Genomic DNA, 56,570 nt, shown 5'->3' with positions numbered 1-56,570 from the left:
GACATTCATGGAAGTTTCACGCATCCGGGCACTGCGCGGCCCCAACCTGTGGAGCCGCCACACCGCCATCGAAGCCATCGTGACCTGCTCCGAGGCCGAGGGCGACATCGATTCCATTCCGGGTTACGAGGAGCGCCTGCGCAACCTCTTTCCGGAAATGGGCTTCCTGGAGGCAGATGCTCACCTGGGCCAGATCTCCGTGGCCCATGCCCTCGAGATGGCCACCCTGGGCCTGCAGTCCAGCGCCGGCTGCCCGGTGACCTTCAGCCGCACTGCCCGTACCCTGGAGCCGGGTGTGTTCCAGGTGGTGGTCGAATACACCGAAGAAAAGGTCGGCCGCCTGGCCTTCGAGCTGGCCATCGAACTGTGCCGCGCCGCCGAGACAGACGGCGCCTTCGACTTGGCCGCGGCGCTGGGCCGCCTCCAGGAGCTCGACGAGGACGTGCGCCTCGGCCCTTCCACCGGCTCCATCGTGCAGGCCGCCGTGGCCCGTGGCATCCCGTTCCGGCGCCTCACCGAGGGCAGCCTGGTGCAGTTTGGCTGGGGCAGCAAGCAGCGCCGCATCCAGGCCGCCGAGACCGACCTGACCAGCGCTGTGGCGGAATCCATCGCCCAGGACAAGGAACTCACCAAGACCCTGTTGCGTGCCGCTGGCGTGCCGGTGCCGCTGGGGCGCTCGGTGAGCAGCGCCGACGACGCCTGGCAGGCCGCCCGCGAGATCGGCGGCCTGGTGGTGGTCAAGCCTCGCGACGGCAACCAGGGCAAGGGCGTGGCCGTCAAGCTGCGCACCGAGGAAGAGGTCAAGCGCGCCTACAACGTGGCGGTCGAGTTCAGCGACGACATCCTGGTCGAGCGCTACCTGCCCGGCCATGACTACCGTGTGCTGGTCATCGGCGACAAGCTGGTGGCGGCGGCCCGCCGTGATCCCCCGCTGGTGGTGGGCGATGGCAAGCGCAGCATCCGTGCCCTGGTCGATCACGTGAACAGCGATCCGCGCCGGGGCGTCGGCCATGCCACCTCCCTGACCAAGATCCGCTTCGACGAGATTGCCCTGGCCACCCTGGCCAAGCAAGGCTTCGACGCCGAATCCGTGCCGCCCAAGGGCAAGCGCGTGATCCTGCGCAACAACGCCAACCTGTCCACTGGTGGCACGGCCACCGATGTGACGGATGACGTCCACCCCGAAGTGGCCGAGCGGGCCATTGCCGCGGCCAAGAACATCGGCCTCGACATCTGCGGTGTGGATGTGGTCTGCGAGAGCGTGCTCGAGCCCCTCGAGACCCAGAGCGGCGGCATCGTCGAATGCAATGCCGCCCCCGGCCTGCGCATGCACCTGCAGCCTTCCTACGGCAAGGGCCGGCCGGTCGGCGAGGCGATCGTCGCCAACATGTTCAAGCCCGGCGAGAACGGCCGCATTCCGGTGGTGGCAGTGGCCGGCACCAATGGCAAGACCACCACGGTGCGCCTCACCGCCCACATCCTGGGCGTGGCCGGCAAGCGGGTCGGCATGACCAATTCCGACGGTGTCTATGTGGGAAAGCGCCGCATCGACACCGGTGACTGCAGCGGCCCGCGCAGCGCCCGCAACATCCTGCTGCACCCCGACGTGGATGCCGCAGTGTTCGAGACGGCGCGCGGCGGCGTACTGCGGGAGGGCCTGGCCTTCGACCGCTGCGATGTGGCGGTGGTGACCAACATCGGCATGGGCGACCACCTGGGCCTGTCCTACATCAGCACCGTGGAAGATCTGGCGGTGGTGAAGCGGGTCATCGTGCAGAACGTGGCGCCCCATGGCACCGCCGTGCTCAACGCCGCCGACCCGATGGTGGTCAAGATGGCTACAGCCTGCCCGGGCAAGGTGCTGTATTTCGCCCTGGATCCGAACAACCCCGTGCTGGCGACCCACAGGGTGCAGGGTCATCGGGTGGTCTTCGTCGAGGGCGATGCTATCGTGGCGGTGCAGGGCGAGGAGCAGTTCCGCGTACCCCTGGCCGGCATCCCGATCACCCGTAACGGCAGCATCTCCTTCCAGGTCGAGAACGCCATGGCCTCGATCGCCGCGGCCTGGGCCCTGGGCCTGTCCATCGAGAACATCCTGGAAGGGGTGGGCAGCTTCATCAACGATGCCGCCAGCGCGCCGGGACGCTTCAACGTCTTCGACTACAAGGGGGCGACCCTGATCGCCGACTACGGCCACAACCCGGATGCCATCCTGGCCTTGGTGCAGGCGGTGGAGAGCATGCCGGCCAAGCGCCGCTCGGTGGTGATCAGCGGTGCCGGCGACCGGCGTGACGAAGACATCCGCGAGCAGACCCGCATCCTCGGCAAGGTCTTCGATGAGGTGGTGCTCTACCAGGACGAGTGCCAGCGTGGCCGCGCCGACGGCGAGGTGCTGGCGCTGCTGCGCGAAGGCCTGGTCGGCGCGCCGCGGACCACCGACATCGGCGAGATCCGGGGTGAGTTCCTGGCCATCGACGCGGCCCTGGCCAAACTGTCCAGCGGTGACCTGTGCCTGATCCTGATCGACCAGGTGGAGGAGGCTCTGGAGCACATCGCCAAGCGGATTGCCGAAGCGGGCTGACCAGCCCCCTGAGCAGATAGTCAGGTTTCGACCAGGAAGCCTTCCGCCACGCGGCGGAAGGCTTCCTGCATTTCCAGGGTCTGCGGCGGCGTCCAGCCCAGTTCTTCGGCCATGACGGCGGCCACCGCCGCGGCGCAGTCGAGGGCCGCCCGGGCATCGGTGAACAGCGCCCGGTGGCGGCGGGCCAGCATGTCTTCGATGTTGCGGGCCTGCTCGTGGCGCACGGCATGGCGGACTTCGGCTTCGCTCAGGTCGAGGCCGGGGTGCAGACATACTTGGGCGCCTGGAAGGGCGTCGATGGCGGCCCGCTCGCAGCCATGTACGTCTTCGGTGGGGCTGGCGGTGCTGCCGTGCAAGCTCAGGTTGCGGCTGCGACCGGCCCGGGGGGGCAGGCCGCCCGATGCGGCCGCGCGGTCGATGATCTCCTCACCCATGAGCCGGTAGGTCGTCCATTTTCCGCCTGCGACCGTCACCAGGCCCTGGTGGGACACCTCGATGACGTGTTCCCGCGACAGGCTTGCGGTGTTGCTTGCGCCACCACCGATCAGCGGGCGCAGGCCGGCAAAGGCGCTGCGGACATCATGTCGGGCCGGTGCGCGGGGAAGGTAGCGGCCCGCCGTGTCGAGGATGAAGTCGACCTCCTCGCTGAAGGGGCGGGGTTCCTCGGGCAGGTCCTGGCGGGCGGTGTCGGTGGTGCCCAGCAGCACCTTGCCTTTCCAGGGAATCATGAACAGCACGCGGCCGTCGCGGGTGCGCGGGATCAGCAGGGCCGAATCGCCGGGCAGGAAATCCCGGTCCACCACGAGGTGGGCGCCCTGGCTGGGGCGCAGCCGGCCGGCCAGGCCGGCGTCGTCGAGCCGTCGCAGCTGGTCGGCCCACACCCCCGCAGCGTTGATCACCACCTGAGCGTGGATCTCGAAGGCTTCACCGCTCTCGGCATCACGGGCGCTGACGCCGCTGACCCGGCCCTTGTCGTGGAGAAGCTGCTCGACCGGCAGGTAGTTGAGGGCCAGACCACCCAGCCCGATGACGGTGCGCATCAGGCTGATGGCCAGCCGGGCATCGTCGAAGCGCGCATCCATGTAGGCGATCCCGCCGAGCAGGCCGTGGTTTTCCACGGTGGGGAGGAGGGTCAGGGTCTCGCCCGCGGACAGCAGGCGGCTGGGCCCCAGGCTGCGTTGTCCGGCCAGCCAGTCGTAGGCGCTCAGGCCGATGCCCAGGGTGAGGCGGTCGAGGTGGCGATACACCGGCACCACGAAGCGCTGCGGGTGGACCAGGTGGGGGGCGTTGGCGAGCAGCAGGGCGCGCTCCGCCAGCGCCTCGCGGACCAGGCCGATGCGGCCCTGGGCGAGGTAGCGCACCCCGCCGTGGATCAGCTTGGTGGAGCGGGAGCTGGTGCCCTTGGCAAAATCCCGTGCTTCGAGGAGCAGCGTCGAATAGCCACGGGAGGCGGCCTCCACGGCGCAGCCCAGGCCGGTGGCACCACCGCCTACCACCAGCACGTCCCAGCGGGGCGTGGCGCGCAGGCGTTCAAGCAGGGCCAGGCGCTTCATTCTGCAGCCCAGTCGCGGCAGCGTTCCACGGCCCGGTGCCAGGTGTTCAGCTGGCTTGCGCGCCAGTCGGCCGAGCGGGTCGGTTCGAATACGCGTTCGGCCTGCCAGTGGCTGGCCAGCGCATCGGTGGAACTCCACACGCCCACCGCCAGGCCGGCCAGGCTGGCGGCGCCGAGGGCGGTGGTCTCGGTCTGGCGCGGGCGGATCACCGGCACGCCGAGCAGGTCGGCCTGGATCTGCAGGAGGAGGTCGTTGCGTGCGGCGCCACCGTCGGCCCGCAGCTCGGTGAGGGGGCCGGCGCCGTCCCGGCCCATGGCGTCGACCAGGTCGACGGTCTGCAGGGCGATGGCGTCCAGGGCTGCGCGGGCGATGTGTGCCTTGGTGACGCCACGGGTCAGGCCGACCAGGATGCCGCGGGCGTGGCCGTCCCACCAGGGGGCGCCCAGGCCGGCGAAAGCCGGCACCAGCACGGCGCCGCCGCTGTCGGGCACGCTGGCGGCGAGCGCTTCGATGTCCGCCGCCGTATCGATGAGCCCGAGCCCGTCGCGCAGCCATTGGACGACGGCGCCGGCCACGAAGACGCTGCCTTCGAGCATGTAGTGGGTCTCACCGCCCCGCCGCCAGCCCAGGGTGGTCAGCAGGCGATGGCGGGACTCCACCGGCTGGTGCCCGGTGTTGAGCATCAGGAAGCAGCCCGTGCCATAGGTGTTCTTGGCCATGCCAGGCTGCAGGCAGGCCTGGCCGAAGGTGGCGGCCTGCTGGTCGCCGGCCAGTCCTGCGATCGGAATGGAATGGCCGAAGAGCGTGGGCAGGGTCTCGGCCATCACGCCGCTGCTGTCCACGACCTCGGGCAGCAGGCTGGGGGGAATGCCGAAGAGGGCGAGCAGGTCCTCATCCCAGACCTGGCGATGGATGTCGAAGAGCAGGGTGCGCGAGGCATTGCCCGGGTCGGTGACATGGCGGGCGCCGCCGGTGAGCTGCCATACCAGCCAGGTGTCGATGGTGCCGAAGGCGAGCTCGCCTCTTTCGGCCTGCTGACGGGCGCCAGGCACATGTGCCAGCAGCCAGGCCAGCTTGGTGGCCGAGAAATAGGCGTCCAGCTCCAGCCCCGTGCGGGCGCGGATCCATTCCGCGTGGCCGTCTGCCTTCAGGCGTTCACAATGGCCCACGCCGCGGCGGTCCTGCCAGACGATGGCGGGGGCCAGGGGGCGGCCGCTGGCGCGCTCCCACAGCACGGTGGTCTCCCGCTGGTTGGCGATGCCGATGGCGGCTATCTGGCCGGCGGCCAGGCCTGCTGCCCGCAGCGCCTCACGGGCGCAGGCCAGCTGGGTCTGCCATATCTCGAGAGGGTCGTGCTCGACCCAGCCGGGCTGGGGAAAGGACTGCCTGAATTCCTGCTGGGCCAGCCCGAGGGCCTCACCCTTGTCGTTGAAGACGATGGCCCGGCTGCTGCTGGTCCCTTGGTCGAGGGCGAGGAGAAAGGACATGGCGACACCTCCGCTGTGGGGGTGTGCCGATGATACCGCGGGCTAGGAGCAGCGGCTGCCTTCGGGGCGGCGGGTGAAGCCGAAACCATCGCCGCCCAGCCCGGCTGGCTGGATGCAGATCATCAGGGCCAGGGAGCGGGCCGACTTGACGATGTCGGGCGGGAAGGCCGCAAAGGGTACGGCCCGCTCGACCACCGAGCGGACGAAGGCAATCTCTTCCTGTTGGTCGCCGGCCTGGACGATCTTGAAGCTCTTCAGGCTGCCGTCCGGGTTGAGGCGGACTTCGACGGCGGCCCCGTGGATGCCCCGGGTGCGGGGGTCGTTCTTGACGAAGGAGGCGCTGCGGTTGAGCTTCTTGACCAGGGCGTCCAGGTAGAACTCCAGGCTGAAGGGATCGACCGGGGGGCTGTCGGGGATGCGCTCGACGAGCTCGCCGGAGTCGTCCCGGCGACGGCTGCCGCCGTCGCGCACGCCCTCCCGGGCAATCTCGCGGGCCATGGCCATGGAGCGTTCGGCCAGGTTGGGTTGCGGGCGGGCCTTGGCTTCACTGGAGAGTTCGTCCAGGAAGCGGTTCATCTCCTCTTTCTGGGCGACGCTCCAGGTGGGCGGCGACTCGGCCTGGGGCAGGCTGGAAGGGGAGGGTTTGCGGGCGGTGATGACGCGCGGCCGTGATTCAGGGGCCTTGGCCTGGCGTGTTTCCTTGCTGGGCGTCCGCTTGGCGGGGCGGATCTCGGCGGGCGAGGCGGGCTGCCGGGCAAGCTGCTCCTGGGGCCGGGGCGCGAGGCGGGCCTGCAGTGGCGAGGCCGAGGTGTCCCGCCCTTCAGGGGGGCTGGACGGGATCAGCAGGACGAGCGCATGGACGACCAGCGAAATCGCGATCGCCAGGCGCAGGGACCGCGACGGGGAAGGGTGGGGTACAGCCGACATCGCCCGGATTTTAGACCGGCGTCTGCCAGCCCGGGATGCTTTTTGTAACGGAATTCCCCGTTTGGCGGCGCGCGCACTGTTCAGGCCCCACGGGACGGAGGGAAGGCCCTTTTCGTATAAAGGCCTCCAGCCGTTACAATGGCGGCTCGTTAAACCCCCGGGTCGTACCGCATGTGCGGCCCGCTCAACTGATGGATCTACTCCTCCTGCTGCTGCTCATTCTCCTCAATGGCGTGTTCGCCATGTCCGAGATGGCGGTGGTGTCATCCCGCAAGTCCCGTCTTCAGAACCTTGCCGACGACGGCAGCCCTGGCGCTGAGTCGGCGCTCCAGCTTCATCAGGAACCCTCGGGCTTCCTGTCCACCATCCAGGTCGGGATCACATCGGTAGGGATTCTCAGCGGTGCCATCGGCGAAGCGGCAATCTCCGATCCGCTGGCTGAGTGGTTGTCCCACTTCTCCCTGGTGGAGCCCTACGCCAGGGGCGTGTCCCTCACCCTGACCGTGATTGGCCTGACCTATTTCTCGGTCGTGGTCGGTGAACTGGTGCCCAAGCGCCTGGCCCTGCTGGCGCCCGAGGGCATTGCCACCCTGATCGCCCGGCCGATGATAATCCTGGCCCGCGTGTCCCATCCGCTGGTCACTGTGCTGTCCGGCACCTCGGCGGCCATCCTCCGCCTGCTGGGCGCCCGTCGCAAGGAAGAGCCGCCGGTCACCGATGACGAGATCAAGGTGCTGATGGAGCAGGGGGCCGAAGCTGGGGTCTTCCACGAGAGCGAGCAGGAAATCGTTTCCAATGTGCTGCGCCTGGATGAACAGCGCATCTCGGCGATCATGACGCCCCGCCGGGAGATGTTCGTGATCGACCTGGATGAGGATGAAGAGACGGTATGGCAGAGCCTGGTGGATACCTGCTATTCCCGTGTCGTGGTATGCCGCGACGGCCTTGAGCATATCCTCGGGGTACTCCAGACCGGCGATCTGCTGAAAAAGACCCTGCGCGGGGAACGTCTCAAGCTGGCCGATCTGGAGACCATGCTGCGCCCGCCGCTGTACGTGCCGGAGACCGTGTCCACCACCCAGCTGCTCGAGAGCTTCCGGCGGGCCCGTCTGCAGTTCGCCCTGTTGATTGACGAATACGGCGATGTGCAGGGCCTGGTGACCCTGACCGACGTGCTCGCTGCGATCGTTGGCGAGCTGTCGGTGCCCGAGGCGCCGGAAGACCGCGACATGCTGCAGCGCGAGGACGGCTCCTGGCTGGTGGATGGCGACGTGGGCATCGAGCGCCTCAAGTCGCAGCTGGATATCTTCGATGACCTGCCCGGGGAAGAGGAGCATTCCTTCAACACCCTGGGGGGCTTCATCATGCATAGCCTGGGCCGTGTGCCGGTGGCCACCGATCACTTTGAGGTACTGGGCTGGCGCTTCGAGGTCATGGACATGGACCGCAACCGGGTGGACAAGGTGTTGATGTCACTGGCCCTGGCACCTGTGGAAGAGGACTAGCCCCCCCGCTGGTCATGGCGGCTGCACTCCAGAGGGATACCCGGGGCTTGTACCCTCAGGGACTGCACCACTCCCGCCGGTCGCCCCGGCCCCAGGGTTGGGACAACCTTTCGGGTTGGCTCATGGTGCTGCGCACGGTGGCACTGCGGCCGTCGAAGAGCACGTCAAAGCGCGCCGGCTCGGCCCACACGTCGCAGTAGCGCCACTCCCACACCAGCTCGTCCCGCGCCTTGTAATACACCGTCCAGCCGGGATAGGACGGCCCCAGGATGCGCAGCACCTCGTCCTGGCTCATGCCGGGCAGGATGCGGGCGAAATGAGCCATGCTCATCACGTTCTCCATGGACAGGACCCGCCCGTCGGCCGCCGTATGCACCATCCAGGTCCGGTAGCCCATCGGGCCCTGGGGGAAGGCGAGCTGTTCGCCGCCATCCGGATTGGACCAGCGCAGGGCCGGGTCGCCCAGGATGCGCCGGGCATCGGCCAGGCTGCGGATTGCTGCAGGGTCGCCTGCCAGTGGAAGTTGCGCGCAGGCGGCGAGGCTCAGGCACAGGGCTGCGAGGGTGGAGGCCGGGCTGAGGGGTTTCATGGGGGCTCTCGGTGATGGGGGGTTGGGTTCGGTTTCAGGGGTGTTTTCGGGAGCGGCGCGGTTTGTTTATAACCATGTGAACGGATCGAGGTTGTCGCATTTTCCATTGAGGAATATATAAAGCCGTTTTTATTGGTTTGGTGCGTTGCGGCTCCTCCCTAGACTCGAGGCCTACTCGAATAAAAGGAGAAGCTCCATGTCCCCGACCCGCATCATTCTGCGCCCCCTGGCTGCTGCACTCCTGGCTATCGCCGCGCTGGGCCCGGTATCGGCCCAGGCGGATACCACCCTCCTGAATGTCTCCTACGACGTGTCCCGGGAGCTCTACAAGGATGTGAATCCGGCCTTCATCGCCAAGTGGCAGAAGGCGGGTGGCGACAAGCTCGGCATCAATCAGTCCCATGGCGGCTCCAGCAAGCAGGTTCAGTCTGTCGTGGCCGGTCTGGAGGCCGACGTTGTGACCATGAACCAGGCGCCGGACATCGAGGCCCTGGTGAAGAACGGCCTGGTGTCGCCGGCCTGGCGCAAGGCCTTTCCCCATGATGCCGCGCCTTACACCACCACCACCATCTTCCTGGTCCGGAAGGGCAACCCCAAGGGTATCAAGGACTGGTCCGACCTGACCCGTGCCGGCCTGCAGGTGATCGTGCCCAATCCCAAGACTTCCGGCAACGGCCGCTACACCTATCTGGCGGCCTGGGGCTACGCGCTGCAGAAGAGCGGCAACGAGGCGGGCGCCCGCGACTTCGTCACCAAGCTGTTTGCCAACGTGCCGGTGTTGGACGGCGGCGGCCGCGGCGCCACCACCACCTTCACCCAGCGGGATATCGGCGACGTGCTGATCACCTTCGAGAACGAAGCCACCTTGATCGACCAGGAAGTGGGCGGCGACAAGTTCGACGTGGTCTACCCCTCCCTGTCCATCGAGGCCGCGGCGCCGGTGGCGGTGGTGAACAAGGTGGTCGACAAGCGCGGCACCCGCAAGGCCGCTGAAGCCTACCTGAACTTCCTGTTCGCCCCGGAAGGCCAGGAGATCATCGCCCGGCACCACTTCCGCCCGCGTGATCCGGCGATCCTGAAGAAGTACGCCAGCCGTTTCCCGGCGGTGAAGACCTTCACCGTGGAAGAGAAGCTCGGCGGCTGGGATGCGGTGCAGAAGACCCACTTTGCCGATGGCGGTGTGTATGACCAGATCGTGGTGAAACGCTGATGGCTTCGTCGTCGACTTCCTTCCGCGTGCTGCCCGGCTTCGGCCTGAGCCTGGGCTACACCCTGGGCTACCTGTCGCTGATCGTGCTGATCCCGCTGGCGGCGGTGTTTTTCAAGGCGGGTTCGCTGGGGTTCGAGCATTTCTGGGATGCCGCCACCTCGCCGCGGGTGTTGGCGTCCTACCGGCTGTCCTTTGGCGCCTCGCTGATCGCCGCGGCCATCAACGCAGTGTTCGGCCTGATGCTGGCCTGGGTGCTGGTGCGCTATTCCTTTCCCGGCAAGCGCCTGGTCGACGCCCTGGTGGATCTGCCCTTCGCCCTGCCCACGGCGGTGGCCGGCATTGCCCTGACCGCTCTGTATGCCAAGAACGGCTGGGTCGGCAGCGTGCTGGAGCCGCTGGGCATCAAGGTGGCCTTCACGCCGCTCGGGGTGCTGGTGGCGCTGGTCTTCATCGGCCTGCCCTTCGTGGTGCGGACCGTCCAGCCGATTCTCGAGGACCTGGACACCGAATACGAAGAGGCTGCGGTGAGCCTCGGTGCCAGCCGCTGGCAGGCCTTCCGCTACGTGGTCTTCCCGACCCTGTTCCCGGCGCTGCTGACGGGCTTCGCGCTGGCTTTTGCGCGTGCCGTGGGTGAGTACGGCTCGGTGATCTTCATCGCCGGAAACATTCCCATGGTGTCGGAGATCACCCCGCTGATGATCATCACCAAGCTCGAGCAGTATGACTATGCCGGCGCCACAGCGGTGGCGGTGGTGATGCTGATCTTTTCCTTCATCCTGCTGCTGATCATCAACGGCCTCCAGGCCTGGACAGCCAAACGTACCGGGAGGGCCCGCTGATGGCTGGCGCTGTTGCAGTTCTGCATGGGGCGGGGGACCAGTCCGCCCGCTTTGAATCCAAGGCCGCCACCCGCGAGCCGACCTGGGTGAAGTGGGCGCTGATCGCAGTCTCGATGAGCTTCTTTGCCTTCTTCCTGCTGCTGCCGCTGGTGGCGGTGTTTGTGGAGGCCTTCCGCAAGGGCTGGGATACCTACATCAACGCGCTGCTGGAGCCGGACGCCCTCGCGGCGGTCCGGCTGACCCTGACCGCCGCGCTGATCGCCGTGCCCCTCAACCTGGTGTTCGGGGTGTCGGCGGCGTGGGCCATCACCAAGTTCGACTTCCGCGGCAAGCACTTCCTGATCACCCTGATCGACCTGCCGTTCTCGGTGTCGCCGGTGGTCTCGGGCCTGATCTACGTGCTCGTGTTCGGCGCCCAGGGCTGGTTCGGCCCGTGGCTGTCTGACCATGACGTGAGGGTCATCTTCGCGGTGCCGGGCATCGTGCTGGCGACGGTCTTCGTGACCTTCCCCTTCGTTGCCCGTGAGCTGATTCCGCTGATGGAGGCCCAGGGCAAGGAGGAGGAGGAGGCCGCGGTCGTGCTGGGCGCGCGGGGCTGGCAGACCTTCTGGCATGTGACCCTGCCTAACGTGAAGTGGGGCCTGCTGTACGGCGTGATCCTGTGCAACGCCCGGGCGATGGGCGAGTTCGGTGCGGTCAGCGTGGTGTCCGGCCACATCCGCGGCATGACCAACACCATGCCGCTGCACGTGGAGATTCTCTACAACGAATACCAGTTCGCGGCCGCCTTTGCGGTGGCCTCCCTGCTGGCCCTGCTGGCCCTGGTGACCCTGGTCATCAAGGGGTGGGTCGAGCGCCAGGCCGGCAAGTCCAGCTTCGGCAACGACGACGAATGAACCACCGCCCCGGGGCGGAAGCGAATACACGCGAGGAATGAACAGATGAGCATCCAGGTCAATAACATCCGCAAGCAGTTCGGCAGCTTCACGGCGCTGCAGGACGTGTCCCTCGACTTTCCCACCGGCGAGCTGGTGGCCCTGCTGGGCCCCTCCGGTTGCGGCAAGACCACCCTGCTGCGCATCATCGCCGGGCTGGAGTCGGCCGACAGCGGCCAGGTGCTGCTGGAAGGGCAGGACGCGTCGGACACCCATGTGCGCGAGCGTCAGGTGGGTTTCGTGTTCCAGCACTACGCCCTGTTCCGCCACATGACCGTCTTCGACAACGTGGCCTTCGGCATGCGCATGAAGCCGCGCGCCACGCGCCCGTCGGAGAAGGCGATCAAGGCCAAGGTGCTGGAGCTGCTCAAGCTGGTCCAGCTCGACTGGGTGGCCGACCGTTTCCCGAGCCAGCTGTCCGGCGGCCAGCGCCAGCGCATTGCGCTGGCCCGCGCCCTGGCCGTGGAGCCGCGGGTGCTGCTCCTCGACGAGCCCTTCGGCGCCCTCGATGCCAAGGTGCGCAAGGAGCTGCGCCGCTGGCTGCGCCGCCTGCACGATGAGCTGCACATCACCTCGATCTTCGTCACCCACGATCAGGAAGAGGCGCTGGAAGTGGCCGACCGGGTAGTGCTGATGGACCATGGCAAGGTCGAGCAGGTGGGCACTCCGGAAGAGGTCTATCGCCACCCGGCATCGCCCTTCGTGTACAGCTTCCTGGGCTCGGTGAACCTCTTTCACGGCCGCGTCGAAGGCGAGGCGGTGCATGTGGGTGAGGACCGGCTGGCGCCGGGCAAGGTGGACCTTGCCCACGGCTCCGAGGTGTTCGCCTTTGCCCGCCCGCACGAGATCGACATCGTGGTGGATGGCAGCGAGGCCGGTGGGGTGGCCGCGAAGATCAGCCGCATCCTGGCCTTTGGTGTGACGGCCCGGGTCGAGCTGGATGGCCTGAATGGCTCCACGGGCGAGGTTTTCGAGGTGGAGATCACCCGCGCCGAGGTCGCCCGACTGGGGCTGGAGGAAGGTCAGGCCGTTCGTCTGGTACCCTCCCGCCTCAGGGTTTTTGAACGTAATGCTGCTGCAAGTGGCGCCAGCCAGGCGCCAAACTGGGTGATCTGATGAATTTTCAGCAATTGCGCATCATCCACGAGACGGTGCGCCGCAATTTCAACCTGACGGAGGTGGCCAATGCCTTGTTCACCTCTCAGTCAGGCGTGTCGAAGCACATCAAGGACCTCGAGGACGAGCTCGGCCTCGAACTTTTCATCCGCAAGGGCAAGCGCCTGCTCGGCCTGACCGAGCCGGGCCAGGAGCTGGTCCACATCGTGGATCGCATGCTCATGGATGCCCGCAACATCAAGAGCATCGCCGAGCAGTTCAGCAACAAGGACCACGGCCAGCTCACCGTGGTGACCACCCACACCCAGGCACGTTATGCGCTGCCGCGGGTGGTCACCCAGTTCAAGCAGGCCTTCCCGAAGGTGCACCTGGTGCTGCACCAGGCCAGCCCGACGGAGATCGTCACCATGCTGCAGGACGGTCGTGCCGATATCGGCATTGCAACGGAGTCCCTCGCAGGGGTGCCCGACTTCGTGTCCTTCCCGTATTACGGCTGGCACCATTCGGTGATCGTGCCGGTCGGCCATCCGCTGGAGTCGGTCGAGCCGCTCACCCTGGAAGCGATTGCCGAGCATCCGGTGATCACCTATCACGAAGGCTTCACCGGCCGGGCGAAGATCGACGAGACCTTCGCCAAGGCCGGACTGACGCCCGACGTGGTGATGTCGGCCCTCGATGCGGACGTGATCAAGGCCTACGTGGAGCTGGGGCTGGGCGTGGGGATCGTGGCGTCGATGGCCTACGACCCGAACCGGGACCAGGGCCTGCACATGTTGCCGAGCAGCCACCTGTTCGAGGAGAACATCACCCGCATCGCGGTGCGACGCGGGCACTTCCTGCGCGGCTTTGCCTACCGTTTCATCGAGTTGTGCGCGGAATCCCTGAGCGAAGTCGTGGTGCGTGCCGCTCTGCGGCCGGACAAGGAGGGCTACGGTCCGGAGTTCTGATCGACCGGGCGAGTTCCCTCACACATCGAGGCCCGGACCGGCATGCCTGCTGTCCGGGCCTCGCCGCATCTGGCGGGGTTCCACCAATGGCGGTACGACCTCCGGAATCAGTGGGCAGCAGCCTGCTGGCCGGGACGCTCGTTGATGCTGCCCAGCGGCAGCCCGTCGCAGGTGGCATGAAGTGCGTCGAGCAGCTCGAGGCCGCGGGGCCAGGGGCCGTGACCCGAATCCACGTTGATGTGGCCGGCCGCTCCGACATTGACCAGCAGACTGCCCCATCGGTCGGCCCAGTAGGCGGCTGATGAGAGGCGTACCCACGGATCGTTGGTGCTCGCCACGACCAGGCTGGGCACTCCGAGGGGGCTGTCGGGAATGTGGGCGGCGACACTCTGTTGTCCGGGCTCCCGATCCTGGTCGCGGAGACCGGCCGGGCCGAAGCGTTCGGGGTCGGCCGGGGCGACCAGCATCAGCCCGGCCACCCGATGCTGGCGCCTGGCCGCGGCACGTACCGATGCCAGGCAGCCGAAGCTGTGGGCCACCACCAGCACTGGGCCGGGGGCCGCGTCGATGCTGCGGCCCACCGCGGCCGCCCAGTCGGCGAGCACGGGGCGCTCCCAGTCGATGCCGTCCACCCGCCGGGCCTGGGCCACGCGGTCTTGCAGCCAGCTCTGCCAGTGGGCCGGGCCGCTGCCATGAAAGCCGGGAACGATGAGAATGGTGTACCGCAAGGTGGAGGCTCCGGATCGCCGCGACGGAGGTGGTCGCGTGCTGTGCAGTCTAGTCGGCTCCCACCAGCGAATGAACCATTTAATCCGCCTAAGCTTATCCGGACGGAGGGATAGACCTCTTGCCCCTACAGCAGGGCGAAGGCTGCAGCCGCCACCAGGGTGGGAGCGAGCGCGGCCAGCGCCAGGCCACCGGGATTGACCGACTCGTCGGCGAAGCTGCCCTTGAGGATGGAGACCCCCGCCGGGTTGGGCGCGTTGGCGATGATGGTCAGGCCACCGCCGGTGACGGCGCCGGCCACCAGGGCGTACTTGAAGTCGTCCGACAGGCCTTCCACCAGCGAACCGAGATAGGTCAGCGCGGCGTTGTCGGTGAAGGCGGTGAGGACCGTGGCGCCGACGAACACCGCGCTGCTGCTCATGCTCATCAGCAAGGGCTGGAGCCACCACTGCTGCTGCCCGCCCAGCACCACCAGCCCGGCCAGGAAGAAGGCCACCAGCAGGCCTTCCTTGAGGATCAGGCGGTCCTGGTGTTCGGTGTAGGCATGGGCCACGCCCAGGAAGAACAGGAACAGTCCCAGGAAGAGGGCCGGATGGTGGGCGAAGACCACCACGCCGACGAGGAACAGCACATGCACGGCCGTCAGCACCAGGGGGCTGCGTGCGCCCTGGCGGCCGATCGGCGACAGGGCGGACAGCTCCCGATGGAACAGCAGGGTTGTGGCGGCAGCGTTGATCACGACCGCAATGGCGGCCTTCCAGCCGAAGGCGGACAACATGAAGGCGGTGTTCCACTCCCACTTGGCCGCCACCATGAGCACCGGTGGTGCGGCAAAGGGGGTCAGGGTGCCGCCGATGGAAATGTTCACAAAAAGCACGCCGAGGGTGGCGTACATCAACCTCGCGGACAACCCGCGGGTGAAGAACTGGTCTCGCAGGATCAGGGCGGCGAGGGTCATCGCGGCGGGCTCGGTGATGAAAGAGCCAAGCAAGGGAACCAGGGTCAGTACCGTGAGGTAGGTGCCGGCGGAGCCCCCCAGGGGCAGGGCGCGGGCAAGCAGGCTGACGATCAGCGAGGCGCTGTTGAGGATGGGGCGGGTACCGGCGATGACCATGATCGCAAACACGAACATCGGTTCGGTGAAGTTGCGCGACTCGATGTATTCAATGGCCGGTGTTGAGCCTTCGATGGCGAAGAAGGCGATCATCAGCACCATCGCCCAGAAGCCGAAGACCACCTCGACCTCGCCGAGCAGGTGCCACAGGCCGGCGTGCCGGGGTTCGGCATGGGCCAGGCGCTCGAAGAACTTGGTGGCGAAGGTGTGAAGGATTGCGATGGCGAACAGGATCGCGCCAAGCAGCTGGATGGTCGTCGGGGTCATGCGGGTGTCCTCGTCGGATCTTCACGCCTGCCGGCATCTCGGCAGTGGCGTTGTCTGGCGGGTCTCGATGCCCGGCGGGCGAGACGCAATCCCCGCTTGTGCGGGGGGGCTGAATGTCGACAGCCCTGCTGCCAGGGGCGAAGCAGGGCTGTCGGATCGACTGCTGCGGCGTGGCCGGGGATCACGCGGGATCCACGGGCCGCCGCAGGGCTCAGGCGAAGTTGGCGGAAGCGAAGTCCCAGTTGGCCAGGCTGTTCAGGAAGGTTTCCACGAACTTCGGGCGCAGGTTGCGGTAATCGATGTAGTAGGCGTGTTCCCACACGTCGATGGTCAGCAGGGGCTTGCCTTCGCCGGTCTTGAGCGGGTTGCCGGCAGCGCCGGTGTTGGCGATGTCGACGGTGCCGTCGGCCTTTTTCACCAGCCAGGTCCAGCCGGAGCCGAAGTTGCCCACGGCGGAAGCCTGGAAGGCCTTCTTGAACTCGTCGAAGGAACCCCACTTGGCGTTGATGGCGTCAGCCAGCGCACCGGTCGGAGCGCCGCCGCCGTTCGGCTTCATGCAGCTCCAGAAGAAGGTGTGGTTCCACACCTGGGCGGCGTTGTTGTAGATGCCGCCGGCCGGGGCCTTGAGGAAGGTCTCTTCGATGGACAGGTTTTCGTATTCGGTGCCCGGGATCAGGTTGTTCAGATTGACCACATAGGCATTGTGATGCTTGGCGTAGTGGTAATCGAAGGTTTCCTCGGACAGGTGCGGGGCCAGGGCGTTCTTGGCGTAGGGCAGTTCGGGCAGGGTGTGAGCCATGTTGATGTTCTCCGGGGTTTGGGAAATTGCCCGACTATTCTAGTCGGGATTAGGTTTTCTACACAATAATGCGCCAAGAATTGCCGATTGTCTGCCGCCGATCGGCGCCAGGCAAGGGTTTCCATGGGGCTAGTCAGAGATCCAGGCGATCCTGCCGGGGATCGACGGTGGCACCCACTTCTCCGTTGGCAAATTCGATCCGGATGGCGCTGCCCGGTGTGAGCGCGTCTGCATTGCGGGCGATCCGGCCGTGGGCATCGCGAGTGATGGTATAGCCGCGCGCCAGCACGCCCCGCGGATCAAGGTGGGCGAGGTGCTGCTGCAGGGCCGTCAACCTGGCCTGGCGGACGTCGAGCTGCTGCCGGGTGGCCCTTTGCAGACGTGCGGCCAGGGAGTTCAGGCGCACTGTCAGGGCTTCCGGGGTGGGGCGACGGGCGCTGAGGCGCAACTGCAGGGCGGCCAGGCGGCTGCGTCCGTCGCCGAGACGGCGATCCAGGCGACTGCGCAGGGCCTGCTCGAGAATCGTCAGGCGCATGCGGCTGGCTTCGAGGCGCTGGCGTGGGTGGGTGAGGCGCGTTGCAGCGCGGTCGAGGCGCTGGGCGGCGCTTTCCACGCGGCGCTCCATTGCGCGCCTGAGACGCACGGCCAGTTGCCCCGCGCGCTCCCGCCACTCCATGTAGGCGGCGGTCACCAGTTCGGCGGCGGCCGTGGGGGTGGCGGCACGCAGGTCGGCAGCGAAGTCGGCGATGCCGATGTCGGTCTCGTGACCGACGCCCACCACCACGGGCAGCGGACAGGCGCGGATCGCGCGGGCCACCCTCTCGTCATTGAAGGCGGCCAGGTCCTCGAGGCTGCCACCACCGCGCACCAGCAGCAGCACCTCGTTTCCGTCGGCGGCGGCCCGGCTGCCGGCCAGGCCGATGGCCGCGGCGATCTGGGCCGGTGCGGTGTCGCCCTGGACCTGGCTCGGGTAGAGGGTCACCGGCACATGGGCGGCGCGGCGGGCGAGTGCGGCCGTGACGTCCCGCCAGGCCGCGGCCTGGGGCGAGGTGACCACCGCGATGCCCCGCGGGAAGGGCGGCGGTGTGCGCTTGATGGCCGGATCGAACAGCCCTTCCGCCTCCAGGCGCGCCTTGAGGCGGAGGAAGGCTTCATACAGGTTGCCCATGCCGGCCTGGCGGATGGACTCGACGCTGAGTTGGAAATCGCCTCGGGGCTCAAACAGGGTGACCAACGCGCGGACCTCGACCCGCATGCCGTGCTCGACCTTGAAGGGCAGGCTCTGGGCGCGGTTGCGCCACATGGTGCAGCGCACCTGGGCCTGTTCGTCCTTGAGGGTGAAGTAGAGGTGCCCGGAGGCTGCGCGGGTCAGCGTCGATACCTCGCCGGCGATCCACATCAGCGGGAAGCTGCCTTCCAGGGCCTCGCGGGCGGCCCGGTTCAGCCATGACACGGAGACGACTTCCGGCGTCCCCGTGGCCCCGGCGGCCCCTTTTGCAGCGCTGCTTTGAGGGAAATTCATGGGGGTGGATTCTACCGAAATCCACACCGTGCGCTTCGTTCACAAAAAAAACCGTTTTTCGGCCTTGACTTGCCGAAAAAACGCTAAGTAATTGATTTTAATGAATTGTGCCTGCGGCTTAATTTTTGATCCGACCACTAAAAAGCCTTACAAACTGCGGGTTTAGGGGCGTCCCCGGGCAACAATCCACAAAGTTATCCACAGATTTTGTGGATTGTCTGGGCTTGTCTCCATGTTGCCAGCACCCACGGAGCGGGTTACATTCACGAGCTTGATTCGATTCGCAGGAGTGCTCGAGTGTTTGCCATCATCCAGGCCGCAGGCTGGCCGATCTGGCCGTTGTTGTTTGCATCCATCGTGGCCACCGCACTCATCATCGAGCGCCTGATCACCCTGCGCCGCCAGCGCATTCTTCCCGATGGCCTGGTCGACAAGGTGGTGGGCGAGCTGCGTCAGGCTGCCCCTACGCCCGAGATGATCAACCGTGTGGCCCTCAGCTCACCCCTCGGCCGGGTGCTGGCCGCCGGACTGCGCAACATCCGCAGCTCCCGCGAGATCATGAAGGAATCCATCGAGGAGTCCGGCCGGGCCGTCAGTCACGACCTGGAGCGTTTCCTCACCACCCTCGGCACCATCGCCTCGATCAGCCCGCTGATGGGGCTGTTCGGCACCGTGGTGGGCATGATCGAGATCTTCGGTTCCCAGGCGCCCGGTGGTTCCAACCCCCAGCAGCTGGCCCACGGCATCTCCATCGCCCTCTACAACACCGGCTTCGGCCTGGTGATCGCCATCCCGAGCATGATCTTCTGGCGTCACTTCCGTTCCACCGTGGACGGCATGGTGATCGAGATGGAGCAGCAGGCCATCCGCCTGGTCGAAGTCGTCCACGGCGATCGCCGCTGAGGTCCTGCCATGAATTTCGGCCGTGGCCGCTCCCGCGAGGAGCCGGAGATCAACCTGATCCCGATGATCGACATCCTGCTGGTGATCATCATCTTCCTGATGCTCACCACGACCTACTCGCGCTTCGCGGGTCTCGAGATCAACCTGCCTACCGCCGACGCCCAGGCCTCGGCCGACAAGCCGGCGGAGATCAACGTGGCGGTCACGGCGGCGGGCGAGGTGGTGATCAACAAGCGCCCGGTCAGCGGCTCCGGCATCGGGGCCATCGCGGCCGCCATGCAGGCCGTGGTGTCGCCCGGCGCCAAGGACCCCGTGGTGATCATCAATGCCGATGCCAAGGCGGCCCACCAGCGCGTCATCGACGTGATGCAGGCGGCCCAGCAGGCCGGCTTCGTGCATATCTCCTTCGCCACCCAGGCGATCCAGCGCTGATTTCGCGCCGATGCCGCGCAGCGCCCCGGGTTTCTGGCGGCACCGGGGCGTGCCGGCGCTCTGTCTTCTTCCTCTTTCACTGATCTTCAGCGGGCTGGTCTGGCTGCGCCGCAGGCTGTTTGCCTGGGGCATGCTGAAGACTGGACAACTGCCTGTACCGGTTGTGGTGGTGGGCAACATCGCCGTCGGCGGCAGCGGCAAGACGCCGGTCGCCCTGTGGCTGGCCGACGAACTGCGTCATCGCGGTTACCGGCCGGGCATCGTCAGTCGCGGCTATGGCGGTTCGGTGGAGGGTGTGGCGGAGGTCGACCCGGCGGGCGATCCAGCCCTGTTCGGGGACGAGCCTGTCCTGATGGCGGCGCTCTCCGCTTGTCCGGTGTTTGTCGGGCGTGACCGGCCCGCTGCGGGCCGGGCCCTGCTGGCCGCCCACCCCCAAGTGAATGTGCTGATCGCCGATGATGGCCTGCAGCACTACCGACTCGCCCGGGATGTGGAACTAGTGGTGCTGGATGAAACCACCCTGGGCAACCGCCTGCCCCTGCCGGCCGGCCCCCTGCGGGAAGGGGTGGGGCGGGTTCGGCGCAGCGCGCTGGTGCTGGCGCATGGCCCGCTGTCAGCCGGCCTGCGGGCGGCCCTGCAGCCGGTTCCGGTGTTCCCCTTTCATCTGCAGGGCCGCTTCTTCGAGCGCCTGGCCGACCGCTCCGAGCGTTGCCTGCCCGAGGCCTTTCATGGACGACGCGTGCACGCGCTGGCCGGCATCGGCCAGCCGGAACGCTTCTTCCGGCAGCTCGAGACGCTCGGCTTGAGCATCGAACGGCGTCCTTTTCCGGATCATCATGCTTTTACGGCGAAGGATCTGAGCATTCCGGATGGTGATGTGCTTCTGATGACCGAGAAGGATGCGGTAAAATGCCGGGCTTTCGCCCCAGCGGACTGCTGGGTGTGGCCGGTCCGTGTGCAGATTGCGCCGGGCGCGGCAGAATTGATTGTGGAGATGCTTGATGGACCCCCGACTGCTTGAAATCCTGGTGTGCCCGATTACCAAGGGGCCGCTCGACTTCCACAAGGACAAGCAGGAGCTGTGGAGCGTCAGCGCCCGCCTGGCTTATCCGATCCGTGACGGCATCCCGGTGATGCTCGAGGACGAGGCCCGCCCGCTCAGCGACGACGAAGTCGCCCAGTCGCGCTGAAGATGGCTTTCAAGATCGTCGTGCCGGCCCGGCATTCCTCGAGCCGGCTGCCGGGCAAGCCGCTGCTGGACATCATCGGCAAGCCGATGATCCTGCGCGTCCTCGACCGGGCGCAGCAGGCCGGCGCCGATGAAGTGTGGGTGGCCACCGACCATCCGGGCATAGCCGAAGTGGTCGAGAAGGCCGGCGGGCAGGTCATCCTGACGTCCGCCGATCATCCTTCCGGTACCGACAGGCTGGCCGAGGTGGCAACCCGCCTGGGCTGGGCCGACGATGTGGTGGTGGTGAATGTCCAGGGCGACGAGCCGCTGATCCCGCCGGCCCTGATCGGGCAGGCCGCCGCCGAGCTGGCCGCCGACCCGGAGGCAGCCATCGCCACGGCCTGCCATCCCCTCGAGTCGCCGGAAGAGTTCTTCAACCCCAATGTGGTGAAGCTGGTGCTGGACGCCCGCAATCGCGCCCTGTACTTCTCGCGGGCGCCGATTCCCTGGGCACGGGACGCCTTCGCCGCCGATCGCAGCGTGCTGCCGGCGGGCCTGCCGGCCTACCGCCACATCGGTCTGTATGCTTATCGGGCCGGCTTCCTGAAGCGCTACTCCACGCTGGCGCCGTCGCCGCTGGAGCAGTGGGAAGCCCTCGAACAACTGCGCGCCATGGCCCATGGATATCCCATCCGGGTGATGGTGCTGGATCACGCGCCGCCTGCCGGCGTGGATACCGCCGAAGATCTGGAACGTGTCCGCCGGGTGTTTGACCTTGCGGAAGTTTCGCGATAGTTTCGCAATCCCATGTCGCATCGACAATAACCAGAGGAGGGAATGACATGCGTCTGATTCTGTTGGGACCGCCGGGCGCCGGCAAAGGTACCCAGGCCAATTTCATCAAGGAAAAGTTCGGTATTCCGCAGATTTCCACGGGTGACATGCTGCGCGCCGCGGTCAAGGCCGGCACCCCGCTGGGCATCGAGGCCAAGAAGGTCATGGACGCAGGTGGTCTGGTGTCGGATGGCATCATCATCGGCCTGGTCAAGGACCGTCTGAAGGAAGCCGACTGCCAGTCTGGCTACATGTTCGACGGCTTTCCGCGCACCATTCCCCAAGCCGAGGCCATGAAGGCCGCCGGCGTGCCCATCGATTTCGTGCTCGAGATCGATGTGCCCGATGAAGAGATCATCGGCCGCATGTCCGGTCGCCGGGTGCACGTGGCTTCCGGCCGCACCTATCACGTCAAATTCAACCCGCCCAAGGCGGAAGGCAAAGACGACGAAACCGGCGAACCGCTGATCCAGCGTGACGACGACAAGGAAGAAACCGTCAAGAAGCGCCTGGACGTCTACCACTCCCAGACCAAGCCCCTGGTGGCCTACTACTCGGACTGGGCGGCCAATGGCGACGCCAATGCACCGAAATATCGCAAGATCGCCGGCCTGGGCAAGGTCGAAGAGATCCGCGACCGCGCCATCGACGCGCTGAAGTAATCTGCGTCGAGCAGCGCGCGGGGCCGGCCTGAAAAGGTCGGCCCTTCTTTTTTGCACACCCTGCAACGGGTCTGGGAGATGGCATGGCGAAGAATCTGCTGTACGCACAATCGGGTGGGGTGACCGCCGTCATCAATGCGTCGGCGGCCGGTGTGATCACCACGGCCCGGGAGGTCGGTGAGCGGATCGGCCGGGTGTTTGCTGCCCGCAATGGAATTCTCGGTGTCCTGCGGGAAATCCTGGTGGATACGGCCGGCATCTCCGACAACGACCTGGCCCGCCTGCGGGCCACGCCCGGCGGGGCTTTCGGCTCGTGCCGCTTCGATCTCGATCCGGCGGAGCGCAATCCGGCCCAGTACGATCGTCTATTTGCCGTGCTGGCAGCCCATGAGGTGGCGTATTTCCTCTACAACGGCGGCAACGGCTCGATGGAGACCTGCCGGCAGATCCAGGCCGAGGCGGATGCCCGTGGCTACCCGCTGACCGTGGTCGGGGTGCCCAAGACTATCGACAACGACATCGTACACACCGACTGCTGCCCCGGTTTCGGTTCGGCCGCCAAGTACCTGGCCACCTCGGTGCGCGAGGTGGGCCTGGACCTCGCCGCCATGACCACCTCCGGCGGGCGGGCCTTCGTGCTCGAGGTGATGGGACGCAATGCCGGATGGCTGGCCGGGGCCTGCGCCCTGGCCGCAGAAGGCCCGGGACAGGCGCCTCACCTGATCTTGTTGCCCGAGGTGCCCTTCGACGAGCCCGCCTTCATGCGTCGGGTGCAGGCGGTGGTGGAGCGGGTCGGTGCCTGCGCCATCGTGGTGGCGGAAGGGCTGCGCGGGCCGGATGGCCGGATCCTCGCCATGCAGCGGGAGAACAAGGGCTACATCCAGCTGGGGGGAGCGGGGGAGGTGATCGCCGACCGCATCGCCTCGAGCCTGGGCTACAAGGTGCATTACGCGGTGGCCGACTACCTGCAGCGGGCGGCCCGCCACATCGCCTCCAAGACCGACACGGCGCAGGCCTTCGCTGTCGGGAAGGCCGCGGTGAGGCGCGCGCTGGCTGGCAGTTGCGGGGTGATCGGCATCAAGCGGATCTCCGGCCATCCCTACCGCTGGCGCACCATCCAGTTGCCTTTCGAGAAGGTGGCCAACCTGGAGCGCAAGCTGCCGCCGGACTTCATTGCGAAGGATGGCTTTGGGGTCAGTGACGATTTCCGGGCCTGGTGCCGGCCTCTGATCGCCGGCGAGGATCCGCCCCGTTTCGTGGACGGCCTGCCGGACTACCTGCATCTCGATCTGCCGCTGGAGCCGCCCCACCTGCCGGGCTGGCAGCCCTGAAGCCCGCACGCCCCGCCGATCCCGGCGAGGGTGGGTGAATGTGTTCAGGCGTGGCTGCGGCGCCGGAAGTCGGCGACCCGGAAGCCCAGCGCGAACAGCACGGCAAAATAGATGCCGATGCCGCCCACCACCAGCGCCACCAGGCGGATCACCCGCTCGCCGCTGCCCATGTGCAGCCATTGGCTGTCGCTGCCGGAGGTGAAGAACACCGCCACACCCAGCACCAGCAGCGCCGCCAGCAGCTTGCCGGTGAAGAGTCCCCAGCCCGGCAGCGGGTTGTACACGCCACGCTTGCGCAGGCCCCGGTAGAGCATGCCGGCGTTGATGCATGAGGCGAGGCCGATGGACAGGGCCAGGCCGGCGTGCTGCAGCGGGCCGACGAAGACCAGGTTCATGAGCTGGGTGAGGATCAGGGAAATGATGCCGATGCGCACCGGCGTACGCACGTCCTGGCGGGAGTAGAAGGCGGGGGCCAGCACCTTGACCAGGATCAGGCCGGTGAGGCCCAGGCTGTAGGCCATCAGGGCGGTCCGGGTCTGCAGCACGTCCTCGGCACCGAAGGCGCCGTGGTGGAAGAGGGTGCTGATCAGCGGGACGGCCAGCAGGGCCAGCCCGAGGGAGGCCGGCAGGGTGAGCATCAGGGTAAGGCGCAGGCCCCAGTCCAGCAGGGCGGAGAACTCCGCGGGGTTCTCGTCGGCGTGCATCTTGGACAGGCTGGGCAGCAGGATGGTCCCCAGCGCCACGCCGAGCATACCCGCCGGAAACTCCATCAGGCGGTCGGCGTAATACAGCCAGGACACGCTGCCGCTGGGCAGGAAGGACGCAAAGACGGTGTTGATCAGCAGCGAGATCTGGCTCACCGAGACCCCCAGGATCGCCGGCGCCATCAGTTTGAGGATGCGGCGCACGCCCGGGTCGGAGAAGTCCAGCGAGAAGCGCGGCAGCATGCCGATCTGTGCCAGCGGCCGGATCTGCAGCAGCACCTGAGCCAGCCCGCCGATGAACACGGCCCAGCCCAGGACCAGGATGGGCGGGTCGAAATACGGCGCCGCCAGCAAGGCCATGGCGATGAAGGACAGGTTCAGCAGCACCGGCGTGAAGGCCGGAATGGCGAAGCGGCTCCAGGTATTGAGCACGCCACCGGCCAGCGCCACCAGGGACATGAAGAAGATGTAGGGGAAGGTGATGCGGGTAAGCTGTACGGTGAGCTCGAACTTCTCTGCATCGGCCGAGAAGCCCGGCGCCGTGGCATAGATGATGGCCGGCGCGGCAAAGGCCCCGATGACGGACACCAGCAGCACCACCACACCCAGGATGCTCGCCACGTGGTCGAGCAGGCGGCGGGTTTCATCCGGTCCGCGCTTGTTCTTGTATTCGGCGAGGATGGGCACGAAGGCCTGGGAGAAGGCGCCCTCGGCGAACATGCGGCGCAGCAGGTTGGGCAGCCGGAAGGCCACCACGAAGGCATCCATCTCGATACCGGCGCCAAAGGCGCGGGCCTGCACGAAATCCCGGACGAAACCCAGGATCCGGGAGAGCAACGTCATTCCGCTGACTGTGGCAAGTGCGCGGAGGAGGTTCATCGAGGCCATTGGGGCGGGTTTCCGGGGGCAAAGGCGGACGATGTTAGCGGCTTATGCCGCTCCGCAGCAATGCGATTTTCCGCGTCTTGCGGCCTTCGGCGCCCGGGAAGGGGACGATGGGGTAAAATGCGCCAAATTTTTTACGAGCTTGCCCTGATGAAAACCACGTTCCTAGATTTTGAACAGCCTATTGCGGAGCTTGAGGCAAAGATCGAAGAACTACGCTTTGTGCAGGACGATTCGGCCGTCGATATTTCCGAGGAGATCGCCCGCCTCGAGCAGAAGAACTACGGCCTGACCAAGGAGATATACGGCAAGCTGACACCCTGGCAGTGCGCCCTGGTGGCGCGTCACCCGCAGCGGCCCTACACCCTCGATTACGCCCAGCACATCTTCACCGATTTTGAAGAGCTCCACGGTGACCGGAGCTTTGCCGACGACAAGGCCATTGTCGGCGGCCTGGCCCGCTTCAACGGGCAGTCCTGCATGGTGATCGGCCACCAGAAGGGCCGCGACACCAAGGAAAAGATCTTCCGCAACTTCGGCATGCCGCGCCCCGAGGGCTATCGAAAGGCCATGCGCCTGATGAAGCTGGCCGAGAAGTTCGGCCTGCCGGTGTTCACCTTCGTTGACACGCCGGGCGCCTATCCGGGCATCGACGCCGAAGAGCGGGGGCAGTCCGAGGCCATCGGCCACAACCTCTACCTGATGGCCGAGCTCAAGGTGCCGCTGATCTGCACCATCATCGGCGAAGGCGGCTCGGGCGGTGCCCTGGCCATCGCGGTGGGCGACCAGACCCTGATGCTGCAGTACTCCACCTACTCGGTGATCTCGCCGGAGGGCTGCGCCTCCATCCTGTGGAAGAGCGCCGAGCGCGCACCGGATGCGGCCGAGACCATGGGCATCACCGCCTCGCGCCTCAAATCCCTGGGCCTGATCGACAAGGTCGTCAATGAGCCGGTGGGCGGCGCCCATCGCGACCATCGTGCCATGGCCCAGAGCCTCAAGCGGGCCCTGCAGGACGCCCTGCGCCAGGTTTCGGAGCTGTCGCCGTCCGAATTGCTGGAGCGCCGTTTCGAGCGCCTCATGAGCTACGGCAAGTTCAAGGAAATTGCCGTCGACTGAGCTGCACGCCACCGTCGCCGCGCAATGGCGACGGCTTCCGGGCCCGTTTCCCCGACTGCGTGTCGGTTTCAGCGGCGGGCTCGATTCCACCGTATTGCTGCATGTGCTGGCCGGGCTCCGCGAGGAGTTCGGCTTTGTGCTGTCCGCAGCCCATGTCAGCCATGGGCTGGTGGCGGGCTCGGAGGCGTGGGGTGAGCATTGCCGGGCATTCTGCGGCGGGCTGGGGGTGGTTTTCGAGCAGTTCGACGTGCAGGTCGATCGCCGGCATCCCGGCGGGCTGGAGGCGGCCGCCCGCGACGCACGCCGGCAGGCCCTGAGCCCGCCGGGAGACGACGCCCTGCTGGTCCTTGCCCAACATCGCAACGACCAGGCCGAGACGGTGCTGTTCAGGCTCTTGCGCGGGGCTGGTGTGAAGGGTGGGGCGGGCATGCGCCCCTTTGCCTCGCGGGGGGAGGGGGCTGCGGTGTGGCGCCCCTTGCTGGAGGTGCCGCGTGCCACCCTGCAGGCTTATGCCCTGAGCCACGGGCTGGGCTGGATCGAAGACCCCAGCAACGCGGACGACACCTTCTCCCGCAATTTCCTGCGCCTGCGGGCGCTGCCCCTGCTCGAGACGCGCTTTCCCGCTGCGGCGGCCAGCCTGGCGCGCAGTGCCCGGCTGTTGGACGAGGGGGCCGCGCTGCTCGACGATCTGGCCGACCTGGATCTGGCCGCCATGCGCCTGGCCGACGGGCGCTATGGCGTGGCGCCGGCATGGGCGCTGAGCGCCTCCCGTTTGCGCAATGTGCTGCGCCGTGTGCTGGCCATGGCCGGGGAAGCCTTGCCCGACGAAGAGCGCCTGAGCGAACTGGAACGGCAGTTCCGCCTGCCTTCGGCGCAGGAGGGATGGCGGGGCGAGCTGGGCGGGGTGGCCGTGTGCGTGTATCGGGCCGCCTGGTGGATAGAGCGGCGGGGGTTTGACGAGGCGCCCCGGGCCTGTCTCTGGACGGGGCAGGCGGAACTGGACTGGCAGGGCGCCAGCCTGCGTTTCCTGGCAACCCGGGGAGAGGGGCTGGCGGCGGCGCGACTGGCGGAGGGTGCTTGCGAGCTGCGCCGGCGCGCCGGCGGCGAGCGCATGGTGCTGCAGCCGGGCGGCCCCTCGCGCAGCCTCAAGAATCTCTTCCAGGAAGCCGGCGTGCCGCCGTGGCAGCGGCCGGGCCTGCCCTTGCTGTGGGTCGACGGGCAGCTTGCGTGGGTGGCCGGCGTCGGCGTGGCGGCGGCCTTCCGCTGCCCGCCGGGCGAGGCCGGTTTATTGCCGTGGTGGACCGGCGCGCTCTGATTCAGTCGCGGCCCGGCGCCAGCAGCTGGGCCAGTTCCACCGCCGAGCGGACCCCCATCTTCTCGAAGACCCGCGAGCGGTGCACTTCCACGGTGCGCATCGAAATGTTCAGCTGGTCGGCGATGACCTTGTTGAACTTGCCGGCCAGCACCAACTGCATGACCTCCTGCTCACGCGGGGTGAGCTGGGCCAGGCGCCCGGTGACAGTGGCCTGGGTCTCCTGGCTGGCCTGCTTGCGCGCGTCGCTTTCCATGGCGCGGATCACCACATCCACCAGGGCGTTGTCGTCGAAGGGCTTTTCGAGGAAGTCGAAGGCGCCCTTCTTGAGTGTGCTCACGGCCATCGGCACATCGCCATGGCCGGTCAGGAAGATCACCGGCATGGAGTTGTTGCGTTCCAGCAGGGCGTCGAAACACTCCAGGCCGCTCATCTCCTTCATGCGGATGTCGAGCACGATGCAACCGTGGAAGTCGGCCTGCCAGCCGGCCAGGAATTCTTCGGCCGAGGCCCAGGTCCGGGCTGCAACATTGCGGGTGCGCAGCAGCCAGGTCAGGGCGTCACGGATGGCTTCGTCGTCATCGACGATATGGGCGAGGGCTTGGCTCATGAGGGCAGGGTGGGCAGCGAGAAGTTGAAAATCGTACCACCACCCGGATTGGGCTCGAAGCTGAGGCGGCCCCGGTGCAATTCGGCGATGGAACGGCAGATGTTGAGACCCATGCCCATGCCTTCCTCCTTGGTGGTGAAAAAAGGTGCGAACAGCTTTTCGGCGACTTCGGGCGGGATGCCCTTGCCCCGGTCGGCCACCGACAGGACCACCATGCCGTCCTGCAGGCGTGTGCTCAGGCTCAGCATGCAGTGCTCGCGGGGGACGTCCGCCATGGCATCCATGCCGTTGCGGATCAGGTTGATGGCCACCTGTTCGAGCATCACCGGGTCGGCGGCCACGGTGGGCAGCGGCTCTTCCAGGTCGATCTGGATGTGCACGCCGCGGCGCTGGGCGTCCGGCTCCACCAGGCCCACCGCCTCGCGCAGGATGAGGTTGAGATCCACCGGCTCGCACTTGGGCTCCGAGCGCCGCACGAAGGCGTGGATCCGTCGGATGATCTGCCCGGCGCGCTGGGCCTGCTTGCCGATCTTCTCGAGGACGCCGGTGAGCTCGGTCTGTGACAGCTGGCCGTGTTCGATCATGTTCAGGCAGCCGGTGTTGTAGCTGGAGATGGCTGCCAGGGGCTGGTTGAGTTCATGGGCCAGGGTGGACGCCATCTCACCCATGGTCACCAGGCGGGCGGTGGCCTGCAGGCGCTCCTGCTGCTGGCGGGCGAGTTCCTGGGCGCGCTTCTGTTCGGTGACATCCACCATCGAGCCCATCCAGCCGATGTGTTTGCCATCTGAGTCGATCAGCGGCGCCTCGATCAGCAGGGCGTCGAAGCGTTCGCCGTCGCGGCGCATCAGGCGGATTTCCATGCCCTGCGCCGGTGCCTGGCCGCCGAGCACCATGTTATGCACCGTGAGGGTGTGTTCGAGGGCTTCGGGGGCCCAGTAGGGCATGGGCGGGAGCAGGCCGACCAGTTCGTCGGCGCTCCAGCCCACCATGCGGCAGAAGGCCGGGTTCACATAGGTGATCCGCCCCTTCAGGTCGCGTGCCCGCATGCCGGTGTTGAGGGAGTCCTCCATGGCCTTGCGGAAGGCGTGTTCGGCGCGCAGTGCGTGTTCGGCGGCCTGGCGGCGCTGCATGTGGCGGCGCAGTTGCCACAGGCTCCATACGATGGCCGCGGCCAGCACGCCCAGGGAGCCCATCAGCAGCAGCGAAATCCAGCGTACCTCGCTCTTGTAGGCCGTCACCGTCAGGGTGAGGCCATGCCCGGGCGGGTCCAGGGCCATCTCGTAAGTCAGCGAGGAGAGCGGCGAGACCTTGGACTTGGCGGCGATCTCGACCCCCAGGTTGTTGGTCACCGAAACCCGGTAGCGTTCGGAGAACCACCAGGGCACCTGGCGGCTCAGGAGATTGTTGAGCGAGTAGACCCCGACCACCGACCCCAGGTAGTGCCCGCCTTCGAAGACGGGAACGTGCACCTCGAACTGGGTCTGGTTGTCGATGACCGCATAGGCATCGCTGTAGCTGGGGCGCCCCAGGGCGCGCGACATGCGGTAGGCGGCGCTGGATGGAAAGGTGCCGCCGGCCTCGCCGACCAGGTGGCTGTCGGTGTAGGGCGGCTGGGCGCCGCGCACGCTGCCATCTTCCCGCAGCCACAGCAGGCGGACCAGGCCGCTTTCGGCGTCCAGGGCCTGGCGGAGCCGGGCTTCGGTGGTGGCGCCCAGGGCGGTGCTCTTGAGCAGGCTGGGGCCGAGCTGGGCAAGCAGCTCACTGTTGCGTTCGAACTGGAAGGACAGGTTCTGCTCCATCCACAGCACGTCGTTGATCAATGTGGCGCGTTGCTCTTCGGAATCCTGCCGGTGGGTCAGCCACAGCAGGGCCGCCATGGTGGCCACGAACAGGGCCACTGCGACATAGGGCAGGCTCCAGTACCAACTGGGCGGCGGGGAGGGGGCTGCGGATTCAGGCAAGGGATTGAGGATCACGGATCGGGTCGTTTTTATTGTTTGCCGGAGAGGCCCGGCATCACCATCGGAACTTTCCACAGTGCGGATGACCACAATATCGGGACTTCGGGCAGATGACGATAGTTCAGGGGCAGGCTTCTCCAGGTGGGGAACGCTCTGATTGCCATTATTCTTATACGGAGACAAACATGAAGCTGCGTACTGTTCTGTTCAGCCTGGCCGCCATCGGCTTCTGTGCCAGCGCATCGGCCCAGGCCCCCATCGTGATCAAGTTCAGCCACGTGGTGGCTGCCGATACGCCCAAGGGCAAGGCCTCCGAGTATTTCAAGAAGCGCGCCGAAGAGCTGACCAAGGGTAAGGTCAAGGTTGAAGTTTATGCCAACAGCGCGCTCTACAAGGACAAGGAGGAGCTTGAGGCGCTCCAGCTGGGCGCCGTGCAGATGCTGGCGCCGTCCCTGGCCAAGTTCGGCCCCCTGGGGGTGAAGGAGTTCGAGGTCTTCGACCTCCCCTACATCTTCGACGACTACTCCGAGCTGCACCGCATCACCCAGGGCCCGGTGGGCGCCAGCATCCTCAAGAAGCTCGAGCCCAAGGGGATTGTCGGCCTCGCCTACTGGGACAATGGCTTCAAGTCCTTCTCCGCCAACACCCCGATCCGCACGCCGGCCGACCTGAAGGGCAAGAAGCTGCGCATCCAGTCCTCCAAGGTGCTCGAGGAGGAAATCCGCTCGGTGGGTGGCCTGCCGCAGGTGATGGCCTTCTCCGAGGTGTACCAGGCGCTGCAGACGGGCGTGGTGGATGGCACCGAGAACCCTCACTCCAATACCTTCACCCAGAAGATGCACGAGGTGCAGAAGCACCTGACCGTGACCGACCACGGTTACCTCGGCTATGCGGTGATCGCCAACAAGAAGTTCTGGGACGGCCTGCCGGCGGATGTGCGCGGCCAGCTTGAACAGGCGATGAAGGATTCCACTGCCTACGCCAACAAGATCGCCCAGGAAGAGAACGACAAGTCCCTGGAAGGCATCAAGAAGAGCGGCAAGACCCAGGTCTATGTGCCGACCAAGGAAGAAAAGCTGGCCTTCAAGAAGGCCATGCTGCCGGTCCATCAGAAGATGGAAGGGCGTATCGGCAAGGATCTGATCCAGTCCATCTACAAGGAAACCGGTTTCGATCCGGCCAAGCTCTGAACACCTTGTAGCGCTTGTCTGAGCGCCGAGCCCCCGGTTCCGGGGGCTCGGCGCGGACCGGGACGCCTTGTCCCGGGTTCTCCATCGCATACCTCTGCGAGGACTCATCATGAAAATACTCGATCGTCTCGAAGAGTGGATCATCACCTTCCTGATGGGCGGTGCCACGGCCATCATCTTCCTGTCCGTGGTGCACCGCTATCTGGCCGGGATCAGCATTCCCGGCCTGCAGGACTGGCTGCTGTCCCTCAACTTCAGCTGGGCCCAGGAGCTCTGCATCATCATGTTCGTGTGGATGGCCAAGTTCGGCGCCGCCTATGGCGTGCGGACCGGCATCCACGTCGGTGTCGACGTGATGATCAACCGCCTGAACGACAGCAACCGGGCCAAGTTCATCGTCTTCGGGCTGCTGGCCGGGGCGCTGTTCACCGGCATCGTGGCCACCCTCGGTGGCCATTTCGTGTGGGAGAACGGCGCCCACTACGCCTTCCTGCACTTCACCGGTGCCGAGCTCGGGGACATTCCCGAAGGCCCCACCACGCCCGATCTCGAATGGCCGACCTGGATCGTCTATAGCGCGATTCCCCTGGGCTCCAGCCTGATGTGCTTCCGCTTCCTGCAGGTCACCTGGGGTTTCCTGCGGACCGGCGAGTTGCCGCACCACGACCACGGACACGTGGACGGCCTGGAGGATGAACTGCCGCCGGTCGACGCCAACCCGTACTCGCTGGACGACAACCTGCACGCCCACGACTTGAAGCACAAGCCCCTGGGCGACCGCGAAGGAGACCGCAAATGAACGCCGCAATCATCTTCGGGATCCTGCTGGCCCTCATGCTGACGGGGATGCCGATCTCCATCTCCCTCGGCCTCACGGTGCTGAGCTTCCTGTTCACCATGACCCAGGTGCCGCTCGAGTCGGTGGCGCTCAAGCTGTTCACCGGCATCGAGAAGTTCGAGATCATGGCGATCCCGTTCTTCATCCTGGCAGGCAACTTCCTCACCCATGGGGGCGTGGCCCGGCGGATGATCAACTTCGCCAGCTCGATGGTCGGGCACTGGTATGGTGGCCTGGGCCTGGCCGGCGTGCTGGCCTGCGCCCTGTTTGCCGCCGTCTCCGGCTCCAGCCCGGCCACCGTGGTGGCCATCGGTTCGATCCTGCTGCCGGCCATGGTCAAGGCGGGTTTCCCCAACAAGTTCGGCGCGGGCATCATCACCACCGCCGGCGCGCTGGGCATCCTCATCCCGCCGTCGATCGTGATGGTGATGTACTCGGTGGCCACCAACACCTCGGTGGGCGCCCTGTTCATGGCCGGCGTGGTGCCCGGCCTGGCGCTGGCTGCAACGCTCGGCGGGGTGACCTGGTACCGTGCCCGCAAGTTCGACTACCCGCGCCAGCCCAAGGCCTCGGTGGCCGAGCGCATCAAGGCCTTCAAGGACTCGGTGTGGGGCCTGCTGCTGATCGTGGTGGTGATGGGCGGGATCTACACGGGCATGTTCACGCCGACCGAGGCGGCCGCCATGAGCGCGATGTACGCCTTCATCGTGGCCGTGTTTGTGTACCGCGACATGCCCCTGCGCGACGTGCCGAAGGTGCTCCTCAACTCGGCCAACATGTCGGCGATGCTGCTCTACATCATCACCAACGCGGTGCTGTTCTCCTTCATCATGACCAACGAGAACATCCCGCAGGCACTGGCTGAATGGATGCTCGGCAACGGTCTGGGCGCCATCGCCTTCCTGCTGGCGGTGAACGTGCTGCTGCTGCTGGCCGGCAACTTCATGGAGCCCTCGTCGATCGTCCTGATCTTCGCGCCCATCCTGTTCCCGGTGGCGATGAAGCTGGGCATCGACCCGGTGCACTTCGGCATCATCATGGTGGTGAACATGGAGGTGGGGATGTGCCACCCGCCGGTGGGCCTCAATCTGTATGTGGCCTCGGGCATCACCAAGATGGGCATCACCGAGCTCACGGTGGCCGTGTGGCCGTGGCTGCTGTCGATGCTGGTCTTCCTTGGCATCGTCACCTACTGGCCGGGCCTGTCCCTGTGGTTCCCGCGGATGCTCGGGATGATGTGATCCCAGCGCTGCATCGCAATGAAGAACGCGCCCTCCGGGGCGCGTTTTTCATTGATGGGGGTGGGGTACCTTCCGGACTCAATCACGCGGGTAGGGAGGCTTGTTTGTGTGTGGGGGGCTTTCATTCGCGCGTGGTGGTTTTGCTGGGCGGCTTTCCGCTCTTCCACCTTGAATTGGCCGGGGCGAAATCCCGGCCAATTCAACGTAAATCAAAGGAAAACCGCCCAGCAAAGGCACGAGCAGGCGGCCAAAGCCACACCCGCCCCCGCAGCACACTCCCCTGGACACTATTCATCCACCCCTGGACGATCCCACTCCAGCCCTGGACACCCGCCGTCCAGACCTGGATGAATGGCGTCCAGCCCTGGACTCCCGCCGTCAGCGGGTGGACGCGGCGCGTCCAGGGCTGGATGAAAATCACCCAGACCTGGACCGATTTCATGCAGGGCTCGACGGATTTCGTCCAGCGTCTGACCGGTTTCGTCCAGCTCTCGACGAATTTCGTCCAGGGCTGGAGAAGATTCGTCAGCCATCAGAAACTCAGTTCTGCCGCTGCTTGACTGATTGAAGGCTCAGTAGCCCTGGAAGTCCCGCAGCAGGAAGACATACACCTCCCGCCGGAAGTCCTTGTGGATGGGCACGACGATCTTGCCGAGGGCTTCGCTGCTGCCAAAGCGGGCGCTGATCCCGGCAATGTCGGCCTTGCGGCTGACGAAGATCACGTCGCGTCCCTTCTTGTCGGCCAGGGTGGTGACCAGGTCGTAGTGGCTTATGGGCGTGCCGGAGGGATGCCAGGTGGCGTATTCCGGGGGGGAGAGGCGGTAGATCAGGTGGGCCATCAGCTCCCGGTCTTCGGTCACCAGCACGCTGCCGGGGTGGCTTTCGAGCAGGGGGCGCACGCCGTCGGCCAGGTTGATCCAGCCCCGGGCCCGCTTGAAGGGATCGTTCTTGGCGGTGAGGGCCACCCCGGTGCTGCGGGCGATGTCCGGCCAGTGGTAGGCGACGGTGGAGGCCAGCAGGTTGAAGGCCACCCCGGCGATCAGCCAGCGCCGCCGGTCGGGCAGGAAGACCGCCGGGATCAGCACGCAGGCGGCGACGAAGATGGGCGCCGCCCAGTTGCCGTTGGCGCGGCCGGTGAGGGCTTGCAGGCTCACCAGGGCCAGCAGCGGCAGGATGAAGATCAGCAGGGTGCGTTGCGCCGGGCTGGCCCACAGGCTGCGGCTGCGCAACAGGGCCCAGCCCAGCAGGATGCCCAGCACGGGGCCGATCGACAGCCACTGGGCGCCGATGAACTCGCCCAGCTGGCCGGGGTGCAGGCCGCGTTCACCGTGGCCCACCCGGGTGATCTCGGCGGTGTGGCGAAAGGTGGGGAAGTCGTGGGTCCAGTTCCAGTAGAGGTTGGGTCCGAGGATGGCGAAGGCCAGCAACACCGCCACCCACGGCTGCGGGCGGGCCAGCCAGCGACGCTGCTGCGGGTCGAGGGCGATCAGCAGCAGGGCCGAGGGCAGGAAGGCGGCCATGGTGTACTTGGACATCAGCCCGAGGCCGATGATGGCGCCGCAGGCCAGCCAGTCGGCCCAGCCGTCTCGCTCGAGGGCGCGCAGCAGGAAGATCAGGGCGAGGGTCCAGCACAGCAGCAGCGGCGCATCGGTCGATACGAAGAGGCCGAGGGCCGACACCAGGGGCATGGACAGGAAGGCCAGGCCGGCCCAGAAGCCCACCTGCGCCGAAAACATGCGCCGGCCCAGGGCATACAGGGCGAAGGCGGTGGCCGGGTAGATCAGCAGGGAGGGCAGCTTGATGGCGACCAGGCTGTTGCCGAGCACGGCCGTGCTGGCGGCAATGAGGGCGGCGATGACCGGCGGCTTGGAGTAGTAGCCCCAGTCCAGCTGCTGGGACCAGCCCCAGTAGTAGGCCTCGTCCACGTAAAGGTCGATGCCGAGGTGGCCTATCACCCACAGGCGATAGACGGTCAGCAGCGCGGCGATGAGCGCGAGCGGGCCGAGGTAGTCGCGGCGCGCCGTCATGGCTGTTTCATCCGCACCAGGGCCACGCCGCCCTGGGTGAAGATCCGCTCCACCGGCGCGTCGGCCGGCAGGCGGTCGATGCGGGTGAGGGCGAGCTGGCCGGGAGCCGGGTCGCCCTTCACGGTGACGCCCTGGCGATACACGCTGAAGCTGGGGGCGGTGGTGAAACGCCAGAAAACCACCGGCTCGCCGAGTTCATGGGCCTTGAGGCCGGCTGCCTTGACCGGCCCCTGGGCCAGTTCGCCGGCGTAGGGCACCACCACGCCGGCCAGCAGGATGACCTGCAGGGCGGCGGTGACCACCAGCTTGGGCACGGCGCCCAGGCGGGGGAAGAACACGACGGCGGCCCACAGCACCAGCCCGCCCACGGTGGCGGCGATGTAGGTGGCGTCGGCCACCTCGAGCGCGCGCCCGAGCTGGGCCCGGTAGAAGCCGTCACCCAGGGTGCTGCGCGACAGGGCGTCGAACAGGTTGGGCAGCAGGGGGAAGAGCAGGAAGAGCAGGCCGGGGGCGATCAGTTGCGGCCAGACGCGGCGCGGGCCGTCGCTGCCGGTCGCCTTCAGGCCGATCAGGATGAACAGCGGGGTGCAGCCGTACAGCACGTAGTGGGGCAGCTTGGTGCCGGACAGGGAGAAGAAGCCCAGCACGAAGGCGAACCAGATCCACAGGAAGCGCATCAGCGGGTCGGACCACTGGCTGCGCAGCCGGCCGAGGGCCGAGAAGAACAGGCCGCTCCACGGCAGCAGCAGCAGGGGCACCGCGACCAGGTAGTAGAAGGCGCTGCCGCCGTGGCCCTCCAGCGAGCCGGAGAAGCGCTGCACGTTGTGGCGCATGATGAAGCCGTCGATGAAGTCCTGGCCGTGGCGCATCAGCGCATAGGCGTACCAGGGGGCGACGATGAGGATGAGGATCAGCAGGCCGAGAGGGTTGAAGACGGTGCGCAGCCAGATCTTCCATTCACCGCGGCTGGCGCAGTAGAGCAGGCTGACGGTGCCCGGCACGATGAGGGCCACCGGCCCTTTGGTGAGGGCGCCCAGGCCGATCCACACGAAGGCGCGCAGCAGCGGGGCGCGGGCGCCGCTTTCCAGGTGGCGCCAGACGTCGAAGAGGGTCAGGGCGAGCAGGCAGTTGAGCAGGCCGTCGGCGGTGGCGGCGCGGCCGATGGCGAAGGGGCCGAGGGCGGTGGCGGCCACCGCCAGGGCCACCAGGGCCGCATCCTCGCCGACCCGGCGGCGGGCGAAGAAGTAAGTGGCGTAGCTCCACACGATGGCAGCCGTCGCGCTGGGCAGGCGGAAGGCCCATTCGGTGGGGCCGAAGATCAGGTAGCCGATGCACTGGAACCAATACACCAGGATCGGCTTGTCGAAGCGCGGTGCGCCGTTGAGGTAGGTGAACAGGAAGTCGCCGCGCTCGAACATCTCGCGGGTGGCTTCGGAGAAGGCGCCTTCGTCCACGTCGAACAGCGGCGCCCCGCCCAGGCGCAGCAGGAAGGCCAGCAACGGCAGGGCGAGGATCAGGCGGCCGAGGAGAGTGCCGGAGAGCGGGCTATCGGCCAGGTGGCCGCCGGAGGTATGGATCCCGGACACGGGCTGCCTCAGCGTTGGGGCTTGTCTTGCCAGCCTGCGCCGTCGTCCAGCGCCGGGACGTCGCGGGCGACATAGGCCTGGCTCTGGCCGGATTCGAAATAGACGCGGGTGAGCAGCTCGGCCAGCACGCCGGTGGTGACCATCTGGATGCCGGCGATCAGGAAGAAGAAGCCGCCGAAGAACATCGGCCGGGTGCCGATGGAGGCGCCGGTGAAGATCTTGAGGGCGGTCAGGTAGGCGAGGATGAGGACCCCCAGCGCGCCCAGGCCCATGCCGATGCCACCAAAGAAGTGACCCGGCCGGGTGCGGAAGCGCATGAAGAAGTACACGAAGATCAGGTCCAGCACGACCCGGAAGGTGCGCGAGATGCCGTACTTGGACTCGCCGAACATGCGCGCGTGGTGGGTGACTTCTTCCTGCGCGATCTTGCGCGGGGTGGTCACGGTGGCCAGCCAGGCGGGGATGAAGCGGTGCATCTCGCCATACAGCCGCACGTTCTTGATGGCGCTGGCGCGGAAGGCCTTGAGCGAGCAGCCGTAGTCCTGCAGGTGCACGCCGGTGATGCGGGCGATCAGGCGGTTGGCGATCTTGGACGGGATCTTGCGCAGGATCATGCCGTCCTTGCGGTTCTTGCGCCAGCCGGCAACCAGGTCGAGGTCTTCACGCAGCAGGCGGCCGACCATGCGCGGGATGTCGATGGGGTCGTTCTGTAGGTCGCCGTCCATGGTCACGATGACGTCGCCGCGGGCCGCATCCAGGCCGGCCTGCATGGCGGCGGTCTGCTTGAAGTTGCGCATCAGGGCGACGATGCGCACGTGCGGGCCGTAGCGTTTGGCGGCCTTCTCGAGGTTGGGCACGGTGTCGTCGGCGCTGCCGTCATCGACGATGACCACTTCCCAGGGGTAGGGGTAGGGGCCGAGGGCCAGGTGGATGCGCTCGAGCAGCGGGTCCACGTTGTCTTCCTCGTTATAGAGGGGGACCACCACCGACAGGCGATGGGGCGGCAGGTCGGCCGGGATGTCGGGCTGGGCCGGCGGGAGCGGAGAGAGCTTGGTGGAGTCGGTCATGATGATCTGTGTGCTGAATGTCGAGGTGGTCGCCCCGTCGGCGCTGGACGAGGCGGATTGTATGTCGGCTCAGGGGCTCGCGCTTGCGTTGTCGCTGCGCGCCACCGGAAACAGCCAGGCGATGGCGCCGGAGCTGACCGCGCAGGCGATCACGAACAGATGGAGCGCCAGGGCAGCCTGCAGGCCGGTTTCGAGGGAGACGCCGCCAGGCAGCAGGGCGGCGGCGGCCCCGGCTTCGTAGGTGCCGAAGCCGGCCACGCCTTGCAGCGGCAGGATGGCCGCCAGCTCGGCGCCGAGGGCACCGGTGGCACCGATGGCCAGCGTGGCCGGCAGCAGGGCGGACAGCAGCCAGGCCTGGGCGGCGAATTTCACGGTCCAGTTGGCGATGGTCCACAACCAGCCGAAGCGGGCGTGGAGGGTGCTCTCGGCGAAGGCGTCGCGTACCTTGGCCAGCTTGGCGGTGAAGGGCTTGCCCTCTGCCCAGTCATGCGGCGCCCGCGCCCAGCGCGGCAGCCACCAGGCGAGGCCGACCACGCCCAGCACCGCGGCGGTCTTGAGTGCGGTGGGCAGGCCGGGCCACACCAGTGCGGCGAGGGCCATCACCACGAAGGCGTCCTGCAGGCGGAACCAGAATAGCGACGCCACGGCGCGGGGCAGGGCCACGTCGAAGGTCTGGCGCAGGAGCAGCGGAAAGGCTGCCTCGCCACCGCGGAAGGGCAGCACGTTAACCATGGCGTTGTGCACCAGGACGATGCGCAGGCAGGCGCCGAAGCGGCCGGCGGCCTGGGTGCGGAACTCGTCGAAGACGCGCAGCGCGCGCAAGCAGTAGGACAAGGCGAAGCCCGCCATGGCCAGCCCGAGAGCGGGAGCGTCGAGGCGTCCGAGCAGTTCGCCGACGCCGCGCCAGCGCCCGTCGGCAAGCAGCCAGCCGAGCAGGGCCAGGGAGACGGCGACGGCGAGGAGACGTTTCAGGTTCATGAGGATGTCTCCCGGTCGCGCATCAGGGCCGCCGCGGCACCGCCGATGCCCCAGGCGCCCAGGCCGATCTGGTAGAGGCGGGCGTCGGGGTAGCCGAGCTTGATGAAGAGCAGGGAGAGGCTGGTGGCCAGCACGATGGTGGCCATCACGCGCACGCCGCCGGGGCGTTCCCAGAAGCGCAGGCGGCTCGACAGCCACACCCCGAAGGCGCCGCAGGCCCAGCCGCCGGCAGCACCGACCAGTACGTCGAGGGGCCAGTGGGCGCCCACCGCGATACGCGACAGGATGATCAGGGCGGCGGCCAGCAGGCCACCGATGGCCGCGCGCAGGCGGCTGGCCGGCTCGGGCCAGGCCAGCACGATCACGGCGGCAACGAGGCCGGCGGTGGTGGCGTGGCCGGAGGGAAAGCTATGCACGTACAGCTTCTGGCCGATGAGGTGGAAGCTCTCGGTGGCGAGCACGCCGGCCGGCCGCATCAGGTCGAAGCCCTGCTTGCCGCCTTCACTGAACAGGATGGCCAGCGGTGCGCCAAGGAAGGCCGAGGCAAGCAGGCGCGGGCGGGTCTTGAGGCTGGGCGCGAGCAGGGCCATCACGCCCAGCACCGAGCCGCTGAGGGTGATGGCCGACCATACCGCCGGCGACGCGGCACGGGCGAGGAGCTGGTTGGCGTGCAGGAACAGCGCCTGGTTGTGGCCGCCCAGGAAGACGATTGCGGCGAGCACGACGAGCAGCGCCGGAGGCGCCACTGCCCAGCGGACCGGGAAGGCCTCGGCGACGGGCTGCGGGAGGGTGTCCGGATCGTCGTTGGGAATGGAGTGCAAGGGAAGTGCGGGAAGGCGGCGGCGACAAAGCGCGCTATCTTACCCGATCAGGCCGGGCCCCGGCTCAGGCCGCCACGCTGTCACCGGTGCGGCTGGCCAGCCGCAGGGCGGGCCGTCCGTCATGCTTGGCCCGGTACATGGCGGCGTCGGCGGCTTTCAGCAGGCTGTCCTGGTCCAGGCCGTCGTCGGGGGCGAGGGCCAGCCCGATGCTGCCGCCGATGGTGATGAGCTGGCCCTGGATGTGGAAGGGATGGGCAAAGATGCCGAGCAGGCGTTCGCCCAGGAAGTTGAGGGTGTCCCGGTTGTTGATGTCCGGGAAGACGCCGGCGAATTCGTCGCCGCCGATGCGGGCGATTACATCGCCATTGCGCAGGGCCGCCCCCAGGCGCTGGGAGATCTGCACCAGTAGCTCGTCACCGATGGCGTGGCCGTAGGTGTCGTTGATGGGCTTGAAGCCGTCGAGGTCGAGCACCGCCACGCCCAGCACCGACTTGTTCTCTTCGCAGCGCTGCAGCTCCCTTTCGAAATGCGGCGCGAGGAAGCCCCGGTTGGGCAGTCCGGTCAGCGGGTCGTGGTTGGCCAGGTGCTGGAGGCATTCGTTGGTGAGGTGGCGGGCCGTCACGTCGAGCAGGGTCATGATCCGCAGCGGGCCCTTGTAGCCTTCGATGACGCCGGGGATCCGTTCGATGGCGAGAGGCAGCCCGTCCGGCCGCTCGCCGGTCCACACCCCGTCGTTGAGGCTCAGGATCTCGTCCAGGCGCCGCCCACGCAGGGCCTTGCGGGGGCGGCCGAGCATGCGACAGGCGGCCCGGTTGGCATCGGCGATCTTGTCGGTGCTGCCGAGGATGCAAACCCCGGCGCCGATCTGGTTCATCATCGAACGCATCAGCCTGCCGGAGCGCTCTGAGCGGCGGCGCTGCAGCAGGAGCAGGGTGCCGACGACCAAGCAGGCGAGCAGGCCGGTCGCCACGGCGAGAACGGCGAACAGGTCGGCCTGGCGCATCGCCTCGTCCCGCTGGCGGGCCAGTTGCATGGCCAGGTGGCCCATGCCGGGGCCGATGGCGGCCAGCTCGGCGGCCAGGCGGCTGGCGTGATGCTCGGCGTCGAGGTCGGCGGCGGCGTCCTGGCTGAGCGTGCTGAGGAGGGTCTGGCTGGTGAGGGCGCTCCAGCGTGAGTTGAGTTCGGCCAGAATGCGCCGCGCTTCCTGCCCTTCCACGGGGCCGACGGCCACGCGGATGTTCTCCAGGCTGTGCAGTGACGTGCCGCCGGCCAGCAGGCCGCTCAGCAGACCGGTGAGCCAGCGCTGACGGGGGTCGTTGCTCGGGTTGAGGACGGGTGTCGCGGGCCCTGCGGAGAGCTGGTAGGCGAGCGCGGAGCCTTGCTGGACGAGTCCCAGCTGGGTCGACAGCTGGCGATATTCGAGGGTGTGGCGGTAGGCCAGGAAGAGGATGCCGGCCTCGGCGATGCAGAACACGACGGTGAGCGCCCACAGCAGCAGGGTGGGGCGGTAGGACTGGGGGCGGGTGCGACGGGAGGACATGGTGACATGGTCCGCAAGTGCAACAAGCCGTGAATTATTGCACGGTCCTAATGACAGGAGCCTGCGCCGCCGCCCGCAATGGGTACCCCCATGCTTCCCGCTTTGCGGTTCGCTGCCAACCGAGGGGGCGCTTTCATCTTGGGACGGCCCGGCGATGAAAGGGTACCCCCACGCTCTCCGCTACGCGGTTCGCTGCCCCCCGAGGGGGCGCTTTCATCTTGGAGCGGTCCGGCGATGAAAGGGTACCCCCACGCTCTCCGCTTTGCGGTTCGCTGCCCCCCGAGGGGGCGCTTTCATCTTGGAGCGGTCCGGCGATGAAAGAGGGAAGGTCGGAGGAGTACGCCACCTCGGGTATAATCCCGCGCTTTCCAGATGCCCTGCCTGCGGTTCGCCAGCCGTGGGAGGGGCCGGTCATTCTTTCGTGCCCATCCCTGCCATGTCCGAAATCCTCAAGCTGCGCGGTGCGCCCGCGGTCTCCGCTTCCCGCCTCGCCCGCCTTACCGAGTCCGTCAAAACCGTGTTGCCGCGCCTCAAGGGCCTGGCTGCCGAGCACTGGTATTTCGCCGAGCTCACTGCGCCGCTGACGGCCGATGAACTGGCCCGGCTGGTGGATCTGCTGGGTGCGCACGCCGAAGGCGCTGCGCCTGCCGGCAGCATGCTGATGGTCACGCCGCGTCTGGGCACCATTTCGCCCTGGTCATCCAAGGCCACCGATATCGCCAGGCAGTGCGGTTTCGACAAGATCGTGCGGATCGAACGGGGCACCGCCCTCAGTTTCGAGCTGCGCGGCGGGCTCGATGCACGCGACCGCGAGGCGGTGCTGCCGGCCATCCACGACCGCATGACCGAGTCGGTGCTGGACAACCCGGACGCCGCCCACGCGCTGTTCCACCATTACGCGCCCCAGCCGCTCACCACGGTGGCGATCATCGAGCAGGGCCGTGACGCCCTGGTGGTGGCCAACAGCGAGCTGGGCCTGGCCCTGTCCGAGGATGAGATCGACTACCTGGTGGACAACTTCACCCGCATCGGGCGCAACCCCACCGACGTGGAGCTGATGATGTTCGCCCAGGCGAACTCCGAGCACTGCCGCCACAAGATCTTCAACGCCGACTGGGTGATCGACGGCCGGCCGATGGACAAGACCCTGTTCGGGATGATCCGCGAGACCCACAAGGCCCATCCGGAGGGCACGGTGGTGGCGTACTCCGACAACGCCTCGGTGATCGAGGGTGCCACCGTTGCCAAGCTCTACCCGGACGCCGATGGCGCCTGGAAGTACCGTGACGAGCTGACCCACATCCTGGCCAAGGTCGAGACCCACAACCACCCGACCGCGATCTCCCCCTTCCCGGGCGCCTCCACCGGCTCCGGCGGTGAGATCCGCGACGAAGGCGCCACCGGCCGCGGCTCCAAGCCCAAGGCCGGCCTGGCGGGCTTCTCGGTGTCCAACCTGGAGATCCCCGGCTTCGAGCAGCCCTGGGAAGAGGCTTACGGCAAGCCCGAGCGCATCGCCTCGGCACTGGACATTATGATCGAAGGCCCGCTGGGCGCGGCCGCCTTCAATAACGAATTCGGCCGTCCCAACCTGACCGGCTATTTCCGTACCTTCCAGCAGAGCGTGCAGGACGAGATGCGGGGCTACCACAAGCCCATCATGATCGCCGGCGGCCTGGGTTCCATCCAGGACCAGCAGTCCTTCAAGATCAAGTTCGGCCCCGGCACCCTGCTGATCCAGCTGGGCGGCCCCGGCATGCTGATCGGCCTGGGCGGCGGTGCCGCCTCCTCGATGGCCACCGGCACCAACACCGCCGACCTGGACTTCGCTTCCGTGCAGCGCGGCAACCCGGAGATCCAGCGCCGTTGCCAGGAAGTCATCGATGCCTGCTGGCAGAAGGGTGAAGCCAACCCCATCCTGTCGATCCACGACGTAGGCGCCGGCGGCCTGTCCAACGCCTTCCCCGAACTGGCCGATTCCGCCGAGCTGGGCGCGCACTTCGAGCTGCGCGAGGTGCACATCGAAGAGCCGGGCATGAGCCCGCGCGAGATCTGGTCGAACGAGTCCCAGGAGCGTTACGTGCTCGCCATCGCACCGGAGAGCCTGGATGTCTTCAAGGCCATCTGCGAGCGCGAGCGCTGCCCGTTTGCCGTGGTCGGCACGGCCTCGGACGATGGCCAGCTGGTGGTCTCCGACCGCCATTTCGACAACAACGCGGTGGATATGGAAATGCAGGTCCTGCTGGGCAAGCCGCCCAAGATGACCCGCAATGTGTCCACCCGCCAGGTCTTCGTGCCGCCCTTCGACGTCACCGACATCGACCTCGCCGACGCCTGTCGCCGCGTGCTGCGCATGCCGGCGGTGGCCAGCAAGAACTTCCTGATCATCATCGGCGACCGCTCCGTCGGCGGCATGACCGCTCGCGACCAGATGGTCGGCCCGTGGCAGATCCCGGTGGCCGACGTGGCCGTCACCACCATGAGCTACCAGGGCTACCTGGGCGAGGCCTTCGCCATGGGTGAGCGCACCCCGGTGGCCACCCTCGATGCACCGGCCTCCGGCCGCATGGCGATCGGCGAGGCCATCACCAACATCGCTGCGGCCGACATCCGCAGCCTGGGTGATGTGAAGCTCTCCGCCAACTGGATGGCCGCTGCCGGCCACCGTGGTGAGGACGTCAAGCTGTACAAGACCGTCGAGGCTGTCTCCCAGTTCTGCCAGCAGGCCGGCATTGCCATTCCGGTGGGCAAGGACTCGCTGTCCATGCGTACCGCCTGGAACGAGGAGGGTGAGGACAAGCAGGTGGTGTCGCCCCTGTCCCTGATCGTCACCGGCTTTGCGCCGGTGCAGGACGTCCGCCGCACCCTGACGCCCCAGCTGCAGTTCCCCGAGGGCGTCGAGACCGAGCTGTTGCTGATCGACCTCGGTAACAACGCCAACCGCCTCGGCGGCTCGGTGCTGGCCCAGGCCTACAACTCAGTGGCCGAGCACGCCCCCGACGTGGACGCCGGCCAGCTCAAGGCCTTCTTCGACCTGATCCAGCAGTGGCGCAAGGACGACCTGATCCTGGCCTACCACGACCGCGCCGACGGCGGCCTCTTCGCGACCCTCTGCGAGATGGCCTTCGCCTCCAAATGCGGCCTGTCGGTGCTGCTCGACACGGTGGCCTACGACCAGTACATGAATGACGTGGACGGTCTGGACAAGCGTCCGGACGCCCTCAAGGGCCGCTTCAACGACATGCTCTTCAAGGCCTTGTTCGCCGAAGAGCTGGGCGCCGTGATCCAGATCCGCCGCGCCGACCGCAGCCGCTTCACCGAGGCCCTGCGCGCCGCCAGGCTGTCCTACCACTTCGTGGGCGAGCCCAACGACCGGGACGAGCTGCGTTTCTGGCGCAATGCCAAGCTGATGTTCAGCGCGCCCCGTGCCGAGCTGCTGCAGACCTGGTCCGAGACCAGCTACCAGATCGCCCGCCTGCGCGACGATGCCGAGTGTGCTCGCGAGGAGTTCGAGGCCCTGGCCGACAACACCAACCCGGGCCTGTCGGTGTCCCTCAGCTACGATCCGGCCGAGGACATCGCTGCGCCTTTCATCGCCACCGGGGCCCGGCCGAAGGTGGCCATCCTGCGCGAACAGGGCGTGAACTCCCAGGCCGAGATGGCGGCTGCCTTCGAGCGGGCCGGCTTTGCGCCCTTCGACGTGCACATGTCCGACCTGCAGGCCGGCCGCGTGCATCTGTCCGACTTCAAGGGCCTGGCCGCCTGCGGTGGCTTCTCCTACGGCGACGTGCTGGGGGCGGGGCAGGGCTGGGCCAAGTCCATCCTGTTCAATCCGGCCCTGCGCGAGCAGTTCGAGACCTTCTTCAAGCGTGATGACACCTTTGCGCTGGGCGTCTGCAATGGCTGCCAGATGATGTCAAACCTGGCCGAGATCATCCCCGGTGCAGAGGCCTGGCCGCGTTTCCAGCGCAACCGCAGCGAGCAGTTCGAGGCCCGTTTCGTGATGGTGGAGGTGCAGGAGAATCCGTCCATCCTGTTCGCCGGCATGGCCGGCAGCCGCATGCCCATCGTGGTGTCCCACGGCGAAGGGCGCGCCGTGTTCGCCGGTGTCGATGCCCAGGACAATGCCCGGGTGGCCCTGCGCTATGTGGATAACAGCGGTGCCGTGGCCGAGCGCTACCCGTTCAACCCGAACGGCTCGCCGGAGGGCATCACCGGCCTGACCACGCCGGACGGCCGCTTCACCATCATGATGCCGCACCCGGAGCGTACCGCCCGCAGCGTGCAGATGAGCTGGCATCCGGCCGATCTGGGCGAAGACTCGCCGTGGCTGCGGATGTTCCGCAACGCCCGCAAGTGGGTGGGGTGATGTAATGAAGCGGGCGGGGGGCTCTGGTCGCCCGCCTTGCTGCAGGTTCAAGGACAGACGGCCGGTGTTTCCACCGGCCGTCTGTCTTTTGTCCGCCAGGGAAGCGAGCGGGCTACATCCCCTGGTAGATCGGACCTTCGCCGCCTTGAGGAACGACCCAGTTGATGTTCTGAGTCGGGTCCTTGATGTCGCAGGTCTTGCAGTGCACGCAGTTCTGCGCATTGATCTGCAGATGCGGGTTGTCACCCTCGGGGCTGCGTACGATCTCGTACACGCCGGCCGGGCAGTAGCGCTGCTCGGGGGCGTCGTACTTGGCCAGGTTGATGGAGATGGGCACCGAGGCGTTCTTGAGCTGCAGGTGGCAGGGCTCGTCCTCCTCGTGGTTGGTGTTGGACAGGAACACCGAGGAGAGGCGGTCGAAGCTCAGCTTGCCGTCGGGCTTGGGGTAGGCGATCGGGCTGCACTCGGCGGCAGGCCGCAGGGTGGTGTGGTCGGCGCTGTTGTGCAGGGTCCAGGGCACGTTGCCGCCAAAGAGCTTCTGTTCGGCGCCGAAGAGGAAGGAGCCCAGCCACAGGCCCTTCTTCATGTAGGGCTTGAAATTGCGGGTCTTGTGGAGCTCGGCGTGCAGCCAGCTGGCCTTGAAGGCGGCCGGGAAGGCGTCGAGCTCGTCCTGCGCGCGCTCGGTGGCGAGGGCATCGTAGGCGGCTTCGGCGGCCAGCATGCCGGACTTCATGGCCGCATGGGAGCCCTTGATGCGGGCTGCATTGAGGAAGCCTGCGTCGTCGCCGATCAGGGCGCCGCCGGCAAAGACGAGCTTGGGCTGACTCTGCAGGCCGCCAGCCGCGATGGCCCGCGCGCCGTAGGCGAGGCGCTTGCCGCCCTCGAGGTATTTGCGGATCTCCGGGTGGGTCTTGTAGCGCTGGAATTCCTCGAAGGGCGACAGGTAGGGGTTGGTGTAGTTGAGACCCACTACAAAGCCCACTGAAACCAGCCGGTCCTCCAGGTGATAGCAGAAGCCGCCGCCGTAGGTGGCGGTGTCCATCGGCCAGCCGGCGGTGTGTACGACCAGCCCGGGCACGTGCTGGCCGGCGGGGATCTCCCACAGTTCCTTGATGCCGATGCCGTAGGTCTGCGGATCGGCGTCCTTGCGCAGGTTGAACCTGGCCTCGAGCTGCTTGCCCAGGTGGCCGCGGCAGCCTTCCGCAAACAGCGTGTACTTGGCGCGCAACTCCATGCCGGGCTGGAAGTTGGGGCCCTGGCTGCCGTCCTTGAGGACGCCCATGTCACCGGTGATGACGCCGGCCACCGCACCCTTGTCATCGAACAGCAGTTCGGCGCCGGCGAAGCCGGGATAGACCTCGACGCCGGCCGCTTCGGCCTGCTCACCGAGCCACTTGACCACGTTGCCGAGGCGGACGATGTAGTTGCCGTCGTTGTGGAAGGCGTCCGGCAGAAGGCCGTTGGGGATCTGGCGGCCGCCGCTCTCGGAGAGGAAGATCACGCGGTCTTCCGAGACCGGAGTGTTGAGGGGCGCGCCCTTTTCCTTCCAGTCGGGGATCAGTTCGTTGAGGGCGCGCGGGTCGAGCACCGCGCCGGACAGGATGTGGGCACCGATTTCGGCAGCCTTTTCGATGAGGCATACCGAGAAGTCCTGCCCTTTTTCCGTTGCGAGCTGTTTGAGCCGGATCGCCGCAGCCAGGCCCGCGGGGCCGCCACCAACGACAAGGACATCGAACTCCATGGAATCACGTTCCATTTGCTGCCTCCTCCTGAGAATATTGGATTTGTTTTAATCCGCCCGAACTGTGGAAGGGTAACCCTTCAGGGCAATCCGGAGCAATCCCGGATGGCGGGCGGTGCGCAGCTGATGAGAACATACGCATGCGTATGTTACATTGGCCCGGATGCCGGTGGGAGGGGTATTGCATCCACGCCCACCGGGATCTTCCAAGAAGAAATTCTTGCCTCAAGGAGACAGCGCATCATGAATTCGGAATCAAGCGTTCAACCGCCGCAGAGAAAGCTCCAGCACACTTCGCAGATAGCAGTCCGCTGGGGCGACATGGACTTCTACGGCCACGTCAATAACACCGTGTACTTCCGCTTCTTCGAGCAGGCCCGCGTGGAGTGGATCGAGAGCGAGGGCTTCATCGTCAGCCCGCAGTCCGACAGCGGGGCGGTGATCATCAATGCCAGCTGTACCTTCCTGCTGCCGGTGAGCTACCCGGCCACGGTGATCATCAAGGTGTTTGCCGGGGAGCCCGGCCGCAGCAGCGTGATGACCTGGTACGAGCTATATGTGGAAGGCGATGAGCGCCTTTACGCGGAAGGAGCGGCCAAGGTCGTGTGGACCGATCCGCGGACCGGCAAGTCGGCCCCTATCCCGGAAACCCTGCGAGCCAAGGTAAGCTAGCAAGGGCCGCAAGGCCGGATGGATCCGGACGAGGATCCGAAGTCAAAACAAGAACGTAGAGGAGATAGCCCATGAGTTACGCAGTTGCCACCGAGCCCCTGTGGCGTCCTGGTGCGGAGCGCATTGCCGCCGCCAACATCACCGCCTTCAGCCGTGAGGCCGAAGCCCGCTGGGGCCGTTCGCTGCCCGATTACCCGGCGCTGCATGCCTGGTCCGTGGCGCAGCCCGAGGAGTTCTGGCTGTCCCTGTGGGACTACGGCGCGGTTGTCGGCGAGCGGGGTGAGGTCGTGCTCGAGCAGGGCGGATGCATGCCGGGTGCGCGCTGGTTCCCGCAGGCCCGCCTGAATTTTGCAGAGAACCTGCTGCGCAGCAGGGATGATTCCGACGCCCTGGTGTTCTGGGGGGAGGAGCGGGTCAAGAACCGCATGTCCCACGGTGACCTGTACCGCCAGGTGGCGCACTTCGCGGCGGCCTTGAGGGAGATGGGCGTGGGGCAGGGCGATCGCGTCGCGGCCTGGATGCCGAACCTGCCGGAGACCATCATCGTCATGCTGGCCGCGGCGAGCATCGGCGCCATCTTCTCGTCGGCGTCGCCGGACTTCGGTGTGCAGGGTGTGCTCGACCGCTTCGGCCAGATCGAGCCCAAGGTGCTGGTGGCCGTGGATGGCTATTACTACAACGGCAAGATCGTCGATTGCATGGACCGCCTGGCCGCCATCACCGATGGCCTGCCCTCGGTCAAGCGGGTGGTGGTGGTGCCTTATGTGCATGCGAAGCACGATCTCTCCCATGTGCATCACGCGCGGGTGCTCGCCGATTTTGTGAAGCCCTTCCAGGCCGTCACCGAGATCCCTTTCGTACGGCTGCCTTTTGACTACCCGCTTTACATCATGTATTCGTCGGGCACGACGGGGGTGCCCAAGTGCATCGTGCATTGCGCCGGCGGGGCCTTGCTGCAGCACATCAAGGAGCATCGCCTGCACGGTGACGTGAAGCCCGGCGACCGGGTCTTCTACTTCACGACCTGCGGCTGGATGATGTGGAACTGGCTAGTGTCCGGGTTGGCTGCGGGCGCCACGCTGCTGCTTTACGATGGTTCGCCGATGATCGGCAACGGGGCGATCCTCTTCGACTACGCACAGGCCGAGGGCATGACCCATCTCGGTACCTCTGCCAAGTTCATCGATGGTATCGCCAAGGCCGGTCTCAAGCCGGGGCAGACCCACGACCTGTCGGCCCTGCGGGCCATCTTCTCGACCGGCAGCCCGCTGGTGCCGGAGGGTTTTGAGTACGTGTACCGGGAGATCAAGGCCGACCTGTGTCTGTCGTCGATTTCGGGCGGCACCGACATCATCTCCTGCTTCGTGCTCGGCAACCCGACCCTGCCCGTGTGGTCAGGCGAGATTCAGTGCAAGGGTCTCGGCATGGCGGTGGATGTGTTCGACGAGATGGGCATTCCGGTGCGCGGCGAGAAGGGCGAGCTGGTGTGTACCCGGCCCTTCCCGGTGATGCCCGTGGGCTTCTGGAACGATCCGGACGGTGCCCGCTACCGGGCGGCCTATTTCGAGCGCTTCGAGAACATCTGGTGCCATGGCGACTACTCGGAGATCACGGTCCACGATGGTCTGATCATCTATGGCCGCTCCGACGCCACCCTCAACCCGGGCGGCGTGCGTATCGGCACGGCCGAGATCTACCGCCAGGTCGAGAAGCTCGAGGAGGTGCTCGAATCCCTGGTGATCGGCCAGCAATGGCCGCCGGGTGATGCCAGCGACGTGCGGGTGGTGCTCTTCGTCAAGCTGCGCGAGGGCCTGAAGCTGGATGGCAGCCTGACCGACCGGATCCGCCGCACCATCCGCGACAACACCACGCCGCGCCATGTGCCGGCCAGGGTGGTGCAGGTGGAGGACATCCCGCGCACCAAGAGCGGCAAGATCGTCGAGCTGGCGGTGCGCTCGGTGGTGCACAACCAGCCGGTCAAAAATGTCGAGGCGCTGGCCAATCCGGCGGCGCTGGAGCAGTTCCGCGACCGCGCCGAGCTGCAGTCCTGAGAGGAGTCGCTCATGTTGATGGATAGTGGAAAGTCGTCCTTGCTGGTGGTGGATGTGCAGGAGCGTCTCCTGCCGTCCATCAACGAGGGCGAGGCTGTGTTGCGCAACTGCATCTGGCTGGCGGGCGTGGCACGCCGGCTCGAGGTGCCGATCGTGGTGTCGGAGCAGTACCCGACCGGCCTCGGGCCCACCGCGCCGGCCTTGCTGGAGGCCGCGGGGGCCCAGGTTGTCGAGAAGGTCCATTTCTCCTGCGTGGCCGATGGCTGCCTCGTCGGCACGGCCGTGGAAGCCCGGCGGCAGGTGGTGGTGGTCGGCACCGAGGCGCATGTCTGCGTGATGCAGACGGTGCTGGAGCTGCGCTGGCAGGGCAAGGAGGTCTTCGTCGTCGCCGACGCCGTCGGCTCCCGCAAGCCCGCCGACCGGGACGCCGCGCTGGCGAGGATGCGCGCCCACGGGGTGGAGATCGTGACCCGCGAGATGGTGGCCTTTGAGTGGCTCAAGCGCAGCGCCAACGATCTCTTCCGTCAGGTGAACCGGGATTTCATCCGGGATAATTGAGGCCGGAAACCCGGTCCCGGGGCGATGTTTGTGCCCCGGGACCGGTCTGACGCACTCGCCGGGAGGTATCTCCCGTTGAAGAGAAGGGGCTGAATCGGCTATCATTCCCCTTTCCAGAAGTCCCCCGTGTCATGACCAAATACGTCTTCGTTACCGGTGGTGTCGTGTCCTCTCTGGGCAAGGGCATCGCCGCCGCCTCTCTCGGGGCGATTCTCGAATCCCGCGGCATCAAGGTTACCCACCTCAAGCTCGATCCCTACATCAACGTCGACCCCGGCACGATGAGCCCCTTTCAGCATGGGGAAGTCTTCGTGACCGAAGACGGTGCCGAGACCGACCTCGACCTCGGCCACTACGAGCGCTTCACCAGCGCCAAGATGAGCAAGCGCAACAACTTCACCACCGGCCAGATCTACGAGGCGGTGATCAAGAAGGAGCGGCGCGGCGAATACCTGGGCAAGACCGTCCAGGTCATCCCCCACATCACCGACGAGATCAAGACCTACGTCAAACGTGGCGCCGAAGGTGCCGACGTGGCCATCGTCGAAGTGGGCGGCACGGTGGGTGACATCGAGTCCCTGCCGTTCCTGGAAGCCATCCGCCAGATGGGCATCGAGGAAGGCCGCCAGGGCACCTGTTTCATCCATCTCACGCTGCTGCCCTACATCCCGACTGCCGGCGAACTGAAGACCAAGCCGACCCAGCACTCGGTCAAGGAGTTGCGCGAGATCGGCATCCAGCCGGACATCCTGCTGTGCCGCGCCGACCGCTCCGTGCCGGCTGACGAACGCCGCAAGATCGCGCTGTTCTGCAACGTGATGCCTGAGGCTGTCATCGAGTGCCTGGATGCAGACTCCATCTACCGCATTCCGGGCATGCTGCACGACCAGATGCTGGACGAGATCGTCTGTCACAAGCTGGGCATCCTGGCCCGCGCTGCCGACCTGTCCATCTGGGAGCGCCTGCTCGACGCGCTGAACAATCCGCAGCACAACCTGAACATCGCTTTCGTGGGCAAGTACGTCGACCTCACCGAGTCGTACAAGTCCCTGATCGAAGCCCTCAACCACGCTGGCATGCACACCCGCAGCAAGGTCAACATCCATTACCTGGATTCCGAGGACATCGAGAAGGACGGCTGCGGGGCGCTCAAGGCCATGGATGCGATCCTGGTGCCCGGCGGCTTCGGCCGGCGGGGTACCGAGGGCAAGATTGCGGCGATCCGCTACGCCCGTGAAAACAAGGTGCCCTACCTGGGTATCTGTCTGGGCATGCAGCTCGCGGTGGTCGAGTTCGCCCGTGACGTGGCCGGCATGAACGCTGCCCACAGCACCGAGTTCGACCGTCACACCGATTACCCGGTGATCGGCCTGATCACCGAATGGCTCGACGCCTCCGGCAAGATCGAGAAGCGCGGCGAGGATTCCGACCTGGGTGGCACCATGCGCCTCGGCGGTCAGGTCTGTAACCTGGCCGATGGCTCGCTGGCCCGGGAGGTCTATGGCAAGCCCGAGATCACCGAACGCCACCGCCACCGCTACGAGGTCAACAACACCCTGCTGACCCGTCTTGAGGAGCAGGGCCTGCGCGTGGCCGGCCGGGCGCCCGGCACCGACCTGTGCGAGATGATCGAGCTGCCCACCGACGTGCACCCGTGGTTCGTCGGCTGCCAGTTCCATCCGGAGTTCACCTCCAATCCGCGTAACGGTCACCCCCTGTTTACCGCCTTCGTGAAGGCGGCCCTGGCTCACCAGCAGGCCGGCTGAAAGGACACAGCATGAAACTCTGCGGCTTCGACATCGGCCTCGACAAGCCCTTCTTCCTGATCGCCGGACCCTGTGTTATCGAGTCCCGCGAGATGGCCTTCGACACGGCCTCCCGCCTCAAGGACATCTGCGGCGAACTGGATATCCCGTTCATCTACAAGTCCAGTTACGACAAGGCCAACCGCAGCTCCGGCAAGTCCTTCCGTGGCATGGGCATGGAGAAGGGTCTGGAGATCCTGGGCGAAGTCCGCGAGAAGGTTGGCGTGCCGGTCCTCACCGATGTGCACAACGAGGCCGAAGTGCCCCATGTGGCGGCGGTGGTCGATGTGCTGCAGACGCCGGCTTTCCTGTGCCGCCAGACCGATTTCATCCATGCCGTGGCGTCCTGCGGCAAGCCGGTGAACATCAAGAAGGGCCAGTTCCTGGCGCCGGGCGACATGAAGAACGTGGTGGACAAGGCCCGCGAGGTGAATGGCGGCGCCGAGAACATCATGGTCTGCGAGCGGGGTGCCTCTTTTGGCTACAACAACCTCGTGTCCGACATGCGCTCCCTGGCGATCATGCGCGAGACCGGCTGTCCGGTGGTCTTCGATGCCACCCATTCGGTGCAGCTGCCCGGTGGGCAGGGCACTTCGTCCGGCGGTCAGCGCGAGTTCGTTCCCGTGCTGGCCCGGGCGGCGGTTGCGGTGGGTATCTCCGGCCTGTTCATGGAAACCCATCCGGATCCGGCCAAGGCCTTTTCCGACGGCCCCAATGCCTGGCCCCTGCCCAGGCTCAAGAGCCTGCTGGCCACCCTCAAGGCCCTCGACGCGCTGGTCAAGGCGGAAGGCTTCGAGGAACTGCGGCCCTGAGCGGCCCGGACCGAACCCGTTTCAAGTTAAGGGCGGCCCTGCGCCGCCGGTTTGCATTCAGCTAAAGAAAGAGGAAGTTCATGAGCGCAATTGTTGATGTCATTGCCCGCGAGGTACTCGATTCCCGCGGCAACCCCACCGTTGAAGCCGATGTGCTGCTCGAGTCCGGCGTGATGGGCCGTGCCGCGGTGCCGTCCGGTGCCTCCACCGGCTCCCGCGAAGCCATCGAGCTGCGCGATGGTGATGCCGCCCGCTACCTGGGCAAGGGTGTCCTGCAAGCGGTGGAAAACGTCAACACCGAGATCTCCGAAGCGCTGATCGGCCTCGACGCCGAGGAGCAGTCCTTCCTCGACAAGACCCTGATCGACCTCGACGGCACCGACAACAAGTCGCGCCTGGGCGCCAACGCGCTGCTGGCTGTCTCCATGGCCGTGGCCAAGGCCGCTTCCGAAGAAGCCGGTCTGCCCCTTTACCGCTACTTCGGCGGTTCCGGCGGCATGGCCATGCCGGTGCCGATGATGAACGTCATCAACGGCGGTGCCCACGCCAACAACTCCCTGGACATCCAGGAATGCATGATCATGCCGGTCGGCGTGAAGAGTTTCCGCGAAGCCCTGCGCTGTGGCGCCGAGATCTTCCATCACCTGAAGAAGCTCACCGACAAGAAGGGCTACCCGACCACCGTCGGTGACGAAGGCGGCTTTGCCCCCAATGTGTCCGGCACCGACGAAGCCCTCAACATGATCCTCGAAGCCGCTTCCAATGCCGGCTACGAGCCGGGTCGCGACATCGTGCTGGCCCTTGACTGCGCGGCCTCCGAGTTCTACAAGGACGGCAAGTACGAGTTGTCCGGCGAAGGCCTCTCCCTGTCTTCCGAAGGCTTCACCGACTACCTGGCGACCCTGGTGGACAAGTTCCCCATCATTTCCATCGAGGACGGCATGGCCGAGGGCGACTGGGCGGGCTGGAAGCTGCTGACCGACCGCCTGGGCAAGACGGTGCAAATCGTGGGTGACGACCTCTTCGTGACCAACACCCGCATCCTCAAGGAAGGCATCGAGAAGGGCATCGCCAACTCCATCCTGATCAAGATCAACCAGATCGGCACCCTGACCGAGACCTTCGCCGCCGTCGAAATGGCCAAGCGCGCCGGCTACACCGCGGTGATCTCCCACCGCTCCGGTGAGACTGAGGACTCCACCATTGCCGACATCGCGGTGGGTCTCAACGCCATGCAGATCAAGACTGGCTCCTTGTCCCGCTCCGACCGCATCTCCAAGTACAACCAGCTGCTGCGCATCGAAGAAGATCTCGGCGATACCGCCTTCTACCCGGGCCTGTCGGCCTTCTACAACCTGCGCAATCGCTGATTGCAGGTTTGAGCCGGAGCGTGCCGCAGTGGATGCGGCACGCTGGCTCCTTGTCATGCGCTGGCCCATCCTTATCCTGGCCCTGCTGGCCGTTCTCTTGCAGTATCCCTTGTGGATCGGCAAGGGCGGCTGGCTGCGCGTCTGGGAAGTTGAAAAGCAATTGACCTCCCAGAAGGAGGCCAATCTGAAGCTCGAGCAACGCAATACAGGTCTGGAAGCAGAGGTCCGCGACCTCAAGACCGGCTACGAAGCCGTCGAAGAGCGAGCCCGCTTCGAGCTCGGTCTGACTAAGCCGGATGAGATCTTCGTCCAGACTCCCCAGTCCAAGTAAGCAGTTCTGAAGTCAGAGGGGCGCCCTGGCGGGTCAGCCCCTTTTGATTGCCTTCCGTCCTGATCAGTTCTTCCGATACAGCCGGAACACCTCTGCCTTCCGGCCGCCGCCCAGGCGCCGCTCCCACACCGGACTGTTCCATTCCTTGGCCACATTGACGCTGTTGCCGGCCGAGCCATAGGTCAGCAGCAACTGGCAATCATCACCCGAGCTGTAACGCACGGTGCGGATGCTGGAGAAATAGTCCAGGGCTGCGCGCTGGGTGTCACCCAGGCCGCGCCGCTTGATACAGCCCGCTGCGGCCGCCGGCTGGCTTGCAAGGGCGTCCTGCAGGCTGGAGGCAATCGGCTGGTAGTTCTTGGTATAGGCAAACCAGGGTTGCAGCAAGGCCACAGCGAGACACCACAGCAGCGTCATGCCAAGCGCCCAGGTGCTTGTGGCCCGAGCCGGCACGCGTTCGGTGGCTGCGGGCAGCAGGAGCAGGGCAATGCTGATCGGTACGCCGATGAGCGCGCTGGCGAGGAAGTCTCCGCGGGGAAATTCCGGTGCAAGCTTGACGATCTGGCGGGCCAGGCCGGGCGGCCAGCTGAAATGGAGCGCCCCCCAGATCAGCCAGACCAGGAGTCCGAAGAAGAGAAACGCCATCACGCCGAACCAGTCGAAGGCATTGGCGGCGCCGCGACGCAGGCTCTGGACGCCGAAGGCTGCCAGCAGGCACAGGGGGGGCAGCAGGGGGAGCGCGCCGGCAGGCCGCAGGCCTTTGCCGGTGGTGGCGACCAGGATGATGGCGCACAGGCTGGCGATCAGCGGGATGGCGACCTGGGGCGTAGTCCAGCTTTGGCGGTTCTTCCAGAGTGCCCAGCCGGCGATCGGCCACAGCGGCCACGCGAACCAGCCAAACAGCTGCAGCAGCTTGCTCAGGCTGGCAAGGTGTTCCGTGTGGGGATGTATCGAGCGCAGCTCTTCCTGCAACCAGCGGGCCGGCTCGGCCGGCGCCTGCACGGCTACGGCGCCCAGCCACAGGGTGGCGGCGAGCAGAGCGATGCCGCAACACAGGGAAATGCTCCTGAACACGGCAGGGGTTCTACAGGCAGGGCACAGGAGCGGAGCGGCGAGCACCAGGGGCAGGGTCAGGATCAGGCCGGAGAGTCCGCCAGCCAGGAAGGCGAGGGTGATGCCAAGCCCGGCCTGGAGTCCGGCCTGCAGGCCCTGGCGGCCGAGGTTGACGGCGCCTGCCAGGCAAAGGGCCACGCCGGCGATCTGAGCGAGGGCGGGTTGGGTTTCGTGGGCATGAACCACCAGTCCCAGGCTGCCCATGCCGAGCAGGATCGCCGGGGCGAAGGCGCCTTCGCCGTAGAGTCGGCGCGCCGCCAGTGCGGTCCAGTACAAGGTGGCAGCGCAAAACAGGCTGCTGGCCAGACGGGCTGCGTCGTGTACCGGCATCAACCCGCCGAGGGCCGAGGCCAGGGCCGCGCCAAGCCAGTAATATAGAGGGCCGGAGTCCCGGTAGACCTCGCCGGCAATCTCGGGCAGCA

47 protein-coding genes (1 of these 47 running past the window's edge) are annotated in these 56,570 nt (G+C 66.7%); 28 read left to right on the top strand and 19 right to left on the bottom strand.

All coding sequences use genetic code 11. The annotated features are described in order from the left end of the window. The first annotated feature begins 7 nt into the window (after positions 1 to 7). Positions 8 to 2,581 (top strand): cyanophycin synthetase, encoded by a 2,574-nt coding sequence (gene cphA, locus HHL15_RS02735; RefSeq protein ID WP_169144257.1) that lies wholly within the window; start codon positions 8 to 10, stop codon positions 2,579 to 2,581. A 20-nt stretch (positions 2,582 to 2,601) separates the two neighbouring features. On the opposite strand, the gene HHL15_RS02730 is transcribed toward cphA, so the two are convergent. From HHL15_RS02730 to HHL15_RS02720, 3 genes are read right to left on the bottom strand one after another with little or no spacing between them, the layout of a single operon-like run. After that, on the bottom strand, positions 2,602 to 4,134 hold the full coding sequence (locus HHL15_RS02730) for a glycerol-3-phosphate dehydrogenase/oxidase (RefSeq protein WP_169144256.1): 1,533 nt from the start codon (positions 4,132 to 4,134) through the stop codon (positions 2,602 to 2,604). Beyond that, positions 4,131 to 5,621 carry a glycerol kinase GlpK gene (gene glpK, locus HHL15_RS02725; RefSeq protein ID WP_169144255.1) on the bottom strand — a complete coding sequence of 497 codons (1,491 nt, stop codon included), beginning with the start codon at positions 5,619 to 5,621 and terminating at the stop codon, positions 4,131 to 4,133. Before glpK ends, HHL15_RS02730 begins: the two co-directional genes overlap by 4 nt. A 42-nt stretch (positions 5,622 to 5,663) precedes the next feature. After that, on the bottom strand, positions 5,664 to 6,548 hold the full coding sequence (locus HHL15_RS02720) for a hypothetical protein (RefSeq protein ID WP_169144254.1): 885 nt from the start codon (positions 6,546 to 6,548) through the stop codon (positions 5,664 to 5,666). Between the two features lie 191 nt (positions 6,549 to 6,739). Here HHL15_RS02720 and HHL15_RS02715 point away from each other — a divergent pair, with 191 nt between their 5' ends. Next, positions 6,740 to 8,053 carry a hemolysin family protein gene (locus HHL15_RS02715; RefSeq protein ID WP_169144253.1) on the top strand — a complete coding sequence of 438 codons (1,314 nt, stop codon included), beginning with the start codon at positions 6,740 to 6,742 and terminating at the stop codon, positions 8,051 to 8,053. 55 nt (positions 8,054 to 8,108) lie between these two features. Here HHL15_RS02715 and HHL15_RS02710 read toward each other — a convergent pair whose 3' ends face one another. Further along, positions 8,109 to 8,642: a hypothetical protein gene (locus HHL15_RS02710; RefSeq protein ID WP_169144252.1), complete on the bottom strand. Its 534-nt coding sequence runs from the start codon at positions 8,640 to 8,642 to the stop codon at positions 8,109 to 8,111. A 196-nt stretch (positions 8,643 to 8,838) separates the two neighbouring features. Between HHL15_RS02710 and HHL15_RS02705 the strand changes: the two genes are divergently transcribed. Genes HHL15_RS02705 through HHL15_RS02685 form a run of 5 tightly spaced genes read left to right on the top strand, consistent with a single transcriptional unit; the run spans position 8,839 to position 13,689 of the window. Continuing rightward, on the top strand, positions 8,839 to 9,852 hold the full coding sequence (locus tag HHL15_RS02705; RefSeq protein ID WP_169144251.1) for a sulfate ABC transporter substrate-binding protein: 1,014 nt from the start codon (positions 8,839 to 8,841) through the stop codon (positions 9,850 to 9,852). Next, positions 9,852 to 10,691 (top strand): sulfate ABC transporter permease subunit CysT, encoded by an 840-nt coding sequence (cysT, locus tag HHL15_RS02700; RefSeq protein ID WP_169144250.1) that lies wholly within the window; start codon positions 9,852 to 9,854, stop codon positions 10,689 to 10,691. Before HHL15_RS02705 ends, cysT begins: the two co-directional genes overlap by 1 nt. Then, the gene (cysW, locus tag HHL15_RS02695) at positions 10,691 to 11,587 is read left to right on the top strand and encodes a sulfate ABC transporter permease subunit CysW (protein WP_169144249.1); all 897 of its coding nucleotides are present in this window, start codon (positions 10,691 to 10,693) and stop codon (positions 11,585 to 11,587) included. The genes cysT and cysW overlap by 1 nt, the downstream gene beginning before the upstream one ends. A 45-nt stretch (positions 11,588 to 11,632) precedes the next feature. Then, complete coding sequence (locus tag HHL15_RS02690) at positions 11,633 to 12,742, top strand: sulfate/molybdate ABC transporter ATP-binding protein (RefSeq protein ID WP_169144248.1); 1,110 nt, start codon at positions 11,633 to 11,635, stop codon at positions 12,740 to 12,742. Next, complete coding sequence (locus HHL15_RS02685; RefSeq protein WP_169144247.1) at positions 12,742 to 13,689, top strand: CysB family HTH-type transcriptional regulator; 948 nt, start codon at positions 12,742 to 12,744, stop codon at positions 13,687 to 13,689. The genes HHL15_RS02690 and HHL15_RS02685 overlap by 1 nt, the downstream gene beginning before the upstream one ends. 107 nt (positions 13,690 to 13,796) lie before the next feature. Here HHL15_RS02685 and HHL15_RS02680 read toward each other — a convergent pair whose 3' ends face one another. The 4 genes from HHL15_RS02680 to xseA all read right to left on the bottom strand — a co-directional run bounded on the left by HHL15_RS02680 (position 13,797) and on the right by xseA (position 18,117). Then, the gene (locus HHL15_RS02680) at positions 13,797 to 14,417 is read right to left on the bottom strand and encodes an RBBP9/YdeN family alpha/beta hydrolase (protein WP_169144246.1); all 621 of its coding nucleotides are present in this window, start codon (positions 14,415 to 14,417) and stop codon (positions 13,797 to 13,799) included. Between the two features lie 125 nt (positions 14,418 to 14,542). Next, a complete protein-coding gene (locus tag HHL15_RS02675; protein ID WP_169144245.1) occupies positions 14,543 to 15,796 on the bottom strand; it encodes a putative Na+/H+ antiporter in 1,254 nt (417 codons plus the stop codon). A 211-nt stretch (positions 15,797 to 16,007) separates the two neighbouring features. Next, positions 16,008 to 16,595, bottom strand: a complete 588-nt coding sequence (locus HHL15_RS02670; RefSeq protein WP_169144244.1) for a superoxide dismutase — start codon at positions 16,593 to 16,595, stop codon at positions 16,008 to 16,010. Positions 16,596 to 16,728: 133 nt separating this feature from the next. Next, the gene (xseA, locus tag HHL15_RS02665) at positions 16,729 to 18,117 is read right to left on the bottom strand and encodes an exodeoxyribonuclease VII large subunit (RefSeq protein ID WP_169144243.1); all 1,389 of its coding nucleotides are present in this window, start codon (positions 18,115 to 18,117) and stop codon (positions 16,729 to 16,731) included. A 297-nt stretch (positions 18,118 to 18,414) separates the two neighbouring features. Between xseA and HHL15_RS02660 the strand changes: the two genes are divergently transcribed. The 7 genes from HHL15_RS02660 (at position 18,415) to HHL15_RS02630 (ending at position 23,450) form a co-directional block, all read left to right on the top strand. Beyond that, positions 18,415 to 19,020 (top strand): MotA/TolQ/ExbB proton channel family protein, encoded by a 606-nt coding sequence (locus HHL15_RS02660; RefSeq protein WP_169144242.1) that lies wholly within the window; start codon positions 18,415 to 18,417, stop codon positions 19,018 to 19,020. 9 nt (positions 19,021 to 19,029) lie between these two features. Then, positions 19,030 to 19,452, top strand: a complete 423-nt coding sequence (locus tag HHL15_RS02655; protein WP_169144241.1) for an ExbD/TolR family protein — start codon at positions 19,030 to 19,032, stop codon at positions 19,450 to 19,452. Between the two features lie 10 nt (positions 19,453 to 19,462). Continuing rightward, on the top strand, positions 19,463 to 20,473 hold the full coding sequence (gene lpxK, locus HHL15_RS02650) for a tetraacyldisaccharide 4'-kinase (RefSeq protein ID WP_169144240.1): 1,011 nt from the start codon (positions 19,463 to 19,465) through the stop codon (positions 20,471 to 20,473). After that, positions 20,454 to 20,642, top strand: a complete 189-nt coding sequence (locus HHL15_RS02645; protein ID WP_169144239.1) for a Trm112 family protein — start codon at positions 20,454 to 20,456, stop codon at positions 20,640 to 20,642. The genes lpxK and HHL15_RS02645 overlap by 20 nt, the downstream gene beginning before the upstream one ends. Before the next feature lie 2 nt (positions 20,643 to 20,644). Continuing rightward, positions 20,645 to 21,418, top strand: a complete 774-nt coding sequence (gene kdsB / locus HHL15_RS02640) for a 3-deoxy-manno-octulosonate cytidylyltransferase (RefSeq protein ID WP_169144238.1) — start codon at positions 20,645 to 20,647, stop codon at positions 21,416 to 21,418. A gap of 47 nt (positions 21,419 to 21,465) precedes the next feature. Beyond that, the gene (adk, locus tag HHL15_RS02635; RefSeq protein ID WP_169144237.1) at positions 21,466 to 22,119 is read left to right on the top strand and encodes an adenylate kinase; all 654 of its coding nucleotides are present in this window, start codon (positions 21,466 to 21,468) and stop codon (positions 22,117 to 22,119) included. Between the two features lie 83 nt (positions 22,120 to 22,202). Then, a complete protein-coding gene (locus HHL15_RS02630) occupies positions 22,203 to 23,450 on the top strand; it encodes a 6-phosphofructokinase (protein ID WP_169144236.1) in 1,248 nt (415 codons plus the stop codon). Positions 23,451 to 23,494: 44 nt separating this feature from the next. Here HHL15_RS02630 and murJ read toward each other — a convergent pair whose 3' ends face one another. Next, positions 23,495 to 25,033, bottom strand: coding sequence for a murein biosynthesis integral membrane protein MurJ (gene murJ / locus HHL15_RS02625; RefSeq protein ID WP_169144235.1), 1,539 nt, complete (start codon positions 25,031 to 25,033; stop codon positions 23,495 to 23,497). Positions 25,034 to 25,189: 156 nt separating this feature from the next. On the opposite strand from murJ, the gene HHL15_RS02620 reads away from it, so the two are divergent. Together HHL15_RS02620 and tilS are read left to right on the top strand one after the other, a co-directional pair. Beyond that, on the top strand, positions 25,190 to 26,158 hold the full coding sequence (locus HHL15_RS02620) for an acetyl-CoA carboxylase carboxyltransferase subunit alpha (RefSeq protein WP_169144234.1): 969 nt from the start codon (positions 25,190 to 25,192) through the stop codon (positions 26,156 to 26,158). Continuing rightward, positions 26,145 to 27,473, top strand: a complete 1,329-nt coding sequence (gene tilS, locus HHL15_RS02615) for a tRNA lysidine(34) synthetase TilS (RefSeq protein ID WP_235943176.1) — start codon at positions 26,145 to 26,147, stop codon at positions 27,471 to 27,473. Before HHL15_RS02620 ends, tilS begins: the two co-directional genes overlap by 14 nt. Position 27,474: 1 nt before the next feature. Here tilS and HHL15_RS02610 read toward each other — a convergent pair whose 3' ends face one another. Together HHL15_RS02610 and HHL15_RS02605 are read right to left on the bottom strand one after the other, a co-directional pair. Continuing rightward, complete coding sequence (locus HHL15_RS02610) at positions 27,475 to 28,080, bottom strand: response regulator transcription factor (RefSeq protein WP_169144233.1); 606 nt, start codon at positions 28,078 to 28,080, stop codon at positions 27,475 to 27,477. Further along, the gene (locus tag HHL15_RS02605) at positions 28,077 to 30,056 is read right to left on the bottom strand and encodes a sensor histidine kinase (RefSeq protein WP_328824981.1); all 1,980 of its coding nucleotides are present in this window, start codon (positions 30,054 to 30,056) and stop codon (positions 28,077 to 28,079) included. The genes HHL15_RS02610 and HHL15_RS02605 overlap by 4 nt, the downstream gene beginning before the upstream one ends. 170 nt (positions 30,057 to 30,226) lie before the next feature. On the opposite strand from HHL15_RS02605, the gene HHL15_RS02600 reads away from it, so the two are divergent. From HHL15_RS02600 to HHL15_RS02585, 4 genes are all read left to right on the top strand, one after another. Further along, entirely contained in the window at positions 30,227 to 31,231 is a 1,005-nt protein-coding gene (locus HHL15_RS02600) for a TRAP transporter substrate-binding protein (RefSeq protein WP_169144232.1), read from the top strand. Between the two features lie 106 nt (positions 31,232 to 31,337). Next, positions 31,338 to 32,030: a TRAP transporter small permease gene (locus HHL15_RS02595; RefSeq protein WP_328824984.1), complete on the top strand. Its 693-nt coding sequence runs from the start codon at positions 31,338 to 31,340 to the stop codon at positions 32,028 to 32,030. After that, positions 32,027 to 33,310, top strand: coding sequence for a TRAP transporter large permease (locus HHL15_RS02590; protein WP_169144230.1), 1,284 nt, complete (start codon positions 32,027 to 32,029; stop codon positions 33,308 to 33,310). Before HHL15_RS02595 ends, HHL15_RS02590 begins: the two co-directional genes overlap by 4 nt. Positions 33,311 to 33,657: 347 nt before the next feature. Then, positions 33,658 to 33,870 carry a hypothetical protein gene (locus HHL15_RS02585; RefSeq protein ID WP_169144229.1) on the top strand — a complete coding sequence of 71 codons (213 nt, stop codon included), beginning with the start codon at positions 33,658 to 33,660 and terminating at the stop codon, positions 33,868 to 33,870. 12 nt (positions 33,871 to 33,882) lie between these two features. On the opposite strand, the gene HHL15_RS02580 is transcribed toward HHL15_RS02585, so the two are convergent. From HHL15_RS02580 to HHL15_RS02555, 6 genes are all read right to left on the bottom strand, one after another. After that, entirely contained in the window at positions 33,883 to 35,337 is a 1,455-nt protein-coding gene (locus tag HHL15_RS02580) for an ArnT family glycosyltransferase (protein WP_169144228.1), read from the bottom strand. After that, positions 35,334 to 36,923: an ArnT family glycosyltransferase gene (locus HHL15_RS02575; RefSeq protein ID WP_328824980.1), complete on the bottom strand. Its 1,590-nt coding sequence runs from the start codon at positions 36,921 to 36,923 to the stop codon at positions 35,334 to 35,336. The genes HHL15_RS02580 and HHL15_RS02575 overlap by 4 nt, the downstream gene beginning before the upstream one ends. 8 nt (positions 36,924 to 36,931) lie before the next feature. Next, complete coding sequence (locus tag HHL15_RS02570; RefSeq protein ID WP_169144227.1) at positions 36,932 to 37,990, bottom strand: glycosyltransferase family 2 protein; 1,059 nt, start codon at positions 37,988 to 37,990, stop codon at positions 36,932 to 36,934. A 69-nt stretch (positions 37,991 to 38,059) separates the two neighbouring features. Next, the gene (locus HHL15_RS02565; RefSeq protein ID WP_235943175.1) at positions 38,060 to 38,968 is read right to left on the bottom strand and encodes a lysylphosphatidylglycerol synthase domain-containing protein; all 909 of its coding nucleotides are present in this window, start codon (positions 38,966 to 38,968) and stop codon (positions 38,060 to 38,062) included. Further along, positions 38,965 to 39,789: a phosphatase PAP2 family protein gene (locus HHL15_RS02560; protein WP_169144226.1), complete on the bottom strand. Its 825-nt coding sequence runs from the start codon at positions 39,787 to 39,789 to the stop codon at positions 38,965 to 38,967. Before HHL15_RS02560 ends, HHL15_RS02565 begins: the two co-directional genes overlap by 4 nt. A 64-nt stretch (positions 39,790 to 39,853) precedes the next feature. Next, positions 39,854 to 41,329, bottom strand: coding sequence for a diguanylate cyclase domain-containing protein (locus HHL15_RS02555; RefSeq protein WP_169144225.1), 1,476 nt, complete (start codon positions 41,327 to 41,329; stop codon positions 39,854 to 39,856). A gap of 436 nt (positions 41,330 to 41,765) precedes the next feature. Between HHL15_RS02555 and purL the strand changes: the two genes are divergently transcribed. Next, on the top strand, positions 41,766 to 45,695 hold the full coding sequence (gene purL, locus HHL15_RS02550; RefSeq protein ID WP_169144224.1) for a phosphoribosylformylglycinamidine synthase: 3,930 nt from the start codon (positions 41,766 to 41,768) through the stop codon (positions 45,693 to 45,695). Between the two features lie 112 nt (positions 45,696 to 45,807). On the opposite strand, the gene HHL15_RS02545 is transcribed toward purL, so the two are convergent. Then, positions 45,808 to 47,451, bottom strand: a complete 1,644-nt coding sequence (locus HHL15_RS02545) for an electron transfer flavoprotein-ubiquinone oxidoreductase (RefSeq protein ID WP_169144223.1) — start codon at positions 47,449 to 47,451, stop codon at positions 45,808 to 45,810. Between the two features lie 228 nt (positions 47,452 to 47,679). Between HHL15_RS02545 and HHL15_RS02540 the strand changes: the two genes are divergently transcribed. The 7 genes from HHL15_RS02540 to ftsB all read left to right on the top strand — a co-directional run bounded on the left by HHL15_RS02540 (position 47,680) and on the right by ftsB (position 55,035). Continuing rightward, complete coding sequence (locus tag HHL15_RS02540; protein WP_169144222.1) at positions 47,680 to 48,108, top strand: acyl-CoA thioesterase; 429 nt, start codon at positions 47,680 to 47,682, stop codon at positions 48,106 to 48,108. 71 nt (positions 48,109 to 48,179) lie between these two features. Next, positions 48,180 to 50,159, top strand: a complete 1,980-nt coding sequence (locus tag HHL15_RS02535; protein ID WP_169144221.1) for an acetoacetate--CoA ligase — start codon at positions 48,180 to 48,182, stop codon at positions 50,157 to 50,159. Positions 50,160 to 50,171: 12 nt separating this feature from the next. Next, positions 50,172 to 50,717 carry a hydrolase gene (locus tag HHL15_RS02530; protein ID WP_169144220.1) on the top strand — a complete coding sequence of 182 codons (546 nt, stop codon included), beginning with the start codon at positions 50,172 to 50,174 and terminating at the stop codon, positions 50,715 to 50,717. 131 nt (positions 50,718 to 50,848) lie between these two features. Then, positions 50,849 to 52,483, top strand: a complete 1,635-nt coding sequence (locus tag HHL15_RS02525) for a CTP synthase (protein WP_169144219.1) — start codon at positions 50,849 to 50,851, stop codon at positions 52,481 to 52,483. Positions 52,484 to 52,494: 11 nt separating this feature from the next. Then, on the top strand, positions 52,495 to 53,334 hold the full coding sequence (gene kdsA / locus HHL15_RS02520; RefSeq protein WP_169144218.1) for a 3-deoxy-8-phosphooctulonate synthase: 840 nt from the start codon (positions 52,495 to 52,497) through the stop codon (positions 53,332 to 53,334). 80 nt (positions 53,335 to 53,414) lie between these two features. Continuing rightward, complete coding sequence (gene eno, locus HHL15_RS02515) at positions 53,415 to 54,704, top strand: phosphopyruvate hydratase (RefSeq protein ID WP_169144217.1); 1,290 nt, start codon at positions 53,415 to 53,417, stop codon at positions 54,702 to 54,704. Between the two features lie 55 nt (positions 54,705 to 54,759). After that, positions 54,760 to 55,035, top strand: coding sequence for a cell division protein FtsB (ftsB, locus tag HHL15_RS02510; protein ID WP_169144216.1), 276 nt, complete (start codon positions 54,760 to 54,762; stop codon positions 55,033 to 55,035). Positions 55,036 to 55,098: 63 nt separating this feature from the next. Here ftsB and HHL15_RS02505 read toward each other — a convergent pair whose 3' ends face one another. Then, a protein-coding gene (locus HHL15_RS02505; protein WP_169144215.1) for an ArnT family glycosyltransferase crosses the window boundary here: on the bottom strand, positions 55,099 to 56,570 show its 3' portion. 175 nt of this gene lie beyond the right edge of the window; the window shows 1,472 of its 1,647 coding nt (coding positions 176-1,647); the start codon falls outside the window, past its right edge — the gene reads right to left on this strand; it ends in the stop codon at positions 55,099 to 55,101.

This window comes from Zoogloea dura (assembly GCF_012927165.1).
Classification (GTDB): domain Bacteria; phylum Pseudomonadota; class Gammaproteobacteria; order Burkholderiales; family Rhodocyclaceae; genus Zoogloea; species Zoogloea dura.
This window is presented reverse-complemented; position numbering and strand designations above follow the sequence as displayed.

What these genes read in the sequence shown, in the direction of transcription:
- HHL15_RS02555 (WP_169144225.1), bottom strand. Translation starts at nt 41,329, where the DNA reads ATGTCCTCCCGTCGCACCCGCCCCCAGTCCTACCGCCCCACCCTGCTG.
- HHL15_RS02705 (WP_169144251.1), top strand. Translation starts at nt 8,839, where the DNA reads ATGTCCCCGACCCGCATCATTCTGCGCCCCCTGGCTGCTGCACTCCTG.
- HHL15_RS02590 (WP_169144230.1), top strand. Translation starts at nt 32,027, where the DNA reads ATGAACGCCGCAATCATCTTCGGGATCCTGCTGGCCCTCATGCTGACG.
- HHL15_RS02545 (WP_169144223.1), bottom strand. Translation starts at nt 47,451, where the DNA reads ATGGAACGTGATTCCATGGAGTTCGATGTCCTTGTCGTTGGTGGCGGC.
- HHL15_RS02580 (WP_169144228.1), bottom strand. Translation starts at nt 35,337, where the DNA reads ATGACGGCGCGCCGCGACTACCTCGGCCCGCTCGCGCTCATCGCCGCG.
- ftsB (WP_169144216.1), top strand. Translation starts at nt 54,760, where the DNA reads ATGCGCTGGCCCATCCTTATCCTGGCCCTGCTGGCCGTTCTCTTGCAG.
- HHL15_RS02670 (WP_169144244.1), bottom strand. Translation starts at nt 16,595, where the DNA reads ATGGCTCACACCCTGCCCGAACTGCCCTACGCCAAGAACGCCCTGGCC.
- HHL15_RS02690 (WP_169144248.1), top strand. Translation starts at nt 11,633, where the DNA reads ATGAGCATCCAGGTCAATAACATCCGCAAGCAGTTCGGCAGCTTCACG.
- HHL15_RS02600 (WP_169144232.1), top strand. Translation starts at nt 30,227, where the DNA reads ATGAAGCTGCGTACTGTTCTGTTCAGCCTGGCCGCCATCGGCTTCTGT.
- cysW (WP_169144249.1), top strand. Translation starts at nt 10,691, where the DNA reads ATGGCTGGCGCTGTTGCAGTTCTGCATGGGGCGGGGGACCAGTCCGCC.
- cphA (WP_169144257.1), top strand. Translation starts at nt 8, where the DNA reads ATGGAAGTTTCACGCATCCGGGCACTGCGCGGCCCCAACCTGTGGAGC.
- xseA (WP_169144243.1), bottom strand. Translation starts at nt 18,117, where the DNA reads ATGAATTTCCCTCAAAGCAGCGCTGCAAAAGGGGCCGCCGGGGCCACG.
- HHL15_RS02540 (WP_169144222.1), top strand. Translation starts at nt 47,680, where the DNA reads ATGAATTCGGAATCAAGCGTTCAACCGCCGCAGAGAAAGCTCCAGCAC.
- HHL15_RS02585 (WP_169144229.1), top strand. Translation starts at nt 33,658, where the DNA reads ATGAATGGCGTCCAGCCCTGGACTCCCGCCGTCAGCGGGTGGACGCGG.
- HHL15_RS02565 (WP_235943175.1), bottom strand. Translation starts at nt 38,968, where the DNA reads ATGAACCTGAAACGTCTCCTCGCCGTCGCCGTCTCCCTGGCCCTGCTC.
- HHL15_RS02675 (WP_169144245.1), bottom strand. Translation starts at nt 15,796, where the DNA reads ATGACCCCGACGACCATCCAGCTGCTTGGCGCGATCCTGTTCGCCATC.
- eno (WP_169144217.1), top strand. Translation starts at nt 53,415, where the DNA reads ATGAGCGCAATTGTTGATGTCATTGCCCGCGAGGTACTCGATTCCCGC.
- HHL15_RS02710 (WP_169144252.1), bottom strand. Translation starts at nt 8,642, where the DNA reads ATGAAACCCCTCAGCCCGGCCTCCACCCTCGCAGCCCTGTGCCTGAGC.
- HHL15_RS02570 (WP_169144227.1), bottom strand. Translation starts at nt 37,990, where the DNA reads ATGACCGACTCCACCAAGCTCTCTCCGCTCCCGCCGGCCCAGCCCGAC.
- purL (WP_169144224.1), top strand. Translation starts at nt 41,766, where the DNA reads ATGTCCGAAATCCTCAAGCTGCGCGGTGCGCCCGCGGTCTCCGCTTCC.
- HHL15_RS02525 (WP_169144219.1), top strand. Translation starts at nt 50,849, where the DNA reads ATGACCAAATACGTCTTCGTTACCGGTGGTGTCGTGTCCTCTCTGGGC.
- HHL15_RS02620 (WP_169144234.1), top strand. Translation starts at nt 25,190, where the DNA reads ATGAAAACCACGTTCCTAGATTTTGAACAGCCTATTGCGGAGCTTGAG.
- kdsB (WP_169144238.1), top strand. Translation starts at nt 20,645, where the DNA reads ATGGCTTTCAAGATCGTCGTGCCGGCCCGGCATTCCTCGAGCCGGCTG.
- HHL15_RS02730 (WP_169144256.1), bottom strand. Translation starts at nt 4,134, where the DNA reads ATGAAGCGCCTGGCCCTGCTTGAACGCCTGCGCGCCACGCCCCGCTGG.
- HHL15_RS02720 (WP_169144254.1), bottom strand. Translation starts at nt 6,548, where the DNA reads ATGTCGGCTGTACCCCACCCTTCCCCGTCGCGGTCCCTGCGCCTGGCG.
- lpxK (WP_169144240.1), top strand. Translation starts at nt 19,463, where the DNA reads ATGCCGCGCAGCGCCCCGGGTTTCTGGCGGCACCGGGGCGTGCCGGCG.
- cysT (WP_169144250.1), top strand. Translation starts at nt 9,852, where the DNA reads ATGGCTTCGTCGTCGACTTCCTTCCGCGTGCTGCCCGGCTTCGGCCTG.
- glpK (WP_169144255.1), bottom strand. Translation starts at nt 5,621, where the DNA reads ATGTCCTTTCTCCTCGCCCTCGACCAAGGGACCAGCAGCAGCCGGGCC.
- kdsA (WP_169144218.1), top strand. Translation starts at nt 52,495, where the DNA reads ATGAAACTCTGCGGCTTCGACATCGGCCTCGACAAGCCCTTCTTCCTG.
- HHL15_RS02610 (WP_169144233.1), bottom strand. Translation starts at nt 28,080, where the DNA reads ATGAGCCAAGCCCTCGCCCATATCGTCGATGACGACGAAGCCATCCGT.
- adk (WP_169144237.1), top strand. Translation starts at nt 21,466, where the DNA reads ATGCGTCTGATTCTGTTGGGACCGCCGGGCGCCGGCAAAGGTACCCAG.
- HHL15_RS02530 (WP_169144220.1), top strand. Translation starts at nt 50,172, where the DNA reads ATGTTGATGGATAGTGGAAAGTCGTCCTTGCTGGTGGTGGATGTGCAG.
- HHL15_RS02535 (WP_169144221.1), top strand. Translation starts at nt 48,180, where the DNA reads ATGAGTTACGCAGTTGCCACCGAGCCCCTGTGGCGTCCTGGTGCGGAG.
- HHL15_RS02655 (WP_169144241.1), top strand. Translation starts at nt 19,030, where the DNA reads ATGAATTTCGGCCGTGGCCGCTCCCGCGAGGAGCCGGAGATCAACCTG.
- HHL15_RS02645 (WP_169144239.1), top strand. Translation starts at nt 20,454, where the DNA reads ATGGACCCCCGACTGCTTGAAATCCTGGTGTGCCCGATTACCAAGGGG.
- murJ (WP_169144235.1), bottom strand. Translation starts at nt 25,033, where the DNA reads ATGAACCTCCTCCGCGCACTTGCCACAGTCAGCGGAATGACGTTGCTC.
- HHL15_RS02685 (WP_169144247.1), top strand. Translation starts at nt 12,742, where the DNA reads ATGAATTTTCAGCAATTGCGCATCATCCACGAGACGGTGCGCCGCAAT.
- HHL15_RS02630 (WP_169144236.1), top strand. Translation starts at nt 22,203, where the DNA reads ATGGCGAAGAATCTGCTGTACGCACAATCGGGTGGGGTGACCGCCGTC.
- HHL15_RS02715 (WP_169144253.1), top strand. Translation starts at nt 6,740, where the DNA reads ATGGATCTACTCCTCCTGCTGCTGCTCATTCTCCTCAATGGCGTGTTC.